25 protein-coding genes and 3 tRNA genes (1 of these 28 cut by a window edge) are annotated in these 40,565 nt (G+C 45.7%); 6 read left to right on the top strand and 22 right to left on the bottom strand.

What is annotated here, in order from left to right; all coding sequences use genetic code 11:
- Positions 1-644 carry the final stretch of a histidine ammonia-lyase gene (gene hutH, locus ACW6QF_RS04370; protein ID WP_298550678.1) on the top strand. The gene continues 850 nt to the left of window position 1, outside the view, so only the last 644 of its 1,494 coding nucleotides appear in the window; the start codon falls outside the window, past its left edge; the stop codon is at positions 642-644.
- A gap of 74 nt (positions 645-718) precedes the next feature.
- On the opposite strand, the gene ACW6QF_RS04375 is transcribed toward hutH, so the two are convergent.
- From ACW6QF_RS04375 to ACW6QF_RS04395, 5 genes are all read right to left on the bottom strand, one after another.
- Positions 719-1,828, bottom strand: coding sequence for an Mrp/NBP35 family ATP-binding protein (locus ACW6QF_RS04375; RefSeq protein ID WP_298550676.1), 1,110 nt, complete (start codon positions 1,826-1,828; stop codon positions 719-721).
- Positions 1,829-1,859: 31 nt separating this feature from the next.
- Positions 1,860-2,618, bottom strand: a complete 759-nt coding sequence (gene trmB / locus ACW6QF_RS04380) for a tRNA (guanosine(46)-N7)-methyltransferase TrmB (protein ID WP_298550674.1) — start codon at positions 2,616-2,618, stop codon at positions 1,860-1,862.
- Between the two features lie 1,250 nt (positions 2,619-3,868).
- Positions 3,869-3,942, bottom strand: a tRNA-Asn gene (locus tag ACW6QF_RS04385).
- Positions 3,943-3,977: 35 nt separating this feature from the next.
- Positions 3,978-4,051: transfer RNA gene (locus ACW6QF_RS04390), tRNA-Asn, on the bottom strand.
- Between the two features lie 34 nt (positions 4,052-4,085).
- A tRNA-Asn gene (locus tag ACW6QF_RS04395) sits at positions 4,086-4,159 on the bottom strand.
- Positions 4,160-4,267: 108 nt separating this feature from the next.
- Here ACW6QF_RS04395 and ACW6QF_RS04400 point away from each other — a divergent pair.
- The gene (locus tag ACW6QF_RS04400) at positions 4,268-5,245 is read left to right on the top strand and encodes an adenosine kinase (RefSeq protein ID WP_456086949.1); all 978 of its coding nucleotides are present in this window, start codon (positions 4,268-4,270) and stop codon (positions 5,243-5,245) included.
- Positions 5,246-5,292: 47 nt separating this feature from the next.
- Positions 5,293-7,002 (top strand): S41 family peptidase, encoded by a 1,710-nt coding sequence (locus tag ACW6QF_RS04405; RefSeq protein ID WP_456086950.1) that lies wholly within the window; start codon positions 5,293-5,295, stop codon positions 7,000-7,002.
- 79 nt (positions 7,003-7,081) lie between these two features.
- Here the strand turns inward: ACW6QF_RS04405 and ACW6QF_RS04410 are convergent, their stop codons facing one another.
- The 10 genes from ACW6QF_RS04410 to ACW6QF_RS04455 all read right to left on the bottom strand — a co-directional run bounded on the left by ACW6QF_RS04410 (position 7,082) and on the right by ACW6QF_RS04455 (position 21,589).
- Complete coding sequence (locus ACW6QF_RS04410; protein ID WP_456086951.1) at positions 7,082-8,209, bottom strand: metallophosphoesterase; 1,128 nt, start codon at positions 8,207-8,209, stop codon at positions 7,082-7,084.
- Positions 8,210-8,218: 9 nt separating this feature from the next.
- Positions 8,219-9,310, bottom strand: coding sequence for a metallophosphoesterase (locus ACW6QF_RS04415; RefSeq protein WP_456086952.1), 1,092 nt, complete (start codon positions 9,308-9,310; stop codon positions 8,219-8,221).
- Between the two features lie 35 nt (positions 9,311-9,345).
- Positions 9,346-10,239 carry a Fic family protein gene (locus ACW6QF_RS04420; protein ID WP_456086953.1) on the bottom strand — a complete coding sequence of 298 codons (894 nt, stop codon included), beginning with the start codon at positions 10,237-10,239 and terminating at the stop codon, positions 9,346-9,348.
- Between the two features lie 99 nt (positions 10,240-10,338).
- On the bottom strand, positions 10,339-13,029 hold the full coding sequence (locus ACW6QF_RS04425; RefSeq protein WP_456086954.1) for a glycosyl hydrolase 2 galactose-binding domain-containing protein: 2,691 nt from the start codon (positions 13,027-13,029) through the stop codon (positions 10,339-10,341).
- Between the two features lie 10 nt (positions 13,030-13,039).
- A complete protein-coding gene (locus ACW6QF_RS04430; RefSeq protein ID WP_298550912.1) occupies positions 13,040-14,179 on the bottom strand; it encodes a glycoside hydrolase family 130 protein in 1,140 nt (379 codons plus the stop codon).
- Positions 14,180-14,357: 178 nt separating this feature from the next.
- Positions 14,358-15,053, bottom strand: a complete 696-nt coding sequence (locus ACW6QF_RS04435) for a DUF3823 domain-containing protein (RefSeq protein WP_456086955.1) — start codon at positions 15,051-15,053, stop codon at positions 14,358-14,360.
- A gap of 22 nt (positions 15,054-15,075) precedes the next feature.
- On the bottom strand, positions 15,076-16,923 hold the full coding sequence (locus tag ACW6QF_RS04440; RefSeq protein WP_456086956.1) for a RagB/SusD family nutrient uptake outer membrane protein: 1,848 nt from the start codon (positions 16,921-16,923) through the stop codon (positions 15,076-15,078).
- Positions 16,924-16,934: 11 nt separating this feature from the next.
- Positions 16,935-20,324 carry a TonB-dependent receptor gene (locus ACW6QF_RS04445; RefSeq protein ID WP_456086957.1) on the bottom strand — a complete coding sequence of 1,130 codons (3,390 nt, stop codon included), beginning with the start codon at positions 20,322-20,324 and terminating at the stop codon, positions 16,935-16,937.
- A gap of 111 nt (positions 20,325-20,435) precedes the next feature.
- Positions 20,436-21,362, bottom strand: a complete 927-nt coding sequence (locus tag ACW6QF_RS04450; protein WP_298549203.1) for a FecR family protein — start codon at positions 21,360-21,362, stop codon at positions 20,436-20,438.
- 44 nt (positions 21,363-21,406) lie between these two features.
- Positions 21,407-21,589: a hypothetical protein gene (locus ACW6QF_RS04455; protein ID WP_298549206.1), complete on the bottom strand. Its 183-nt coding sequence runs from the start codon at positions 21,587-21,589 to the stop codon at positions 21,407-21,409.
- 305 nt (positions 21,590-21,894) lie between these two features.
- Between ACW6QF_RS04455 and ACW6QF_RS04460 the strand changes: the two genes are divergently transcribed.
- A complete protein-coding gene (locus ACW6QF_RS04460) occupies positions 21,895-23,022 on the top strand; it encodes a Fic family protein (RefSeq protein ID WP_298549207.1) in 1,128 nt (375 codons plus the stop codon).
- A 303-nt stretch (positions 23,023-23,325) separates the two neighbouring features.
- Here the strand turns inward: ACW6QF_RS04460 and ACW6QF_RS04465 are convergent, their stop codons facing one another.
- The 3 genes from ACW6QF_RS04465 to ACW6QF_RS04475 form a co-directional block, all read right to left on the bottom strand.
- The gene (locus ACW6QF_RS04465; protein ID WP_456086958.1) at positions 23,326-23,898 is read right to left on the bottom strand and encodes an RNA polymerase sigma-70 factor; all 573 of its coding nucleotides are present in this window, start codon (positions 23,896-23,898) and stop codon (positions 23,326-23,328) included.
- Positions 23,899-24,588: 690 nt separating this feature from the next.
- Positions 24,589-25,524, bottom strand: coding sequence for a Fic family protein (locus ACW6QF_RS04470; RefSeq protein ID WP_456086959.1), 936 nt, complete (start codon positions 25,522-25,524; stop codon positions 24,589-24,591).
- Between the two features lie 162 nt (positions 25,525-25,686).
- Complete coding sequence (locus ACW6QF_RS04475; protein ID WP_456086960.1) at positions 25,687-26,319, bottom strand: SagB/ThcOx family dehydrogenase; 633 nt, start codon at positions 26,317-26,319, stop codon at positions 25,687-25,689.
- A 181-nt stretch (positions 26,320-26,500) separates the two neighbouring features.
- Here ACW6QF_RS04475 and ACW6QF_RS04480 point away from each other — a divergent pair, with 181 nt between their 5' ends.
- Complete coding sequence (locus tag ACW6QF_RS04480) at positions 26,501-29,068, top strand: TonB-dependent receptor domain-containing protein (RefSeq protein ID WP_298549218.1); 2,568 nt, start codon at positions 26,501-26,503, stop codon at positions 29,066-29,068.
- A 175-nt stretch (positions 29,069-29,243) separates the two neighbouring features.
- The gene (lacZ4, locus tag ACW6QF_RS04485) at positions 29,244-31,280 is read left to right on the top strand and encodes a beta-glucuronidase LacZ4 (protein WP_456086961.1); all 2,037 of its coding nucleotides are present in this window, start codon (positions 29,244-29,246) and stop codon (positions 31,278-31,280) included.
- Positions 31,281-31,426: 146 nt separating this feature from the next.
- On the opposite strand, the gene ACW6QF_RS04490 is transcribed toward lacZ4, so the two are convergent.
- The 4 genes from ACW6QF_RS04490 to ACW6QF_RS04505 form a co-directional block, all read right to left on the bottom strand.
- Positions 31,427-32,980, bottom strand: coding sequence for a sulfatase family protein (locus ACW6QF_RS04490; RefSeq protein ID WP_456086968.1), 1,554 nt, complete (start codon positions 32,978-32,980; stop codon positions 31,427-31,429).
- Positions 32,981-33,110: 130 nt separating this feature from the next.
- Positions 33,111-34,814, bottom strand: coding sequence for a RagB/SusD family nutrient uptake outer membrane protein (locus tag ACW6QF_RS04495; protein WP_456086962.1), 1,704 nt, complete (start codon positions 34,812-34,814; stop codon positions 33,111-33,113).
- A gap of 13 nt (positions 34,815-34,827) precedes the next feature.
- Complete coding sequence (locus ACW6QF_RS04500) at positions 34,828-38,055, bottom strand: SusC/RagA family TonB-linked outer membrane protein (RefSeq protein WP_456086963.1); 3,228 nt, start codon at positions 38,053-38,055, stop codon at positions 34,828-34,830.
- Positions 38,056-38,584: 529 nt separating this feature from the next.
- Complete coding sequence (locus ACW6QF_RS04505; RefSeq protein WP_456086964.1) at positions 38,585-39,553, bottom strand: Rpn family recombination-promoting nuclease/putative transposase; 969 nt, start codon at positions 39,551-39,553, stop codon at positions 38,585-38,587.
- Between the last annotated feature and the right edge of the window lie 1,012 nt (positions 39,554-40,565).

The following is a 40,565-nucleotide window of genomic DNA, read 5'->3' on the forward strand; positions in this document are numbered from 1 at the left end:
GCATCCCGCAGGTACACGGGGCGACGAAAGATGCGATCCGGTATGTCTCCGGCGTACTGCTTACCGAGATCAATTCGGTGACGGACAATCCGACGATCTTTCCCGACGAGGACAAGATCATCTCCGGCGGCAATTTCCACGGCCAGCCGTTGGCGATCTCCTATGATTTCCTCGCGATTGCTTTGGCTGAGTTGGGCAACATCTCCGAACGGCGTGTGGCGCAACTGATCATGGGGCTTCGGGGGTTGCCGGAATTCCTGGTGGCCAATCCCGGACTGAACTCCGGCTTTATGATCCCGCAGTATGCGGCCGCCAGCATGGTGAGCCAGAACAAGATGTATTGTTATGCCGCCAGCAGCGACTCGATCGTGTCCAGCAACGGGCAGGAGGATCATGTGAGCATGGGGGCCAATGCGGCGACGAAGCTCTTCAAGATTATGGACAACCTGGATCACATCCTGGCGATCGAGCTGATGAATGCTGCGCAAGGCATCGAGTTCCGCCGCCCGGCGCGTACTTCCCCTGTCCTGGAGAAATTCCTGAAAGCCTATCGCAAAGAGGTTCCTTTCATAGACGAAGACATCATCATGTATCCCGAAATCCATCGGACGGTCGCTTTTCTGAGGCGGTATTCGGAGGTATAGAATTGTGATTTATGATTTAAGATTTATGATTTATTATTGACGCATAAATCATAAATCTTAAATCATAAATCTCCTCATTTCTTAGTAACGACCACCCGTTTTGTCGGGTCCAAATGCTCGTTACGGTAATCGATCTGTTTTACGACATTTTCGGCTAACTTCTGGAAAGCCTGCCCGGTGATGCTGTCCGGATTGAGGGCGACCGGTGTTCCGCTGTCTCCGCCTTCGCAGATGCTTTGTACGATGGGGATCTGTCCTAATAGCGGGATATTCAGCTCTTCCGCCAGGCGTTTGCCTCCTTCTTTGCCGAACAGATAGTATTTGTTTTCCGGCAGCTCGGCAGGCGTGAACCAGGACATGTTCTCGACCAGTCCCAATACCGGCACGTTGATCTTCTCGCCCATGAACATGCTGATCCCCTTGCGGGCATCCGCCAGCGCCACTTCCTGCGGCGTGCTGACGACGATGGCGCCGGTGATGGCCAATGTCTGCACCATCGTCAGGTGGATATCGCTTGTTCCCGGTGGCAGGTCGATCAGGAAATAATCGAGGTCTCCCCAGTCGGCATCGCCGATCAGCTGTTTCAGGGCATTGCTTGCCATAGCGCCGCGCCAGAGGACGGCGTCTTCCTTATTGACAAAGAAGCCGATGGACAGCAGCTTCACTCCGTAGTTGGCAGCCGGTTCGATCAGTTCGCGGCCTCCCACCTCCACCATATAGGGACGGGCTTCTTCGACATTGAACATCTTAGGCTGCGAAGGGCCGAAGATATCGGCATCCAGCAAACCGACCTTGTAGCCCTGCAAAGCCAGCGCCACTGCCAGGTTGGCGGCCACCGTACTTTTGCCCACACCTCCCTTGCCGGAAGACACGGCGATGATGTTTTTCACCTCCGGCAGCAGCTTGTCCGGTTCGGGACGGGCTGTCTGTTTGGCGTTTACCGTGATGTTGCCTTTGATTTCCACATCCTCGCCTACATAAGTAAGGATAGCTGTCTCGGCGGCTTTTACCACCGATTTGATGAACGGGTCGTTCGGTTTTTCGAAAAGGAGCGAGAAGCTGACTTTGTTGCCGTCGATCCGGATGTTATCTTCTACCATGCCCATCGTCACAAGGTCTTTCCCTGTTCCGGGGTAACGCACTTTTGCCAGCGCGTCCATGATTAGCTTTGGATAGAGTGTCATGATGTATGATTTATAATGTATGATGTATGATTTATTTGCCGGAAGCCAACGCGCTCCGTTTGCTGCGGTTGAAACTGCGATACGGGTCGTATTCGATTTCCACATCCGGTTCGACCAGTTCCTCCCGCTCTTCACAAACAAACTTGATGTATTTGATGTTCAGACCGCGGTCCAGCCACTGCTGTTCATAATAGGTCTTGATAGAAAGAATGTCGTCCGCCAGATCGGAATGATACAGGTCGTCGTTGCTGAACAAGACAGGATAACGGTTCGCCTTTGCCATCTCGCAGGTGTAGGTGTACATAAAGTTGCTGTCTGTTTTCAGGTGAACGATGCCGTCTCCCGCCAGTATCTCGCGGTACATCTTCATGAAGCGGGTGGAGGTGAGGCGTTTGTTCACCTTCTTCATCTGCGGGTCGGGGAAGGTGAGCCAGATCTCGGCCACCTCTCCGGCGGCAAAGAAATGGGCGATCAGTTCGATGCTGGTCCGGAGGAAGGCAACGTTCGTCATGCCTGCCTCAAGCGATTCTTTCGCGCCTGTCCACATACGGGCGCCCTTGATATCGACTCCTATGAAGTTCTTGTCGGGGAACAGCTTTCCCAGACCTACCGTATATTCTCCTTTTCCGCAACCTAATTCAAGCACGATCGGATGGTCGTTCTTAAAGAACCGTTCGTGCCAGTGCCCCTTCAGTTCGAATCCTTTCTCCTGAAGGGTCGCAAACGGATATTGGAACACATGGGGATACCCCGCCATGTCGTCAAACTTTGCTAATTTATTCTTTCCCATGATGCAAAGGTAATACAATTGCGCGTAAAAAAGGCTATAACCTGCCCGGCAAAAGGGTATAGCTTTTTATCGGAAAGGGTATAGCCTTTTTGTTGGCAGGCTATAGCTTTTTCGTTGGGCAGGCTATAGCTTTTTGAACTTTAAAACGCGTATTTGAAGTGCCGGAATAGGAAAAAGGACAAAAAGGGACAGAAAAGGCACCCGCTACATTTTGGGGATGAGAAAAAGAAGAAGGTTGGGTAATCTGTAGATAGACAGTTTGTTATGATGGATGGTCTTTGTCCCGTTGTCGTTTCTTGGGGAATGGGAGTGCAAGCCTCTATAGGATTTGTGGAGGTGTGTCAAGACTCCTTTATCACGATCTTTAAGGCACGGATTTCACGGATTACGCGGATTTACACGGATAAATTTATTATCTTTCCGTGTAATCCGCGTAATCCGTGCCTTAATTGTGTCTATTGTAAGCAGGATTTTCTTTTTGACACACCTTCAAAGATCAAGGCTGAACCGTCCGGTCTACTCCGGGCAAAGGTTCCGCTGTCGCCTGCGAAACTCGCTTCGCTCAGACAACGCAGGCTCCTGCCGCTCCACCTTTGCCCTCCGCTTGACGCCCGTCCGCTTAGGCCATGAAGGTGTGTCAAAATATAAAATAGAGCGCAGATGACACAGATTCAACAGATAACCGCAGATTTTTATTTTATTGATTTGCAATAATCAATCTGTGTGAATCAGTCTCATCTGTGTCATCTGTGCTCTAATATACAGATTAATGACACACCCCCATGGCCGATACCGACACCTATATGGCCGATACCGCCTACCATATAGGTGTCGGTATCGGCCATCCCCAAAGAGCCGTCAGGCTCTATCTCCGGCCTAAGCTGGTGAGCGTTAAGCGCAGTGACCGTAGTGAGCGCCCGGAGCGTCTGCTGTTCGAGCGAAGCGAGTTTCAGACGCGACAGCGAACGTAGGGAACGGAGTAGCGAGGCAGGTTCGGCCTTGATCTTTTGGTTACTTTTGGATCAAGCCAAAAGTAACAGATAAAAAAACATACGGTGCCTTTTCTGCCCTTTTTTGTCCTCTTCTAATGTAATGTGCTTATATACAGACGGCAGTGGAAAACTTCACATTGCAGGGGTGTGATTTTGGCTGATGCCGGAAACCGCTCGTTTATCCGGCCGGGGCGGCATGTATCGTGATCTTTCAGGCATAAAAAAAAGAGACACTCTGTGAAGTATCTCTCTCTTTCGCTCTTCCTCTTGGACTTGAACCAAGGACCCTCTGATTAACAGTCAGATGCTCTAACCGACTGAGCTAAGGAAGAATATGTCTTTTTCAGTCTTTCCCGATGTCTTTTCGCTCTTCCTCTTGGACTTGAACCAAGGACCCTCTGATTAACAGTCAGATGCTCTAACCGACTGAGCTAAGGAAGAATATGTCTTTTTCAGTCTTTCCCGATGTCTTTCGCTCTTCCTCTTGGACTTGAACCAAGGACCCTCTGATTAACAGTCAGATGCTCTAACCGACTGAGCTAAGGAAGAATTTGTTTTTTCAGTTCGGATACTTATCCTACCCCTTTCTGAAATTGCACTGCAAAAGTAGAGGTTCTTTTTGAAATATGCAATATCTTTGCGAAAAAAAATAGAAAAATGAATACGATTGGATTAGGAAATGCTTTGGTAGATGTTCTGCTGAGGCTTGAGAACGATGATGTTCTGACGGAAGTTGGCATACAGAAAGGCGCAATGGATATGATCAACCAGGAACAGATGATTAAAATCCGAAAGTCGCAGGAAGGCCTTGAGCGCAGCCAGGCACCGGGCGGTTCGGTATGCAATACCATGCGTGCGATGGCTTCTTTGGGAGCCAATGCCGGATTTATAGGTAAGATCGGGTCCGATTCCGTAGGCGAATATTATGAGGAGGCCTTGAAAAAAGCCAATGTCTCTCCCTATTTTGCGAAGACAGACGGCATTTCCGGCAGCTGTACCGTCCTGATTTCCCCCGATGGCGAGCGTACGATGGGGACCTTCCTCGGACCGGCCCCGACGATCACGCCGGATGAAATTACGGAAGAGATGCTTTCCTCTTACCAATGTATTTATATCGAAGGCTACCTGTTGGTGAACGAAGAGCTGGTACGTACCACTATGCAGAAAGCGAAGAAGTTGGGATTGAAGGTCGCCCTCGATCTTTCCAACTTCAACATCGTGAATGCTTTCCGGGGCCTGTTGGACGAGATTATCCCTAAATATGTCGATATCCTTTTCTCCAACGAAAGCGAAGCGGAAGCCTTTACCGGGTTGGAAGCGCACGAAGCGGTCAAGGTCCTTTCGGAGCAGGTGGAGATCTCTTTGGTCACTTTAGGCAAGGAAGGCGCCTTGGTGGGGAGCAAAGGACAGGTTATCACGGTTCCGGCCGAAGGAGGCAAACCGGTAGATACTACCGGGGCAGGCGATCATTTTGCCGCCGGATTCCTTTACGGGCAGTCGGTCGGTGCGACATTGGAACAGTCGGCCCGTATCGGTTCGCTTTTGGCCGGTTACATTATTGATGTGATCGGGGCGCAGATACCGGATGATAAATGGGAACAAATAAAGTTAAAAGTAAATGGTATATTGGCCTGACAAGCGTTTATTATATACATTTACGTCGTTAATTAACTAAATATTCTATGTATAAACAACGAGAGAAAATAATAGTCCTTTTTAGTTTGCTGCTTCTGTCGGGAGGCGTGATCCCCGGACAGGCACAGAAAGACAACCGTTTCGAGGTCAGTAAAAACCTGGATATCTTTAACGCTCTGGTAAAAGAGGTGGAAATGTTTTACGTGGATTCGGTCGACGTCGAGAAAACGGTGCGCCGGGGGATCGATGCGATGTTAGGCGGCTTGGACCCTTATACCGAATACTACCCGGAGCAGGAAATGGATAAACTGAAATTCATGACGACCGGCGAATATGGCGGTATCGGTTCTTACATCCGCGAACGGAAAGAGGGCGGTGTCTATATTATCGAGCCGTTTGAAGGGATGCCGGCCGCTTTGGCCGGATTGAAAGCGGGCGACCGTATCCTGGCGATCGACACGGTGGATGTGACCGACAAATCTTCGGACGAGGTGAGCGCCCTCCTGAAAGGTGTTCCCAATACGAAAATGGTATTGAAGATACAGAGCCCGTATGACAAGAAACCGCGTGAAGTGGAACTGGTGCGTAAGCAGATCCTGGAGAACCAGGTTACTTACTATGGCGTGCGGGGTGACGGCGTAGGCTACATCTATTTGAAAGGGTTTACGGACAAGAGTGCGCAGGAAGTGAAAAATGCGTTCGAGGACTTGAAAAAGAACCATCATATTAAATCGTTGATCCTGGACTTGCGTAACAATGGCGGCGGTTTGTTGGAAAGCGCCACGCAGATTGTCGGCATGTTCGTCCCGAAGGGGAAAGAGGTGGTTTCGACAAAAGGAAAGATCAGCCAGTGGGACCGTACTTACCGCACGCCGGGCGAACCGCTCGATACGGTGATCCCGATGGCTGTCCTCATTAACGGAGGCTCTGCTTCTGCTGCCGAGATCGTTTCGGGGGCTTTGCAGGATATGGACCGTGCCGTGTTGATCGGACAGCGTTCTTTCGGAAAAGGGCTGGTACAATCCCCCCGTGAACTCCCTTATAACGGAAGCGTGAAAGTGACGATGAGCAAATATTACATCCCCAGCGGACGTTGCATCCAGCAGATGGACTATTCGCACCGGAAAGCCGACGGTAGCGTCGGGGCTATTCCGGATAGCCTGACATCTGTCTTCTATACCTCCAAAGGGCGTCCCGTCCGGGATGGAGGCGGTATTACTCCCGACTTTAAAATAGAAGAGCCGGAAACGCCGACTATGATGTTTTATCTGGTGACGGATTTTGTCCTGACTGATTTTGTCGCCGAATGGTCCCAGAAGCATAAGAAAATCGCTTCGCCTGAAGATTTCGAGGTGACGGACGAAGACTTTGAAGCTTTCAAGCAATATGCCAAAGAAAAGAACTTCACCTACGACCGGCAGAGTGAAAAGCTGTTGAAGAACCTGAAGGAGGTGGCTAAGTTTGAGGGCTATATGGATAACGACTCTACTATCTTCCACTCTTTGGAAGCCAAACTGACTCCGGACCTGGAACGGGATTTCGACCGTAACAAGGACCAGATCAAGAAGCTGCTGACTTCCGAGATCATGAAACGCTATTATTTCCAGAAAGGCGAGTTGATAAACAGCCTGAAGGAAGATGAAGTATTGGACAAGGCGCTGGAAGTGTTGGGTGATCCGGCATTATACCGGCGGACATTGGAAGCGCCGGAAAAGGCAAGATCGGGAGAAAGCGTTGGCAACGCTATGAAAATGTAGTCCAAAAGCCAACTCAATATCTGTTGCAGGGGGAAGTGAAGATGGATATCGCCATGATGGAGGCGATGTTTCACCCTGCTTAATCGGCAAACCGGATGTGCAGCACGACCATTTCTGAGACAGTACCGACCCGGTAAGGTGGCCCGGCTATCCCGATACCGGAAGATACATAGAACTGGGTCGGCCCTTTCTTATGGTAGCCGTACGGACATTCATAGATCAGTTTCATTAAAAGAGGGTAGGGCCATAGCTGTCCGTTGTGGGTATGCCCGTGGAGTCCGAGGTCCACACCGTTCATTGTCATTTCGGCGAACGACCAGGGTTGGTGGTCCAATACGATGATTGGTTGGGTCGTGTCTATACCTGCCATAAGTGCATGTAACGGCTTTCTTTTTTTGTTGATATGGTCGTCCCGTCCGATCAGGTAGAATGAGGAGTCCGGGCGTGCAACGGAATCGACCAGAAGCGTCGCCCCTGTTTTCTTCAGCCAGCGGTATTTGGCCATGCGGTTGGCACGATACTCGTGGTTGCCGTAAACCACATACACGCCTAACGGGGCTTTCAGTTGTTTCAAATCCTCTTCGATACGGGCTTTTTCGGCAAAGCGGGATTCATAATCCATGATATCGCCTACCAGGACGACCAGGTCGGGATGTTGTGCGTTGCTCATCTTCACGTATCGCTGTACCAGTTCCTTGCCGATCACTTCCCCGATATGAAGGTCGCTCATCATGACAATCGTCATGCTGTCACGGTCGCTGCTCCCTTTGGGAAGGGTGACATATACATCTTTGACAACCGGATAGGCGACGACATGGTAAGCATGGAACATCAGGCCGGTGACGAATGCTATGATCAGAAAGAACAGGGTCAGTTTCGTTTGTTTCCAGTGCCCTGTGATCCAGCCGGGGAACCAATGGAAGAAACGGTTGCTGAGCCGGAGCGCTTCCAGGGCCAACAAGGAGAGCGTGATATAAAGAGATGCGATATACCAGGTGTTGCAAATATACTGGATGGCAATCATGACGGAATCCGGCAGCACATTGCGGAATGTAAAGCCGAAGAAGAAGAGGGATAATTCAAGGATAAAAAACAGGATATAGGGAATCCTCCAGCTCTTTTTGGGGGGAATGGCCTGATATCCCCGCCAGAAGATATAAGGATTCAGCACTATCTGTGCTACTATCGATTGAATGAAAACTCTCATGCCTGTACACTATTTACACGTAATGTTGAATACGACAAGTTCGCTGTCGGTACCGATCCTGAAAGGCGGTCCCCAGAGCGACAGTCCGGAGGAAACGTATATATGGCTGTTCCCCCACCTGCGATAACCATAGCTTTGGTCGAACAGATGGTCGGTGATGAGGCTGATCGGCCATACCTGTCCGCGGTGCGTATGCCCGCTGAACTGAAGGTCGATACCCGCCTTTTCCGTATCCGACAAGTCGTACGGTTGATGATCCAAAAGGATAACAGGTTTTGCGGGATCAATGTTTTTCGCCAGTTCTTGCAGGGATAACCGGGATGTATTGCTGCGGTCGTCCCGTCCGATTATTTGTATGCCGCCCGGCAACGTCACGATTTCGTCCCTCAACAGGCGGATCGGCGTTTCGTTTATGAATTGCATGCTTTTCCGTATGCCGCTGATGTATTCATGATTTCCCGGAACCATGTAGATTCTTAAAGGCGCTTTCAATTCAGCCAGTTCCTCCATCATCTTTTCTTCATAAAGGGGGACTACGCTGTTGTCGATCAGGTCGCCGCCTATCAGGATCAGATCCGGTTTCTGTGCGTTGATCATCTCGACATATTGTTTGAGCTCTTCCTTGTCTGTCCCGTATCCTAAATGAATATCGCTGACGGAAACGACTTTCAACGGCTGTTGATTATGAACCGCCGGCTTGTTGAAAACTATGTTGATAACTTCTGTTTTCGGATGTTGGTAGTTATAATATCCGTAGCTTAACAGACTAAGCGTCAGGAATAAGGATGTATAGAACCCATATTTGAACGGGAAGTTGAAAAGTCGGAACAAGTCGAATACGACCAGGCATAAAACCATGTAAAGCGTGAAAACCAACCAGCCGGTTCCTATTTCGTGGGCCGTATGAGCCAGAACAACCGGTAATTTTGTGTTTCGAGCCAAAAAACTGCCGATAAACGACAAGGCTCCGCACCAAAACAGTACGGCTAATAAAACTTTAACCCCGAAAGGCTGAGCTACCAAAGCCTGTGCCCCTCTCTTGAATATATAGATGTTTCCCGCAAGATAAATACTAATGAGGACAACGAAAAATGTCGGCATAGTTGTAAATTTTCGGCAAAAGTACGGAAACAATTTTAGTTATGGTCGTATTTGATACGAAATTTCTCCAGCAAAACCTTGAAATGATCCTGTGCCGTCAGGCAGGTATCGGCCAGATATCCTTTGATGTGCGGCCAGTGCCGTAAGCCGTTGTAGTAGACCATTTTCAACTCATCGGTTATGATAAAGGGCACATAGTTATTCCGAAGGCATTCACGAAACATAATCAACCGTCCTACGCGTCCGTTGCCGTCTTGAAACGGATGGATGGCCTCGAAGCGTTGATGGAAATCCAGGATATCTTCAAAGGTCGGATTCTTTTTATTGTTATATTCTTTCAGCAATGCTTTCATTTCTTTATGGACGTTTTCCGGCGTTGTAGTGTCGTTGCCACCTACTTCATTGGGTAACTTCTTATAGTTTCCGACCCGGAACCAATCTTTTCGTTCGTCAGATGTACCGGATTTCAAAATAAAGTGGAGTTGTTTGATGTACGTTTCGGTAAGTTTGCCGTCGTTCTCTTGGATAATGTAGTCTACGGCACGGAAATGGTTGGTGGTTTCGATGATGTCGTCTACATTAATCGCTTCATCCGTCACTCCGATCGTGTTGGTTTCAAAGATATAGCGTGTTTGGTCGTGTGTCAGCCGGCTGCCTTCTATGTGGTTGGAGTTATAAGTGAAATCGATTTGTATGCGATGGTATATCCCCCCTTTCATCTGCCCGTCTTTCTGCTCGCGCAGAGCTTTTAGTAAAGGCGATACCCGTTCTGCTTTTTTGCGTTTAGGCAATGCTGCATCGACCGGGATATTCCAGGTCTTTCCGACAAGAACAGCCCCTCTGATTTTGCCTTGTGCACAATAGTTCCGGGCTGTCCGTTCCGAAATACCCTGTCTTCCGGCCCATTCTTTTACTGAAATATATTCCATCTATCGGCAAGTTTGAAGTGACATTATATATACAAAGGTAGTATTTCTTGCCGATATCGGCAAGAAATACTACCATATACTGCATTTACCGTTATGGAATTACAATTTGAAACTACTCGGTTTGATATTCCAACCTTTCACAACGAATGTCGGTTCGGATGGCATATCGCTTGCGCCCGTTTCTATGATGACGGTTTTACTTTCTCCCGGTAAGAGCGAGAAGAAGTTGTCTGTGTAGAAACTGGGGCGCACCGGCTTTTTGTCCTGACCAAGCAATTGAAGCTGGGTGAAGAATGCTACGGTTGAAGAAGGGTTCTTTATTTCAGCTTTAATGAAATGCCGATCACCTTCTTGATAAGTTTTGTAGCGAGTCTTCAGTTGCACCTGTTTCAATTTCGACAGGTCTTCGAATCCGGATGAGGTCGGGCCTGTCAGGGTCTTGCGACCTTCATATTTATCGTTGGAGCGCCAGTAGAATGTATTGGCGATTTCTTTCCCTTTCGTATCGAACAGGCGTAGTTTTATAAAATGAACCTGCGTGATGTTCCGGGGAAAATCGATTGTGAAGACATCGTTTACGACGCCGTCTTCCGGGATATCGATCTTCTGGCTTTTGCTCCATACCTTTTTGCTGTTCAGGTCGTACACTTCGGCAGCTACTTTATAGTCCTTGAATGCCTGGTAGTAGTCATTATAAACGGAAACCGTATTCTTCAGGTAATCAAACTGTGCGTGAAGCGGTTCCAATGCGTTCTGAGTATGGTATAAAGAGGCGGTCGGTTCCAAAGAGTAGTCCCACATGCGGGCGCAAACCTGGCTGACCGGGCAGTTGTGATACCAGAACAATAACCCTGATGCATAGCGGTCACCATAACCGAATTTGTTATAGTTCCAGACTTCCCAGATCGATTTGGAGTTCATGGCACCGACTGCCTGGCCTTTGGTGGCAAACTCTTCGATGGAAGAGGAAGGACCATAATGGTTAGTAAGGTCCGTGTACATGGTCGACATCAGATGGAATCCTCCGCCATCATGATAATCCCATACCTCCTTATTGATCGGCCAGAGGTCTTTCTCATCCATTACTTCGCGGAGCGTTTCAACTGTCGGGATAGTGGGCGAACCATATTCCGGGTTGAAGCCATCGACACGGCTACCGCGTTCGGATGCCGTATTCTCGTAGTGCTGCATCGGGTTCACCTGTTTGTAAGGGCTGCCGTCGTGCACGCCGTCACATTCCGACTGCATCTGGTAACCGCGTGTCCCGTCCAGTTTCATGATCAGGTCTTTTGTTCCCGGCATTTCCGTGCTCTCGTTGGAAGAAACATAGTAGGCCAGTGAAGGATGGTTGCGCAGGCGTTTTACGGTTGCCTCGACGTTGCTCAGGTATAGATCTTTATCCTGCGGATGTTTGGTGTCGCCGGTCATCCAGAATTCCTGCCAGACAAGGAGGCCCATTTCGTCGCATAGCTGGAAGAAATAGTCCGATTCGGCAATGCCGCCGCCCCACATGCGGATCAGGTTGATACCGGATTGTTTTGTATAGCGCAATTCTGCATAAGTACGTTCGTCGGAGGTACGGAGCATCCCTTCCGGAATCCAGTTGGTTCCCCGGATGAACAGTTTCTTGCCGTTTACGTAGAACTGGCGGGATTTGTCCGGTGTATTCTGGTCGGATGTGATTTCCCGGATACCGAAACGGGTTTTCGTTTCATCGGAAACCTTGCCGTCGACGGTTACGGTCAACTTGAGTTCGTACAGTTCTGGTTTTCCTTTGAAAAGCGGCCACCACAGACGCGGGTTCTTAATCGTGAGCTGCGGGAACTCTTCCGGTGTAAAACAAATTTCCTTTGTTTCCCCTCTGAACAAATTCAGGTCTTTGCTGAATGTTATATCCTCACCGACGATTTCTCCTTTGACCGTGCATTTTACGCCACGCTGTGTCGGGTTTGTCACTTCTACACTGACAGTCTCTTTTGCCAAATCGTAGTTTGGTTGGGCAAGTTCGGATTTGATGAACGGATGGCGGATAACCGCTTTGTCCGTAGCATAGAGGCTGATGTTTTTCCAGATACCGGTATTCCGATCTCGGATCCCGTCGTTGAAGGTGAAGTCCCAGCCGACACTCATCAGCATGGTCGTGTTCAGTCCGATGTTACCGTCTCCACCATTGTGAAACTCGCCGGCGGCTCCCCATTGCTTCGGCTTGATGGTTCCTGCCATATCAACAGGATATACTTTGATCGCCAAGGCATTTTTCTGGCCGATACGGGCGAAATCCGTGATATTGATATACTCCGGTTTGAACATGCCGGACATATTGCCGAGCAGATAACCGTTCACCCATATCTCGGCACGGTAGTTGATACCGTCTACCTGGAGCCAGACGATTTTGTCTTTATAGTTTTCCGGCACGTCGAATTCCGTCCGGAACCAGTAGGTATAAAAATCGCGTCCTGCTTTAGCAAGGTCCGGGATAATATTCTTATCCAGTTTGTTGTTCATCCCGTAATAGGGTTCGGGATAAACCTTGTTGTGTACCAGTGAGTTCAGAACCGTACCCGGAACGATTGCCGGCATCCATTGTCCGGTTTGGTAGCCCGGCTGTGAGATTTTCTCCGCAGGGTCTTTTGTGTCTCCCGCTTTGTACATCTGCCAAGTGAAGTTCCCGTTGTGTCCGTCTTTCGAATCCAGATATATTTTGTCCGGATTCCGGTAATTGTTAGGTGTCTGCGCTTGCATAAAGCAGGCAGACAAGAATAAAAATATTCCAGTGATAATGTTTTTCATACTTTATTTTTTAATTAGGAATCGGATCTCCGGGTGTTTTCTTTGCCGGATCATAAACTGCTACGCCCAACTGGGAATCCGCGCATCCGTAATAGAGATACCATTTGTTTTTGAAATAGACCAAACCTTCGATAAAGACGGTTCCGTCGACATACTGCCCGCTCTTTTCGAATGGAGCCATCGGGCGGAAGAAAGGAACGTCCAGGCGTTGCAGGACCTTCATCGGCTCCTTCGGGTCGGTCAGAAGTTGTCCGGCGCAGTAAGCTCCGGCAGTGAAACGCTTGTCGCGCTTGCTGTCGTTTGTCTGGTTCTTGCCGTTATAAAGCAAGACGATGCCTTTGTCTGTCAGGATAGCGGGAGGACCGCACTCTGTCAAGGCGCTGTCGAAGTATTGGGGACGAGGTTTGATGACGGTCGCCAGTTCGTTTTTCTCGTCTAATATGGGTGTCCAGTTGACCAAGTCGTCGGAGGTTGCCGCGTAGACCGCATGTTCTCCCCAATACATGAAGTATTTTCCACCGATTTTCGTCAGCACTTGTTTACCGTCTTTGATCGTTGTCACCATAGAGCCGGATTTGCAGAAGATGTCTTTGAAGCGTCCGTTGTAGGCTTTTGCAAAAGCAGGGCCGTGTTTCTCCCATTTGACCAAGTCGCGTGAGGTGGCGATGCAGAGGCGTGCCACTTTCCGGTTCCAGGAAGTGTAGGCCATGACATACAGGCCGTCTTCCGTCATGGTCACGCGCGGGTCTTCGCAACCTCCCGGCCATTCATATTCCTTCATGTTGTCTTTGTCCGGATACATGACGGGAGTATTCCGGCGTTTCATGTGGATGCCGTCTTCGGATTCTGCCAATCCGATACGCGAAGTTCGTTTGCCGATTCCCGTTGCAGAATTGTCCTCAGCCCGGTAAAGGACATATATTTTACCGTCTTTTACGGTTGCTGCCGGGTTGAACACATCGCTCTCTTCCCATCCTATTTTTTTGCCCTGCATGGGACAGTCGAATTGGCTGGAAGGATTGGGGGTAATGATCGGATTGACTTTTTCCGGCCTGACAAAACCGCCTAAGGCCCAGTCCGGTAACACATTTTGGGCATACCCGAATAGAGGTAGAACCGCCAGACTGATGAGTAAGATACTTTTTTTCATGTTCTAAAGAATAAAAAAGAAGGTGTGTCAAAAAGAAAATCCTGCTTACAATAGACACAATTTAGGCACGGATTACGCGGATTACACGGAAAGATAATAAATTTATCCGTGTAAATCCGTGAAATCCGTGCCTTAAAGATCGTGATAAAGGAGTTTTGACACACCTCCCAAAGGTTATTTATTGTACAATCGTTTCTATAATGGTACTGTAGTTGACTGCGCCTTCTGTCTTGGCTCCGACACGTACATATATTTTATTGCCATTTCCTTGTATTTTGTACAGATTGTCCTGATAGGTCTTATCGTTTTCCAGATTGAAAACGATCGTTCCTTCCTGCTCCTTTACGGTCTGCTTTCCTGCTTGGTTGGCATTTCCATTATCGACGCCCGGAGCAAAATTCCAGTAGCCGTACACTTCCGATACCTTGAAATTGTTGCTTGTAGGAGTTACCTTATATGTAATGGTAATTTTCTTTCCCGTAACCTGGGCCGAAGCGTTGATTCTTGCATACGGAGTTGCTTTCAGATCCAATGTTGTCTGTCCTTTTACGGTTACAAATTCTTCGCAAGGAGAAACAAAAGGACCCTTTACAACAATTTTATAATCACAGTTGAACAACTTCGTATTTTCGTATGAACCATCCATCTTTGCATAAAAATCGACCGATTGTGTTGCCTCTGTGTTCTGTTCGAACATATTGATAATAACACCGGTAGATCCCTGTACGGGCAGCGGGATCGGTTCATTCGTTTCCGCATCTAAGATTTGTCCTTTGATGCCTCCGTTGGGAGAATCATAATTATCCAGATCGCTCAAACAGCTTGTGAAGCATAAGGAGCAAACGGCCATCAATACTAAACTTATCTTTTTCATATCAAATTTCTAAATTAGATGATTAATTGGTATAACCCGGGTTCTGAATGAGATTCGGATTTGAATTCATATCTGTCTGGTTGATCTTTGTATAATAGTTCTTTTCCAGGAAAATACGTTTCTGTTTCGGAGTATTGGCTCCTCTTTCGAATACATATTTGCCATCACGAATATCATACCAAGGATACAATGCCGTTCCTCTGAATCCATTCAAACCGCCTTGTGCCACATCCAAGTGAGCAATTCTCCAACGTTTCATATCCCAGAAACGATGACCTTCGAATGCCAGTTCCACTCTGCGTTCGTGACGGACCTTTTCCATATTGATGCTTGGCAATAAGGCGATTCCGGCACGTTCGCGGATCTTGTTGACTGCCTCCAATGCTTCGGGAGATTTGTTCAACTCCATCGCAGCTTCCGCCAAATTTAGATAAATTTCTCCTAAACGGAAAACCGGCCACGGAGTTTCTGACTTACCCATGTTCATATCGGTCAATGTCTCGTCCCAGAATTTCTTCTGATAGAAGCCAGTCTTGGAGGCATCGCCGGCATCGGCTCCGCCGTCTTTTCCTGAAGTGCTATAGGTGACTCCGTTGATTTCGACCGTGTTACCTCCATCCGGCTGGCTGGTTGCCACATATCTTTCATTATCGGTGACGATGATTCCTCTTTTCCATTCGATCTTTGTACTTTGGCAAGGAGACCCTGGCAAATAGACGGAAGCGAACAAGCGCGGGTCTTTATTGGCAAATACTTCGTATGGATCGTCGAAACGAATCGGTTTACCGTTTTCTTCCAGTTTCAAAGTGCCTTCGGAGCCGTCTATGTATTCGTATGTTTCCACCATTTCGAGAGTAGGGGCGATACCGCATCCCCAACCTCCGGCGCGATAAGAGAACGGAGCGTTACGTTTGTCCCAGTCATGACCTTTGCCTCCTGCGACATTGTATTGTTTCTGGAAGATATATTCTCCGTTATCACCGTTACCTTTCAGGAACATTTCGCAATAGTTCTGCTCTTTGTTGTCGGCTTTCTTGTTATACAAGGTATAAAGACCTGAAGATATGATTGCTTTGGATGCATCATAAGAAGCCTGGAAAAAACGGTCTGCTTCGGATGCCGGGATTCCGACAAGGCCGTCTAACTGGACGCTCCCATAGCGGGCAATAGAACCGGCATACAAGGCTGCACGCGAACATAATGCCAATGCTACATATTTACTCGCCCGGTATTTGGCTTCCGCATTTCTCGTATCCGGGAGATCTTGCGCAGCCTCTTGGCATTCTTTTACGATGAAATCATAAATTTCAACTTCTTTATTACGAGGAACCATCAGCGCTTCCAGATTATTGGGATCATATTGTTGCGGTTCGTCGATAAGAGGCACGCCTCCATAACGTTTCACTAACGTGAAATAATGCATGGCACGCAGGAAACGGGATTCGGCTAACAACAGTTTCTTTTCGGAATCCGATAAGGCTGTCGCTTCCTGCAACTGGCTGATGAAGTCATTGCAGTTTCGTATATTCTTGTAACGGTCCGAGAACTTCTGTTCGAACAACGCGTCTTCATACGTGTATGTGGCATTTCCGTTATCGAATAGAGGATCTTTCTGGAAAGAACCTTGTGCTTCGTCAGACATGGAAGAGGCATTTTGCAAACGCCATGCGTCACGATACCAGTAATTGAAATCTTCCAGGTTCAGACCGTCATACAAATTAACCATTACGCCGTTGATCAATTTAGCGTCTTGCCAAACTTGTTCGGGAGTTATGATGTCGAAAGATTCTTTTTCAAGATAGTCAGCGCAGGCTGTCGTACCTAACAAAAGCAATCCACATCCGATATTTTTTATAATTGTTGTCTTCATCGTTTCTTATTTTAGAATGTTAGATTAACACCGAAGTTAAATGTTTTCATTTGTGGATAGTATCGGAATGCACCGTCTTTATTTTCCGGGTCCATATATTTCATGATACCGGTGCGGCTGGTAATCGTAGCCGTATTGAAGCTGTTTACATATATGCGCAGGTTCTCGATTCCGGCTCTTTGCATCCATCTTTTCGGGAAGGTATAACCTATCTCGACCGTTTTCAGACGCAGATAATTGGCTTTCTGCTTTGTCCATGTATTGTTTCCCGAATTGGAAGAGAAACCTGTCGGACGCAGTGCCGGCATGAAGCCCGGAATCCATTCGCTGAACATATCCGACGGATCTTCCCTGTGCCAGCGATCCAACCAAAGTGTCATACCGTTACCAAGACCTTGCTGGATAAACGGAGACATAAAGTCGCCGCTTGTAAACACTTCATGCCCTGCTGCACCCTGGAAAAAGAGGGTTACGTCAAAGCCCTTATATTCTCCGTTTAGATTCAAGCCATAGTATAAGCGAGGTGTATTTCCGTGTCCGATCGGCTGCTCGTCCTTTCCGTCGATGATACCGTCGTTGTTCCAGTCTTCAAACTTTAAGTCGCCGGGCATCAATGATTTGTTGCCGTTATTATCCTGGATCGGTGAGTTAAGAATCTCTTCATAACTCTGGAATTGCCCGACACATACCTTACCCCACTGGATATCTTTGTAGCGGTCATTGGTGTTGTTTCTCCAGTCGTCGTACATATTGGCTGAAGCTGCACGTTCAACATGCTCATTATAGATACGGGTAGTAGAGAAATTCGCTTTTACATCATAAGTGAAGTCTCCTATTTTATGACGATGTCCGACAACGATTTCAAACCCCTGGTTTCTGTCGGAGTTCAGGTTTTCAACCGGAAGTTCCTGGCCGAATGTCGTTGGCAAGGTAAGCTGGCGTTTTGTCAGAAGGCCACTGCGTTTGCGGACGAAGTAGTCAAATTCCACATTTACCAGACCGGACAATACAGATGCTTCGAACCCGACATTTGTCGTTTTGGACTCATACCAGGTTAAAGCCAAGTTGGGCATACCTCTGTCTTTAGCTCCATTGGTAAGTCCGCCTGTACCTAAAACGTAGTTGCCGGCAGGATACCGATAACCTTGTAAATATTGATAGGCTCTGTATTTCCCATCCTTTTCGTCATCATCGCTATAACCGGTTACACCTTCATCTCCCACTTTTCCGAAAGAACCTCTGATCTTGAAGTTGTCGACCATAGGCAACGCTTCTTTGAAGAATGCTTCTTCGGAAACACGCCAACCCAAAGATACGGCAGGGAAGAATCCCCAACGATTGTCCGGGGCAAATTTGTAGGAACCGTCGTAACGGAAACTGAGTTCTGCCAAGTATTTGTTGTCGTATGCGTAATTGACACGTCCGACCAAACCGGCATGAGCGGAAACACGGGCTGTTCCACCGTTGTCCATGTTTGTCTTGTCTCCTGCATCTATTTGATCGAGTGCTCCGACTGTAAACTGGCGGTATGCTTTCAGGATATCGGTACGGTCATTATAGAATTCCCATAAAACCAATGCTCCGATATCATGTTTGCCGAATGTATTCTTATAGTTCAGGGAGATTTGTCCGTTCGGTCTGAAATAGTTGTCATTCTGAGTTGTTAACTCTGAAATGGTATGGCTTCCGGAAGCATTATAAACGTCATTAACAGTATCATAGGTGTATTCATAATATTCTTTATACCATTTTCTGCTGTATTTGTTATTATAGTCGTAAGAGAACAATGCCTTTGCGGATAAACCTTTCACCCAGGGCATTTCCCAGTTCAAACCGATCGACCCGTTAAACTCGCGACGGTCTCTTCTGTCGTATCCGACATTATCGATATCCGAAAGATGGACGGGGTTTCCTTTATCACCCGGATTTGACCAGTAGTCCGGATTGTCATTAGCATAAACCGGAAATACGGGTTTTGCCATCTGAATACTACGACTTAACGGTTCCCCATCCTTTTCGTAGGGTTTCATTCGCGTGTCCAAACGTCCGCTCAGTTGCAAGTCTACCGTAAAACCTTTGACGATTTCTGCACTGATATTGGAACGTACGTTATACTTTTTGTAATTGAATGCTTTTGACTTATAAATACCTTCTTGGTCTGTCAAACCGAGCGAGAAGAAGTATTTTACTTTTTCCGCACCGCCCGATACGCTTAAATTGTGATACGTGGCAGGAGCTGTCTTGCGGATTACCTCGTCATACCAGTCCGTTGTCCCGATTCCCTGTTTGAAACGTTCGAGGTCGTCGGCAGAGTAAGGAGCCGGGATTCCGATATTTTGTTGGGCTTCGTTATACAGGGTAGCATATTCGTATCCGTTGTAATATTCCGGATAGCGGGTTATGTTCTGTATGCCGACATATCCATTGTAGTTGATTTTCGGCTTCCCGATTTCCCCCTTTTTGGTTGTAACAAGGATAACGCCGTTTGCCCCTTTGAAACCGTAAACGGCAGCGGAGGCATCTTTCAGGATACTGATTGATTCGATGTCATTGGCATCGATCTGTTTGAAATCGCGTTCCACACCGTCGACAATCACCAGCGCGTTGCCATAACCGCGAATATCGATGCTCGCATCGTCATCACCTGGAGCGCCGCTTCTCTGTACGGCACGTAAACCGGGCAGCTTACCGGCCAGCGCATTACTGACATTCGGTGTTTTGACAGTGGCAATATCCTTGGCTTGGAGTGAAGCGACCGATCCTGTTACGGATGCACGTTTCTGGACACCGTAACCGACAACGACCACTTCATCCAATGCTTGAGAGTCTTCGACCAATTTAACCTGGATGTTTGTCTTGTTGTTTACCGGCATCTCCTGGTCTTTGTAACCGATATATGAAATGACCAGTACGGCATTCGGTGCTACATTTAATGTGAAATTGCCGTCCATATCGGTAATCGTACCGTTGGTAGTGCCTTTTTCTACGACATTGGCACCGGCGATAGGGCCTAATGCATCTTCTACCACACCTTTTACCGTGTGTTTTGCTTGTTGTGGGCTGCCTGCTGCTCCGGCCGGTGAGAGAACGATGTAAGAACCTTCGATTTTGAAGGATACATTGTTGTCGAACAGGTTTTGCAATACTTCCTGCAAAGAAGTATTTTCGGCATTTACTGAGACTTTTCGGTTAACATTTACGTTCTTGTTGTAAATGAACAGTAAATTAGTCTGGCTTTCAATGTCGTTCAAGATGTTTTCCAGCCGGACGTTGTTTTTGTTAAGTGTGATGCGTATGCTCTGTGAACTTACCGTTTCTGCTTGTGCGCACATGGCACAGGAAAGGAAGAACAGAGATGTCATCTTTAAAACACGAGATACACAAATTTTTCTTTTCTTCATCTTTGTGATAGTTAAATAAATGATATTAGATTGAAACTTCATTTTTACATTGGACATAGTTTGTCCTTCATTCTAATTATCTCCTCTTCATAGGCTTATCTATTTAATTGTTTATTGAATGCGAATTTCAGTTCCGCTCTCTCGCTCGAAGGTGAAGTGAGCATCTTGTTGCAAAGCTCTCAGCACCTGTTCAACCCCGTCGGATATACGGAACTTCCCACTACAGGCATAATTGTCGAGCGTATGATTGTCGATAATTATCCGGATACCGAAATTTTTCTCAAGTTTCTTCATCAAATCCTTGAAATTGATATCCTTAAAAGTGATAAGCCCCTCTCTCCAACTGTATGGATTGAAGTCGGTGATGGGAGTGACCGTCAGCTTTCCGTTGTTGAGGCTGACGGTATTATTGGGTTCTAACACAACTGATTCGTCTGGCTGTGACTTGTCGGTGACTTTTACGCTGCCTCGTATGAGGGCTGTGGAAAATTCATTTTCGTTGTAGGCTTCCACATTGAATTGTGTTCCTAAAACTTCCACTTCGCAACGTCCTGTATTGACAATAAACTTTTTGTCTTTGTTCTTGGCTACATCGAAAAATGCTTCTCCTTTCAAACGGACTTCCCTTGTGTCTCCGTTAAACGAAACCGGATAAGAAAATTCCGACCGGGCATTCAGCCAGATATGCGTCCCGTCTGAAAGCGTTACTTCAACCCGCTGTCCGGCAGGGACTTTAATCGTGTTGAGCGCTATTTCAGGCTGGATGTTTTTAGTGGTGAATACCGGAATGTTATACAACAAGAATAGGGCGATAACAGCGGCGGCAGCACTTCCGATCCATTTCCAGAGTGGTACGGACTGCTGACGGACATGATTTTCTTTTTGAAAAGCATTTAATTGGAGTGCGTCGAACAGAGCACGTTCATGATAGAAAGTTTCTCTGTTTGCTTTATCAGCATTTACCCACTGGCGGATCAGAGTCAGCTCGTTGTCAGTGGCTTCTCCGTTAAACATTTTATGTAGTAGCTTCCTTTCCATTTTTTCCTGTTTCTATATTAAGGGCGAACGGGAGGGGAAATACCCTAAAGGGAAAATGAACTTTTTTCGGATTTGCATCTGTCAAGTATGTTTTTCAGCGAAAAATCCTTGTCGGGATGTTGGGGAGTTACCGGAGTCTCCGGTTCGTTTTCAAGCGTATTCGATTCGCAGGCCGACAGCGAGAAGCTCATGCACACCCCCAGCATCATGGTCGTTAAAAGTTTCATATCCGCTCCTTTTTTATGGTTTATACTTATAGTATTATTTGTACAATATAGAATGACTAAAATCAGCGATTCTCAATAAACTCTAATCATGATAATAATACCCCATTGGTTTTTATATTTTTATTGCATAAGATTTTATATCTTTGTATCCCTATAATCGGGTTACAAATGTTAGCATAATTAAAGACTTGTAACGATGTTATTCGGATGGGAACGAATGGAGAAATAAATCTATTCGAAAAGGCAGAATATCATTCACTTGCAAAAATGTTTGGGACAACCGATCAGTAATTAATATCCTATATATGATTGACTTCGACGAATATATACGCCAAGGTGAGCCACAAAAGCGAGAGAAAGGATATGCATGGCAAACCGCAATCGGCTTGCAGGCCGTCGATGGACTTAAGCCATCCCACTATCTGATTGAAACCGCCCGAAAAGATATTGAGGGCGAAATTACGATTGACGAAGCAGAACAGCTCATAAAAAGCTACTACCAGTCTAAGGAAGCACGCACTCCCGAAGATGCGGAAATGCATGAGGCAGATACGGCATCGACCAACATTCGTAGGCTTCTTACCGAAAAAACATTTGCGTTTACGCTTGTCGGACTGACATCGATTCATCGTCGGATATTCGATGGTGTATTCAAGTTTGCCGGTCAAATACGCGATTACAACATCACGAAAAAGGAATGGGTACTTCGTGGAGATACAGTGCTCTATGTTTCCGCGCCCGACCTTCGCAAAGCGATTGAATACGACTTGGAACAAGAACGTCAGTTCGACTATTCAAAAGTGGACAGGGATGGATTAGTGAGCCACATAGCCAAGTTTGTGTCGGGACTATGGCAAATCCATCCGTTTGGCGAGGGAAATACCCGAACAACTGCCGTGTTCATGATTCTCTATCTACGTTCTATGGGCTTTGACGTAACAAATGACCTATTCGCCAATTATTCGTGGTATTTCCGTAACGCGCTGGTACGCGCCAACTACCAGAACGTACAAAAAGGCATTATGCGTAATTCCGAATATTTAGAGCGGTTCTTTCGCAATCTTCTATTGGGTGAAACTAATGAATTGCGGAATCGGTATATGGTCGTAAATGCACCGAAAGAACTGGTTACAGAGCAAGCACAACCTGATAACCGTACAAGTACCGAACAACCTGCCGTACAAGTAACCGAACAAGTTCTCGCTTTGTTGCTCGCCTTGTCAAACGAACAATTGTCGTTGAAAGGATTAATGGAGAAAGTCGGTTTGAAGCATCGCCCGACTTTTATAGAAAACTACATAAATCCTGCTGTCGAGACAGGTATTCTCAAGATTTTATATCCCGATACCCCCAATCATCCAAGGCAGAAATATTTGCTGACAGCAAAAGGACTGGCCTTATATAATGATCTAAAGATAAAACATTCTATCTAATAGTTAGTCAATCGCAATTATATTACATTTACTAAAAGACATGAACTTATATATTCCCCTGGTTTAGGGATAAAATACAAGTACCTGATATACTTTGAATGAAGTAAAAAAACGAATCTTAAAATAGCATATTGGTAAGCATTGATAACCAGCCTATTAAAGTTTCCCCCTGAAGGAAACGAAAATTCCCTCAGCGGGGAACGAGAGTTTCCTGTGCTGGAAACGCAAGTTCCCTCGGTAGGAAACGGGAGTTTCCCTGTAAGGAAACTTCATGAAAGTAAAGACAGAATGAAGAACTTGTTATTAATTGTAGAAGAAATCGAATACAAATAGTAGGCAGGGGAGGTAATCTTTCAGTTCTTTTCGTAGCACGTTTAAGGCTTTGCTAATGTGGAACTCAACACTTTTTACAGAGAGATTTGTCTCTTGGGCAATTGTCTGATAATTTTTCCCTTCATAGCGACTCATAATGAATATGCGACTGGATTTTTCCGGTAATTTGGCTAAGGCCCGGCTAATAAGTTCCTGCACTTCATTGCTGAATAACGTTTCCGGCTCGCATGCCTCCAGGCTGGAGATACGCATTTGTAATTCCCATTCTTTGTTCGATAATAAGTTTTCGGCGATATTGCTCCAGGTACGTTCCCGTTGAAGATAGTCTAAGCATTTGTTTTTTAGGGTGACTAATATATATAAAGGTATGTCTTTGACTTCTTCTAACCGATGCCGGTTCTCCCAATAGTACATCAGGCTTTCCGTCACCAGGTCTTCCGCTGCTTCTTGATTGTATGTATAAGAATAGGCGAACCGGATATATCGGTCCCGATGGGTGACGAAAATATTATTGAATCGTTTTATGTCCGTTTTCTCATCCATGATGTGCTGTTCGAATGGATTTAGTTCTAAGGAACTATGGTTGTTTATCTGACAAAAATAAGTAAAATTCTTTTTCACGGTCGGCAATTTGGTGAATACAAATATAAAAAACGTCATTTTTTTCTGCAAACAACTATTCAACGGGTGAAAACAAGTACCATTACCGTCCTAATCTCCCCCACAAAATCCATAGTTCCCTTAGTACTAAGGTCGCAATCCTCTCATTCTATTATCAACTCTGTACAATCTTAATTGTCGACAATGCGGAAGGCAGGCAGATATATCGTTTGCCAGGGTCGGAGATCAACCGAACTGTTTGGCGAGCTGTAATGCTATGCTTTATCATGCGTAACCCTATGCTTTGGCATGCGTAACCAATAGGGTTATTGTTGAAAAATAGTCATTGTTGATTATCAGTTGTTTATGATGATAGATGATAGATAAAAAAGCTTTTGGTAAAAGTTTATGGAAAATGAATTAAAAAACGTCACCTTTAAGGCGGCGTTTTTTAATTCGAAATCATAAAAGTTTTACAAAAAGGCCTTTTATCTATCATCTATCATCATAATTAACTGATAATCAATGAAGGCTTATGATAGGAAAAATAATAAATGCTTTTTATTTACGTGGATATCCCACCGGATTGTTCATGATCGGCAATTCTTGTAATCCGAGCACGTGGTGACTTGATTAAATACTCGACAAAAACCTCACGAAAGGAACTATATCCCCCTCAACGCTTGCTTTTTCGAGAGCTGTCATATATTCATCCCGCTTTTCCACAGGGATAATCAACCAATCGTAACCCCCCGAAGCCAACATGGCATTCATTAAGAATCGTCCGATACGACCGTTTCCATCCATAAAAGGATGAATATAAGTAAACAGGAAATGACCTAATACGGCTCTTACACAGGCTTCCGGTTCTTCTTTGAGCAACTCAAACAAAGTGGTCATGGCATCACGAAGTGCGCCCGGATTTAAGGGGGTGTGCATCGAGTTACGAATATAGACCTGATGGGAACGATAACCGACAATATCGGAGGGTTTGATAATGCCCGCCGTAACGCAGGGCATGAACATTTCGCTGTGCCATGCCGATAAATCCCGTTCCGCCACATCCGCACTGTTACTACCTTTAAGAATATCCGATACGCTCTTTTTGACTTCCTGAAAGGCTTGCCAATAGCCACGTGCGGCAAGCGCATTCTTTGAATCCATATCCTCTCCATCCGGTTTCCATGCACCGCTTTTTACTTTGTTTATTAATTCGTCGGTAACCCGATATCCTTCAATAGACAAGGAATGATAAGCATCCAATTTGTATCGGGTTTCCATTCGCTCTAAAAATTCTTTGGCGGAAAGATTACTTTTAAGCCGGGTGAAATTAGCAATTACATCCTCTCTCATATTCTGCCACATCAAGCGCAAACGGACAGCATAGGGAGATTGTGACACATGAATTTCCATCACCTTTTCAAACGGGTCTTCTTCATAAATGGTATAACCCATGCGTTTCATTGTTCCGGCTATTTCATCGGCTATGTCTGTTCGCCCGATATTGCGAAATGCGCCAATCACTCTACCTGCCCGGACTGTTTGCCCTGTATCTACCAATATCTTCAAAATGATTATTGCAAAACACGAATATGATGCTTATGTATCACACGAATATTCTGCAAATATAGTCAATATACTTGGAACGTAAATCTCAAAAGGGGATGATATGTATATAATTATTTAGGGCAATGAACCGCATGGGCTAAAGACCTACTCCCGAAACTCGAGTTATTTTTGATATCCCACCGGATTGTTCATGATCGGCAACTGGTTGTCTGTTAATTTCAGAATCCGTTTTAAAGCTGCCTGGTCCATCGTGGCACGGGGAACGGTTGCCAGACCTGTAGCTGCGCAGAAAATATTGATGTTCTGGCAAACGATGCCGGCATCGACAGCTGCCATCAGTTTGGTGTGGTCGGCAATGTTTCCGAAGCGGGAAAGATCGGAAACGAGCACCAGGCTGATCGGGGCCGATTTGACAAAGTCCTGACTGCCGGCAACAGCAGCCCGGTGATCTCCTTTGGCAATGGGTTGCAGGCTGTTTGCTTTGGCATCGTACAAGTAAGCGCCCTCTTTCATGATGACATAAATATCGATATCCTGTTTGTTCAGGGCGGAAGGCGCCGTTCGTTTCCCATCCGGGCGGTTTATCCCGTTTGCGGCCCACAGCAAATCCGATAGATCCTGTAGACTGAGTTCCTTAGCCGCATACTCCCGGTCGGAGTGGCGGTCGGCTAATGCTTTCGTGACGGAACTGCCTCTGTCTTTGTCCGGCGAGTTCAATTTGATTGCTTTCAGATCTTGTGCATGCATAGTGACGATGAGCAGCAACGCTGCAAAAATGATTGATAATTTTCTCATAAACTTGTCCTTTTTATGAATGGTTTCTACAAAAATAGGTGAAATCTTTGGAAATCGAACATCTAAATACAACTTTTACAATTCTTTAAATCGCTAAAAATACGAATGCTTCGTAGATAAAGCTACATTTGCAACTGTTTTTAATTTGTTTAAATCGATAATATCTAAATTCTCAAATTTAATGAAAGAAAAACTACTCTATTTAATGCTGATACTATTTGCGTCTGCGTCAGTGTTTGCGCAGACCGGAAGTGGATCGGCGGCCTTTACGATTAAGGGCCAAGTAGTCGACTCTTTATCCAATGAGTCCGTACCTTATGCCACATTGAGGATAGCTTTGGCTTCCGCACCGCAGAATCCTGTGAAATTGTTGGCTTGTGATGATGATGGCAAGTTCACGGCAACGATGAACAAGCCGGGTAAATATGTGATGACAATGGAATCTTTAGGAAAAATTCCTGTTAAGAAGGCATTTACCTTGTCGGAAAACAAGAAAGTCGTGAATTTCGGCAAGTTGTTTATGAATGACGATACCCAGCAGTTAAAAGAGGTTACCGTAACGGCCCAAAAGCCGCTGGTCAAGGTGGAAGTCGATAAATTGACTTACAGCCTGGAAGACGATCCGGAAGCTAAAACCAGCAATGCGTTGGAAATGTTCCGTAAGGTTCCGATGGTCACTGTGGATGGCGAGGATAAAATCCAGCTGAAAGGATCTTCCAATTATAAAATTTATATGAATGGCAAGCCCTCCAACCTGCTGAGCGGCGACAATGCTTCCGATGTATTGAAAAGTATGCCGGCCAGCTCGATCAAGAACATCGAGGTCATTACCGATCCGGGATCCAAATATGATGCTGAAGGTGTCGGCGGTATAATCAATATCATTACGACCAAGAACGCCTTGCAGGGATATACGGGAACGGTTCGTGCCAATGCCAGTACGCTGGGTAGCTTCGGCGGCGGCGGCTATGTCTCGATGAAGGCAGGGAAGTTCGGTATTACAGCCAATTATGGTTATAACTACCGTAATTCCCCTTGGAATGATGCCTATTCGATGCGGGATGAGCAGGAAGCCAAATACCAGCAGGGTGACGAGACTTTTACCCGTCCGTCTTCTTTGTTGAACGAGCATGGACGTAGCAAAAACAAAGGCCCGTTCCAATATGGTTATCTGGAAGGGAGCTATGAGATCGACACGTTGAACTTATTGAGTGTTGGTGTTAATTTGTTCCGGGGAAAATCGAATAATCTGTCCGAGCTGATTGCGGATAAGGTCAATCGGACCGATCTGACAAATGGAGAACCGACAACAATGTATTCTTATAAACGCTATTCGGATTCGAAGGGGACGTTCGGTTCCACGGATGTCAATGTCGATTTCCAGCATTCGACCAGTAAGAAGGATGAATTGCTGACGTTGTCTTATCGTTTCAGCCAATCGCCCAATGACAATGAAGGACATTCAAGGCTTGAAGATCTGGAAGGCGTTTACGCTCAGGCTTACCGTTATCCTAATTGGAATATCAATGATGCTTCCACAACGGAACATACGGCACAGGTCGATTATACGACCCCTTTGTTTAAAGATCAGACACTGGAAGCCGGTGTAAAATATATAAACCGCCAGAGCAAGAGTAATACATTGGAGCAGGTAAAGGATTCTTTGGATGCTTGGCAGGATATTTCGCAGCGTAATAGCGATTTCCGCCATACCCAGCATATTTATTCCGCTTACTTGGGGTATATGGTCAAGTTCAATAAGTTCGGGGCTAAAGCAGGTGTCCGTGCGGAAGGAACCAGCCTGAATGCGGAGTTTGCCAAGGCGCCGGAAGAAAACTTCAAGACAAACTACTTTGACATTGTTCCGAATGCGACATTGACTTATCAGTTGGATATGTCTTCACAGTTTCGTTTAGGATACAATATGCGTATCCAGCGTCCGGGCATCTGGTATCTGAATCCGTATTTGAATAATATCGACCCGCAGCGTATCTCGCAAGGTAATCCGAACCTGGATTCGGAAAAGAGTAATAATGTGAACTTCAACTTTAGTAAGTTCGCACAGAAGTTCAGTATTAATGCAAGTTTGAGCTATACATTCGTTAATAATGCGATTGAAAGATATACGATAATAGCAAACTTCCCGGAATCCAATCCGCTTTCTCAATATAACGGAGCTTCTTATAGCACTTATGGGAATATGGGAAAACGTCAGCAGGTCGGATTGTTCCTGTATGGCAGCTGGAATCCGGTTCCTCTGTTCCGTATCTATATGAACGGCGGATTCGACTATACGAATATCGACAGCAAGAAAGCATTGGGACTGACAAAGGATGGTGTGGCCGGTCGAATCTTTGCAGGAACACAGTTCAATTTGCCGAAAGATTTCCGTATTAATTTGCATGGAGGTTATTTCAGCCCGTGGATCCAATTGCAGAGTGAACAATCTCCTTTCTATTTTGCCGGGTTGAATATCAGCAAGGATTTCCTGAAAAAGAAACTCTCTGTCTCTTTAGGAGCACAGAACCCGTTCTGGAAAACGATGAAGATGGAATCGACTACGACAGGCGAAGGGTTTGTGGACCGTTCTACCACTTGGCGTCATGCCCGTGAGTTCCGTTTGAGTGTCTCTTATCGTTTCGGTACGATGAAAGGACAGATCAAGAAAGTCCGCCGTGGCATCAGCAATGACGATACTAAAGGCGGTGGAGAAAGCAACAGCGCCGGTGGCGGCGAACAAGCGATGTAAAGCCAATCTTGCTTGAGGGCAGCTCCCTTGCCGTTTGTTTTGACTGACGGCAAGGGAGTTTTTTTATTTAAAATGGCGCTCTCGGACAAATCTGTCCGTCCAATTAGACAAATTGTGCCTGTCTCTCTGCCGTCAATCGCCTACTTTTGAACCGTAAATAAAGAATTTTGTAAACATGAAACACACAATCTTCAGTCTGATACTCCTTTTTATCAGCACTTCAGTCTTTGCCGCACGTAAGGAAATCCTGTTGAACGAGAACTGGATGTTCCGTTTTTCCCATCAGGTACAGTTTAAAAGCGAGGAACGCGTGAACCTGCCTCATACCTGGAACAGCGGCGATGCCCTTTCCGGTAAACAGGATTACTATCGCGGAATGGGTAACTATACCAAAACGCTGTTTGTAAAGCCCGAATGGAAAGGCAAACGCCTCTTCCTGCGTTTTGAAGGAGTCAATACAATTGCGAATGTTTTCATAAATGATGTTCATATCGGCGAGCACCGCGGGGGATATGGCGCGTTTGTATTCGAGATTACGGATAAGGTGAAATATGATGCCGACAACCGGATATTGGTAAAAGTGAATAATGCCTTGCAGCAGGATGTCATGCCGTTGGTCGGCGATTTTAACTTCTATGGAGGGATCTACCGGGATGTAAATCTGATTATCACAGACCCGGTTAATATCTCGTTGACCGACTATGCTTCTCCCGGTGTCTATCTGATTCAGAATAAAGTAACGAAAGAGCAGGCCGATGTAAGAGCAAAAGTTCTGGTATCTAACGGAAGCGCGACGGCTCAGCCTGTAAAAGTGGACGTCAAGATCTGGGATGGCGATAAGCTCGTCCAACAGCAGGATATAAAGGTCACGGTGGATGCCAATGACTGGGCCACAACCGGAATGGATTTGACAATACGGAACCCCCATTTGTGGAAGGGTCGCAAAGATCCGTTCATGTATAAGGCAGAAGTCTCTCTTTCCTCAGAAGGCCAAATAATCGACCGGATTGTCCAGCCGTTGGGATTGCGTTTTTATCATGTGGATGCGGAGGAAGGTTTCTTTCTGAATGGCGAATATCTGAAACTGAAAGGCGTATGTCGCCACCAGGATCGGGCGGAACGGGGAAATGCGCTTTATAAGATGCACCATGATGAAGATGCGGCCATTATGGTCGAGATGGGAGCTAATGCCGTTCGTCTGGCTCACTATCCGCAAGCGACTTATTTTTATGATCTGATGGATAAGTATGGTATTGTCACCTGGGCTGAGATCCCGCAGATCGGGCCGGGCGGATATCAGGACCAGGGTTACATCAACCAGCCTTCTTTCCGCGAGAACGGGAAAGAGCAGTTGAAAGAACTGATCCGCCAGCATTATAATCATCCGTCGATCTGTTTCTGGGGACTGTTCAACGAGTTGAAGACCATCGGAGACAATCCTACCGAATATATCGAGGAACTGAACGACCTGGCTCATAAGGAGGACCCGACCCGCCTGACGACATCTGCCAGCTTCCTTTCTTATGACGATGATATAAATAAGGTAACCGATGTGATTGCCTGGAACCAGTATTTCGGTTGGTATGGCGGTTCACCGTCCGATATGGGGAAATGGCTGGACGCCAATCACAAGGCGCATCCGGAATATAAGATTGCCATCAGCGAATATGGCGCAGGGGCGAGCATCTACCACCAGCAGGATTCCGTGAAACGGGGGATTGCTTCCGGCTGGTGGCATCCGGAGAATTATCAGACCTATTATCATATCGGTAACTGGAAAGCTTTGGCGGAACGTCCGTTTGTCTGGGGCTCTTTCATTTGGAACCTGTTTGATTTCGGAGCGGCCCACCGTGTGGAAGGCGATCGCCCCGGCATCAACGACAAAGGTCTGGTTACTTTCGACCGTAAGGTGAAGAAAGATGCTTTCTATTTCTATAAAGCGAACTGGAACGAAGACGAACCGTTTGTCTATATTACGAACCGTCGCCATCGCGACCGTTCCTTGGCTGTTACGGATATCATGATCTTCTCCAATCAGCCGGAAGTCGAATTGTTTGTAAACGGAAAAAGCATCGGCAAACAAAAGCCGGACGAATATGCGACATTCGAGTGGAAAGGTGTCGCTTTGCAGGATGGGGAGAATACGATAGAGGCTCGTTCCACCCAAAAGAAGCATCCTGTGAATGACAAAGTGGTCTGGACGGTGAAGTAAAAATAGTACACAAGAAAGAAGAATCAGGTACGCCGATGACGCGGATTAGGCGGATGGGCGCGGATCATATTAATAGAAAAAATCTGCGTAAATCCGTTAAATCCGCGTCATCCGCGTACCTGGTTCTTCTTTTTGCGTCTTTGGCTTTAGTTCCCGTAAGGAATCAGTTCTTTCAGTATTTGTTCTTTATACCACGGATCATCCGCCTCTTTCAGCAACGGAACCATTTGTTTGCATAAGTCGGATATGATCTCTTTATTCTCCTGCCAGGGCAGGTTCTGCATCTGATACGGATCTTTCAGGTCATCAAACAATAGGACCTCCTTGAGTTCTTTTGTCTTCCGGTCGATCGTGAGCGACATTGTATATTGATGTGTTTTGATTCCTCTCGACACCGGAAAATAAGAAATGACTTTTCCTTCGGCGTCCTTGTCGCCATCGACATTTTTGATGTACAAGGCTCCCTGACGCAAAGGAACGGAAGAGTCCTTTCCCGTAAAACGTCCCGCATAATTCCGTCCTTCCACGGTTGTCGGAATTTGTTTTTCCAGGCCGCACAGTCCGAGTAGGGTCGGCATGATATCAGGGGAAGACAACAAAAGCTCGCGGTCGATCCGAGGGGTTACTTTTCCGGGGAAACGAACCATAAACGGGACGTTCATGCTTTCGGCGTAAGGCGAGTTTTTCGGATCGTCCGTATTTTGGCTGCACATGGTCTCTCCATGATCGGAAGAGAAAATAACGAGGGTGTTCTTGTCCAATCCCTGTTTTTTGAGTTCGTCCAATATCCGTCCGAAAGCCCGGTCGATGCCTGTCACCGATGCAAAGTAATAACGTACGGATGGTGCTTTTTTCATTTCCCGGTTCACATTCGGACGAATCAACAGGCTGTCCAACGGGAGGTCCTTATATAGGTTGTAATCTTCCTCCATGCAATCTTCCAGTGAGGCATACGGGCTGTGAGGCGGGTTGAAGCTGACCATCATAAAAAACGGCTTATTCGGATCCCGCACGTTCCCTTCATTCCGCAGGTAGGAGATGGCTTTGTCTGCTTCATGTTCGGGCGACCACTCGTTTATCTCATGCTTGACGCCTTCGGTATCCCAATAGTGCGGATGCTTGTGGACGTCATAGGTCCCGTACGAATACCAGTAATCGAAACCATGCCGGCGTTCTGCCGGAGTATAGGCATCCCAGGCCGGAACACGGTCTTCCACGTATTTTCCGGGACGTTCCGGGTCATTGGGAGTCGGGCAGTCGACATGCAGTTTCCCGATATAGGCACAATTATAGCCTGCCTGGCTGAACACGTCGCTGATGCAGGTTGCATCTTCGCGCAATGAACTGATCGGGCGGTTGGCATTACAGTTTAGAGGCACTCCGCTATGTTCCGGAAACATCCCCGTCAACAGTATTCCCCGGTGCGGACTGCTCAGCGGGCAGTTGCTCATGGCCGAAGTCAGCACAACGGATTCTCTCGCAAACCGGTTCAAATTAGGCGTATGCACCGGATCCCCCTCAAAATTCACCGCTTCTCGGAATCCTGTTTCCCGCCAGAATCCCATCGCATGGTTACGCATCTGGTCGGGGAAGATGTAGATGACGTTAGGGATAGAAGGAGAATCTGTAGAAACCGGAGTTTTGCATCCTGTTATAAAAGTGGTTATACAACCGAGGCTCAAGTAAATAAATTTTTCCAATTGTTTTTTGTTATCTGTATTCATAAGCTATGCAAGATTATTGGATACAAATTAAATTAAAAAGGTTGTAAGAAAGGAATAATTACCTGTAATCTTACAACCTTTTGAAATTTCTATCTGAAATTAGTGCTTACCAATCTGGATTTTGTGTTAAAGCCGGATTCTTTTCAATTTCATTAGCAGGAATGGGCCATAAATAATCACGTGATTTTACGACGCGAGTATAATAAGATTTTCCTGTAAAACCTTTTTCAGCTTTACCGTTTAGGGTTTCTAATAATCCCCAACGACGCATATCACTGAAACTATGCCCTTCTGCGGCTAATTCGACTGCACGTTCATGCTTGATACGCTGGAAGATTTCTTCTTTAGTGTTAGCATTCAACCAAGTCGGTCCGCTATTTAATCCCGGCATGTCTACACGAGCACGGACCTGATTGATCAGAGCGACAGCTTCGGCTTGTTTACCTAATTCGTTATCACATTCTGCCAACATTAATAAAACGTCTGCATAACGGATTAATGGGAAGTTGATCGGTGTGTCCTCACGGTTGTTGATAGCACCATCCATATCGTATTCGGCAACAAACTTACGCCACAAATAATTTTCATAATTGCCGTTGACACGGATCAACCCATGACCATCGTCCTGGCCTTCTTTACCGATTACATATTCGCAATCCATTGGTGCGTTAGAGTACCAACCTTTATACATGGTATAAGGTAAGATAATACTTGCAGCCATACGTGGATCACGTTTGTCATACATTTCCAATAATTTGTCTTTTGCTTCCGGATAAGCTTTTACGACAGATTTTTTTTCTACATCTGCACGGAATGTCGCATCCTTAATTTTATCATCAGTAGTGAATCCCGGTACAACCTCTTCCCAATCGAACGGGCGTCCATCTTTCCATTCATACGAATCGACAAAATCGGTGGCAGCCATTACGTTATTCCAGCAACTCCCGAAAGAGGCACGACTTCCCATGTAGAATGTCATGGGCATACCGATATCAGTACCGACACCTCCGATATTCTGTATAGCGAAGATCATTTCATTACTATCGTCACCTCCCGGTTTAAACAAGTTTTCGTAGCTGCTATACAATGCATAATTTCCGCTGTTGACTACTTTTTCGAAACATGCTGCAGCTTCCGCATATTGCTTGTTGAACAGTAACACTTTGCCTTTCAAAGCTGTTGCTGCTCCGGATGTGGCACGACCTTTGTTGGCGTCATCCCACTTGGAAGGAAGAGATGCGATAGCGGTGTCCAAATCCTTCAATATGAAAGAACGGACATCTTCTGCTGAACTGCGGGGTTCTGATAAATTATTGAAATTATCCGCAATTACAATTGATTCGTCGTAAATGGGTACTCCACCGAAGAAATCAAGCAATGCGAAGTAGAAAAGTCCGCGCATGAATTTGGCTTCTCCTGTATATTGTGCAATAAGTTCGCCACTCATGTCACATTTATCGATGTTTTGGAGTACAATATTAGCGCGTGCTATCCCTTCATATAAAGTCTTATATTTATTTAAGACCGTACCTTCTTTTACATCGTAAGTACCTCTTTGGACAACAGCGTAAGATGCAGGGTCGTATCCCATTCCGATACCGCCCAGGCAATCCATTGAAAATTGTTCTCCAAAAGCATCGTTATATTGCATTGCATTATAAACCCCCATCATGGCCTGATCTGCATGATCTTGTGTTTTGAAGAAGTTGCCCGAATCCAATTTATCCGCAGGAACTCTATCCAAATCGTAACATCCGCTAAATAAGAACAGAGATGCTACAAATGTCGATAATATTTTATATTTATTCATGATTCTATTCTATTTAAAAAGTTACATTAAGACCAACTACAGCCTGTTTCATGGAAGGATAATTTAAACCGCTGATTTCCGGATCGAAACCTTTATATTTGGTGAAAGTGACAAAGTTCTCCAAACTACCATAAATACGGATTCTTTCTAATTGCATCTTTTCTACCCATGATTTCGGTAACGTATATCCTAACTGAATATTTCTGATTTTCAAGAAATTCTTGTTTTGCAGATAAAAGTCGCTTTGCTGTGTGTTTACTTTGGAACTGTATTCGAGCAAACGGGGATACGTTGCATCCGTTCTTCCTTCATACCATCTGCCGTCTGCTACTTCTTGGTTGATCTGGTAGCCGTAGCGTACGGTCGGGGTATTATAGGCTGCACTTTGCCAATACACTTTTGCACCGGCTGATCCTTGGAACAAGATGGAGAGGTCTATCCCTTTCCAACTACCGGACAAGTTCAAGCCAAACATATATTTAGGATTGGGGCCATCACTGACAATTTCTTTATCGGTATTGTCGATAATGCCGTCTCCGTTTAAATCTTTATATAAAAGATCACCTTTCTGAGGGGTTCCGAATGCAGCGAATGGATTTACTTTCTTTCCGTTTTTATCGACAGGAGCATTATCGATCATCTGCTGAACAAGCGCCATGTCTTCGTCTGTCTGTAAAATGCGGTCAACACGTAGCAGGTATTGAGAATTGATGGAGTGACCTTCCCAAATCAGGTTTGCGCCGTCTATTGACTGGCCTCCCAAATCTTTTCCCTTATATTTGTTTACAACGTTCTTTACGTACGTGAAGTTCCCATTTACAGCATAAGAGAAATCTCCGACTTTATCCTGCCAACCCAATGTCATTTCAAGACCTTGGTTGGTTACGGTTGCACTGTTGATCTTCGGTATGGTTGTGATACCGTGTGCATCTGAAGCAGGCAGGTTAATCAAGATATTGCTTGTCTTTTTATTGAAGTAGTCGATTGTTCCGGTCAATCGGTTGTTCAATACGCCGAAATCAACTCCGACATCGGCGACCTTTGTCGTTTCCCAAGTTAAATCAGGGTTTGCAATTGCAGCCTGAGCCAAGCCCATTGCCAATCCGTTATTTAGGACATAATTCAACACTTTGCCGTCTTTGTCTTTATTGGAGAACAAAGATAATGCTTCATAGTTTCCAACTGCGTTATTACCTAACGCACCGTAAGAAACACGCACTTTTAAGTTGCTTAAGCCTTTGCTGACAAGGTCTTCCATGAATCCTTCCTGGTCGATGCGCCATGCGGCAGATCCTGATGGGAAATATCCCCAACGGTTGTTGGACAAGAAACGGGAAGAACCATCTGCACGCAGGTTAAACTCTACCAGATATTTGTTTTCCCAATCCAGATTCAGACGACCGAAGAATGACCTCATAGCCCATTCCGTGCTTGTACCGCTGGCTGTCGCATCGCCTGTCGCTGCGTTTATAGCATTCAAGCTCAAGTCGATCATGTCATACTTGCGGGCATCGAAATTCTTTTCCCGATACAGTTCCTGGCTACCGCCGACCATCACATTCAAATCGAGCTTATTGTTGATCAGCTTGGTATTATAGCGCAAAACAACATCTCCGAAGTAGCGTTCCAGTTTGCCGTCGTAGTTATAGATATTCGTTTTACCTCTGTTTGTCCATCCGATTGTTTCAGTCTGGAAATTCCATTGATCGATGAAGACCGGTTTTGTTTCGCGCATTTCATCTGTCATTTCATACGAGTAAGACGCTGTCGCGGTAAAACCTTTAAACGGCGTTAATGTTCCGACAAAACGTGCGCGGACATTGTTTCTCCTGAAATTACCTTCTACGCGGTTCAAACGTGCCAACGGGTTGTTGTTGGCGGCCTGTGCATCGTCTTCCGAGTTGTTGGGAACTCCATAGCGTCCGTCGGGAGCCCGGAATACCATACCCGGAGTTGTCGCTGAGGCATAAGTGAACAAGTCGTCGAGCACGGTTGTCACGCCCGATGCATTGGTATATTTGGCAGCAGGTCCCATGTCGGCAACATAACCGCTGACTTGTGCACCCAGTTTCAACCAGGGTTTTACGTCTGCGTCTACATTTATACGTCCGTTGTACTTTTTGTAGCCGGCATTTTCGACGACACCCGGATTATCGCTGAAACCGAAAGATGTATAGAACCTGATCTTTTCACTACCTCCGTTCATAGACAACACGTGATTGTTGGCTACGGCTGATTGGAACGTTTCGTCTATCCAGTCTGTGTTAGGATAAAGCAGTGGGTTCTTACCTGCATCATTTCTCCATGCGTCGATACTTGTCTGGCTGAATTTCGCTGCTAATTTGGAGTTTGTGTATCCTTCATTCACCAATTCCATATAATCGGCATAATTAGACACCGGAGTTAATGTTTTGCGGATGGATTCGAAAGAAACATATCCATTATATTCCAGTTTCAAGGAACCTGATTTGCCTTGCTTGGTGGTGATAAGAATGACACCGTTTGCTGCTCGTGAACCGTAGATAGAAGCGGAAGCGGCATCTTTTAATACAGACATCGATTCGATATCCTGCGGGTTTACCGAGTTTATGTTTGCTTCAACTCCATCAATGATTACGAGCGGAGACGATTCGTTCAGCGTCCCCTGTCCACGAACCTTAATGTCGGCATTGTCATTACCCGGCTGGTTGCTCGATGAAGAGACCTGTATACCGGCAGCCATACCGGCCAAAGCTTGTGATACGTTGGTGATAGGACGGCTTTCAGTTAATTCGCTAACATTAATGGAGGATACGGATCCGGTCAGGTTTACTTTCTTTTGTGTACCGTAACCAACAACGACAACTTCTTCCAAAGCTTGTGAGTCCTCAATCAGCTTAATATTGAAAGACGTCTGGTTGTTTACGGGAATTTCCTGATCCTTGTAACCGATGTAAGAAATGACAAGGATCGAATTGGGAGATACTTCCAATGAGAAATTACCGTCCATGTCGGTAATCGTACCATTAGTTGTTCCTTTCTCTACGACATTAGCTCCAGCGATAGGACCAAGTGCATCTTCTACTACACCTTTGATACTGTGTTTTGCCTGTTGGGGAGAAGCTACAACAGGATTGGGTTCATCTGAACCGAACGTACCGATTGAAGGATTAGCCGAGGCCATCCCGATTGATACCAGGAACATGGTAGCTCCCAGGTACATCGCTCTCGATACATAAAAGCGTTTAAAATCTTTTGTCATAATAACACCAGATTGATTAGTAAATTGATAATAATTCTCGTTTCTCTAAAATTGGCACTTTGTGTTCTTCTATATGTGTTTTTCACAAAAGTGTGTTTTGATCTGAGTTCTTCAAGAACTACGATCAGAACACTGCAAATTTAGATGTTAATAATGTGCATGGATGTATAATTTTATCCATTTGATATGCACTAATCTTCCAACGGTGAGTTTTTAGCAATGCCTTAAGTGTTTGTATATTAGTATATTGTGTGATTTCTGTTTTATATAACATATAAATTTGGTTTAATAAGTAACATATTTATTTAGAATTCATGTTTGAATATTCATATAGGCACACATCGAAGCATAAAAACGATACCATTGGGGCAAATACTCATAATCCGGCAGGAGTGAAACGTAAATGATGATTTACCTGTCACTTTTGGATCAAGCCAAAAGTAACAGACAAATCATTATTTTGATGTTGCTAATTTTCTTAATATCTGAACCTTTTCCGTACAAATAGAGAAACGAATGTAACTCTCCCTTACAAAGACAGGATTATTTCTTCACTTAAACCGGTGCATTTTACTATAGTAGCAATATCTACCCCCGTATTTTTCATCTTGGAAGCGACTTGACGCATGCCTTCGGCAAGGCCAACGGCTTTTCCTTCTGCAAGGCCTTCTGCTTTTCCTTTTGCCTCACCTTCGGCGATTCCTTCTATTCTCCCTTCCCATTTGGCCGTGTCGATCACGTCGTTTTGGATCATGATGGCATCGAGATGGCGGTCGTAGATGAGGCGTTCCTGGGGCGACATCGAGTAGTATTTCAACTTCTCGCGGGCTTCCTTCAGTCCCGGTGCGGTCGTGTCGGGGCGGATCGTGCCGTCTTTCAGGTATTCGATCCATTCGTCCAAAGGGGTGAGAGCTACTTTGTCGAACTCGTTTACACGGACCAGGATATATTCGGGGAAGATTTCGGCGGGAAGGCGAGAGACGAGGACATCGCGTTCGCGCATGTTGACACGCAAGTGGTCGCCCGTATGCACGCCGATGAAATGATTCTGCCCGTGATAGATATAATCCGTCCCGATGCCGATGTCAAAATAAAGGATGCTGATGGAGTAGACTTTCTTGATTTTCTCGTAGCTTTCACCTATGGAGATATGTTCGGTGATGGCTTTGGCGACACCGTAGAGAATGCGTTCCAAGTAATGCAATTCGCGTGTGTTCTGGATTTCGACGAGGATGATTTCACCTTTGCTGTTCAAGGCTTTGATGTCGACGCGGTTGAACTTGTCGTCGGCGCTTTCCTGGTTGCCTTCGCTTTCGAGGATTTCGACGATCCTGATCTCTTCGTTCAGCATGACGGTCAGGAAACCGTCGAGCACATCGAAATTGGCCTTCTGGCGCAATAGACGCTTGATGGCCCAGTCGAAGCGAATATATCTGTCCTGCAACTTTTTTCTTTCCATCTCTTCCATGATTTTCAGATCTGACTCTTCCTTTTTCATAGTTACTGTTTTATTAGTTATTACTTAATCCACAAATATACATATTATTTATATACGGGAGGGCGGATCGGGAAGAATGTTTCGGATATTGGCAAATGTAAGTTTTACCTTTCCTGACAATGATACATGATGTGATAAAGATTGAACATCTATTTCTGTTATGGATTCATATATGATAGATTACAATAACCCCAGATTGGCCCGGATTCTATTTCGGGTAAAATTCCGGATCGTTTTGATTTGACTTTTTGCCGGTTTTTTACCGGAATTGGTAACGATTGAAAAAACGTCATAGGCGAAAAATGAAAAAACGATGTCTCTTTGCAATCAGATAGGAGAAAGAACGGATATTCTGGAAAACCTGAACTCCCGGAGAATCGCCTGTAATAAAAAGAGTCGGAACATTTCCTGTATATCTTAAACCGATTCCGGGACTTTCCAGCCACGACGACCGTCTTCATTTCCCTTACGACCGTCTTCGTCGCCATCAGCACGGTCGTCATGCTATATACATTGCGCATCTCAGAGCAATTATGACCGTCTTCGTGGCAAAAAACTGCGCACCTCAGCCGACAAAGCCCTTTTTACCCGCAAAAAAGCCGAATTTCAGCCCTATTATTAAAGATTGTATTTCGTTGTTAAAGAACCGGTATTATACAATAAGCTTCCCGTTCAGCCACAAATAAAAGGTACGAATATAATAATATTTGAAACATTAAAGAACCAGGTTCGCGGATGACGCGGATGAAACGGATGAAAGCGGATTTTAATTATTTTATCCGTTAAGATCCGCCCGATCCGCGTCATCCGCGAACCTAGTTCTTTAGTGGGACATTTAGTTTCAAATCTGCCAAATATTGAACCATAAATGATAACGAAGTACCATAGTTCTTGAAGAACTATGATAATATTTTGAACATGTAAAAAACACAAACGATAATTTAATGAAATATGAATTATAAATCTAATTTACTAATCAAATCTGGTGTTATTATGACAAAAGATTTTAAAC

The sequence above is a fragment of the Parabacteroides sp. genome, from assembly GCF_977054455.1.

Bases quoted from the DNA above. Each gene is read 5' to 3' on its own strand.
- ACW6QF_RS04375 (WP_298550676.1), bottom strand. From the start codon at position 1,828: ATGACACTCTATCCAAAGCTAATCATGGACGCGCTGGCAAAAGTGCGT.
- trmB (WP_298550674.1), bottom strand. From the start codon at position 2,618: ATGGGAAAGAATAAATTAGCAAAGTTTGACGACATGGCGGGGTATCCC.
- ACW6QF_RS04400 (WP_456086949.1), top strand. From the start codon at position 4,268: ATGAATACGATTGGATTAGGAAATGCTTTGGTAGATGTTCTGCTGAGG.
- ACW6QF_RS04405 (WP_456086950.1), top strand. From the start codon at position 5,293: ATGTATAAACAACGAGAGAAAATAATAGTCCTTTTTAGTTTGCTGCTT.
- ACW6QF_RS04410 (WP_456086951.1), bottom strand. From the start codon at position 8,209: ATGAGAGTTTTCATTCAATCGATAGTAGCACAGATAGTGCTGAATCCT.
- ACW6QF_RS04415 (WP_456086952.1), bottom strand. From the start codon at position 9,310: ATGCCGACATTTTTCGTTGTCCTCATTAGTATTTATCTTGCGGGAAAC.
- ACW6QF_RS04420 (WP_456086953.1), bottom strand. From the start codon at position 10,239: ATGGAATATATTTCAGTAAAAGAATGGGCCGGAAGACAGGGTATTTCG.
- ACW6QF_RS04425 (WP_456086954.1), bottom strand. From the start codon at position 13,029: ATGAAAAACATTATCACTGGAATATTTTTATTCTTGTCTGCCTGCTTT.
- ACW6QF_RS04430 (WP_298550912.1), bottom strand. From the start codon at position 14,179: ATGAAAAAAAGTATCTTACTCATCAGTCTGGCGGTTCTACCTCTATTC.
- ACW6QF_RS04435 (WP_456086955.1), bottom strand. From the start codon at position 15,053: ATGAAAAAGATAAGTTTAGTATTGATGGCCGTTTGCTCCTTATGCTTC.
- ACW6QF_RS04440 (WP_456086956.1), bottom strand. From the start codon at position 16,923: ATGAAGACAACAATTATAAAAAATATCGGATGTGGATTGCTTTTGTTA.
- ACW6QF_RS04445 (WP_456086957.1), bottom strand. From the start codon at position 20,324: ATGAAGAAAAGAAAAATTTGTGTATCTCGTGTTTTAAAGATGACATCT.
- ACW6QF_RS04450 (WP_298549203.1), bottom strand. From the start codon at position 21,362: ATGGAAAGGAAGCTACTACATAAAATGTTTAACGGAGAAGCCACTGAC.
- ACW6QF_RS04455 (WP_298549206.1), bottom strand. From the start codon at position 21,589: ATGAAACTTTTAACGACCATGATGCTGGGGGTGTGCATGAGCTTCTCG.
- ACW6QF_RS04460 (WP_298549207.1), top strand. From the start codon at position 21,895: ATGATTGACTTCGACGAATATATACGCCAAGGTGAGCCACAAAAGCGA.
- ACW6QF_RS04465 (WP_456086958.1), bottom strand. From the start codon at position 23,898: ATGGATGAGAAAACGGACATAAAACGATTCAATAATATTTTCGTCACC.
- ACW6QF_RS04475 (WP_456086960.1), bottom strand. From the start codon at position 26,319: ATGAGAAAATTATCAATCATTTTTGCAGCGTTGCTGCTCATCGTCACT.
- ACW6QF_RS04480 (WP_298549218.1), top strand. From the start codon at position 26,501: ATGAAAGAAAAACTACTCTATTTAATGCTGATACTATTTGCGTCTGCG.
- lacZ4 (WP_456086961.1), top strand. From the start codon at position 29,244: ATGAAACACACAATCTTCAGTCTGATACTCCTTTTTATCAGCACTTCA.
- ACW6QF_RS04495 (WP_456086962.1), bottom strand. From the start codon at position 34,814: ATGAATAAATATAAAATATTATCGACATTTGTAGCATCTCTGTTCTTA.
- ACW6QF_RS04500 (WP_456086963.1), bottom strand. From the start codon at position 38,055: ATGACAAAAGATTTTAAACGCTTTTATGTATCGAGAGCGATGTACCTG.
- ACW6QF_RS04505 (WP_456086964.1), bottom strand. From the start codon at position 39,553: ATGAAAAAGGAAGAGTCAGATCTGAAAATCATGGAAGAGATGGAAAGA.